Genomic DNA, 50,862 nt, shown 5'->3' with positions numbered 1-50,862 from the left:
GCCGCAGTTTGTGCCTGAGTTGTCAGCCGCACTCGAAGACCGCTCATGACTTGAGGCAGACAACGAGCTCCGCGTGGCCCTATGCGATAAGGGGGCAAGCCCACCTACTCCGAGCCCCGTATATCGGGAGCCGGCCACCACGATCTTTCCATGTCATTAAGCGCGAACACCGACCGCAGCTTCGGTAGACACCACGTCAGCACATCTCAGCATGCAAAGCGGGGGGCGATCTTATAACCTACTTATGTGGACAGGTTTTCGTATGCCCGCAATGAGGCCCGAGGAGAGGCAGTTCTGGTCGTACGATCATCAGGCTACGATATTGATCGATCAGGCCTCCGGCTGAGGCGGCCTGGCACCTGAGGTGTGCAGCACCCCTCTGAACGACGTCATCGAAGTCAGCCGGAGCTCTCAAAGCGAACATCCGTCATCGATCACGGGACCGTCGGACCCGATGTGGCAAACTGATGCCCGATCATTCCCGAGAACCGTAAGCCTCGATGAAGAAGCAGATCACGCCACGTGAGTATTCAGAGCAGGGGGGTATCCGTTGTCCCACTATCTGCATTCGGAGCGGCAAGCCCAATGCCGCCGCCGTCGGATTTTTCTCCAGCATCCTTCGGGAAACTTTGAACGGTCAGGCGGCGATCCTGCCAGTGGGTGACGACATCCGCCACTGGCACGCCTCGCCCCACGCAGCTGTCGGCTTTATCGAACATGCCGCCACTCTGGACGGGGCCACGCTGGACAACCGTCGCAACCTGACGATGCCTGGCGTGTCCGCCACCGTCGGTGAACAGATCGAAGCGCTGCGCCGCGTCGCCGGAGATGCGGCCGTCGCCCTGATCCGGCACGAACCCGACCCGATGATACACCGAATTGTCTCCGGCTGGGCGCAGGGTTTCGACACCTCACGCGCGCGCTAGCTCGGCCTTGCTGCAGAGCAGATTTTCGACGAAATCATTACGTTCCATGTCGCAGACGAACTGGGCGGGCTCGCAGGACTGGACAGGTCGGGTTCTGCCAGATGACAAAGACGGCAAGCGTCCGATCCGATGGACGCCACGCAAGTGGACAGGCGGCCGCTGTAAGGGCAACGTTGGCATAGGAGGGTTTCACGATGGACTATAGATATTTGGGGAGCAGCGGGCTGAAGGTTTCGGCGCTAACCATGGGCACCTTCACCTTTGGCGGTCGTGGCGATTTCGGCATGGTTGGAGCGCAGGACGTGGCCGACGCGGAGCGGCTGGTCGATACCTGTTTGGACAGGGGTGTAAACCTGATCGACACCGCGAATATGTATTCGCTGGGCCTGTCCGAGGAGATCGTGGGCACGGTGATGAAGGACCGAGATCCGGACGTCCTGATCTGTTCCAAGGCGCGTATGCGGATCGGGGAAGGGCCGAACGACGAGGGGCTCAGCCGCTGGCACCTGATCCGCGAATGTGAGCGGTCTTTGAAACGACTGGGACGCGATCACATCGACATCTATCTAATGCACGAATGGGATGGTCAGACCCCGATCGAGGAGATCATGGCCGCGCTCGACATCTTGGTAAAGCACGGCAAGGTACGTTACATCGGCTGCTCCAACTGGTCCGGCTGGCAGGTGATGAAGGGTCTGATGGCGAGCAAGGCAGCCGGGGGCCTCGAGAGGTTTGTCGCACAGGAAATCCACTACACGTTGGAGGCGCGGGAGAGCGAGTATGAACTCCTGCCGCTATCCGTTGATCAGGGGCTCGGCGTGATGATCTGGTCGCCGCTGGTGGCGGGCCTCCTTACGGGCAAACACACGCGCGAGGGGTTCGCCAAGGATTCCCGGCAGGCGCAGGGCTGGACCGAACCGCCGATCCGCGACTGGGACCGGCTGTGGGATATCGTCGATGTGCTGCGCGAGGTTGCGGGCGACAGATCCGTGTCGCAGGTCGCGCTCGCCTGGCTGTTGCAACGGCCCGCGGTCGCGACGCTCGTGGTCGGCGGTCGGACAAGCGCGCAGTTCGAGGAGACGCTCGGGGCATGTGATTTGAAGCTGACAGACGACGAGGTGGCAAAGCTTGACGCGGTGTCCCGTCCGCCGCTGATCTATCCGTACTGGCACCAGAACCAGTTTGCAAAACCCCGGTTTTCGGAAGCCGACTGGGCGTTGCACAAGGGTCAGACCGTCGACGGGTTGGAGGGCTACAAGGGGTAAAGAGAAAAGGGTGCTGCGTTCGCGTGCGCGGCGCTTCAGCCCGGCGTTTGTGCACGATTCAAGTTAGGAAGCGTTTTTCCCCGGGGCTCACGAAATTCGGCTTGCCTGTAGGCTCGACATTCCAGGGCGTCTCTGTGTCAAATCGGTTCGATAGCGAACCGTGCCGCTTTAGAGAAAGGTTATAAATCAACCAGTTCTTTGTCGCATGAGTTGTCGGTGCCCGGTTGCTCATGACATTTAGCTAGCATCTGGAAAATAAGATTAATGCCCTTGGTCGACTGTGCAACAACGCCCCCTGGCGGGGTCAAAGCCCAACGTTTAGGTGACCGACGGATACTACCGGTTTTTACCAATCACGACCGCGCCACTGTTCCTTCACACGTCACCTCCCGGTAAGTGCCTTCACGATCAAAGTCATCGCCAGCATCCCGGGATCGTCCATGCCAACGGATTTCTCGGCGAAGATGCGCGCGCGGCCCACGGTGGCGGGTTTGTCGCGGAAGGCGGCCTGGGCGTCTTCTGCGGCCTTAACCGCTGTGGCGGCGTTTGGGTCCGCCTCCAGCGCCCGCGCCATGGCGTCGAGGGAGTCGAGCACCGTCTTGCCATCCAGCTCCGCCTTTCCGCGTGCCATCATCTTGGCCACTGCCGCGTCGAGCAAGGCCGCCACCTCAGACGCCTCGATCCCGTTACGGCCCTTGGTTTCTTTCGCCGCCGCCATCAGGCCCGTTGCGATAAGCGTACCGTAGGAAGATGCCGAGACCTTTGTGAAGGCCTGCGCGCAGGCCATCAATGCCATGCCGAAGTCCTCGGGCAGATCGTCGGCCTTTTCTGCGACAGCCCGCGATCCGCGCCGCATGGTCACGCCAAGATCTCCGTCGCCGAGGGCACCGTCGGCGGAGTTGAGCGCATCGGCCTCCGCCTCCATGGCGTCCCGTAGACGCAAGGAGGCGGCGCGCAGGGCGGGGACGTCGATCATGATACGGTCCAAAAGGCGCAATGACAGGGAGCGGTGAGATATCCCTCCAGTTCTGCATCCAGTTTTAATAGAGTGAAAGATACGCCTGTCATCTCCATAGAGGTGGCATATCGCCCTACGAGGGGCATGACGATCTCCGCGCCTACGTCGGAAAGGCGTTTTGAAACAATCCGGTATAGGATGTATAGTTCTTCGTGCGGCGTTGCCCCGAGGGAATTCACTAGGATCGACACGCGGTCGCCCTTACCGATTTCCACATCGCTCAGCAGACGGTCCATCATTTCCTCGGCGATGGCGTCCGCAGGGCGCAGTTTGTCACGCCAGACGCCCGGTTCGCCGTGGATGCCCATCCCCATCTCCATCTCATCGACGCCGATTTCGAACGTGGGCTTGCCCGCTTGCGGCACGGTGCAGGACGACAGGGCCGCACCCACGGACCGAACTGCATCAGCGGTCTTCTGCGCCACGCGCGTTACCTCCGACAGATCGAGGCCGGCCTCCGCGGCGGCACCCGCGATCTTGAAGGCATAGACCATGCCCGCAACGCCGCGCCGCTTTTCGGCCTCGGCCGGCGGTGCGGAGGCGACGTCGTCAGCGAGCAGCACAGTGGTCGTCTCGATTTCGTCCATTTCGACTATATCGCCTGCCATGTCGAAATTCATCACGTCGCCGCCGTAGTTTCCGTAAAGTCGTAGAACACCCGCTCCCCGGTCGGCGGCGCGGATACTGTCAGCCATCTGGTCGGCGGTTGGCGAGGCAAATACGTCGCCGATGGCGCAGGCGTCCAACAGGCCGGTGCCGACATAGCCCGTAAACACCGGCAGGTGGCCGGAGCCGCCGCCCGACACGATTCCGACCTTGCCTTCCGGCCCTGGCGTGCCGCGGGCGACGGCGCGGCGGTCCTCGCCGACGATGCGGTAGACATCCGGGTGGGCGGCGGTCAGGCCTTCCAGCATTTCGTCGACGTATGCTTCGGGGTTATTGAGGATCTTTTTCATGATCGCCTCCGGAAAGTGACAAGGTTGAGGAGCATCACGCCAATCAAAAGGATGCCCCAGATCATCTCGCGGGCGAAATTGGTGACTTGCAGCAGGTTAAGGCCCGAGGACAGGAACTGCATCGACAACACCGCGAGGATTACGCCAAAGATACGGCCATAGCCGCCATAGGGGTTCACTCCGCCCAAGACCGCGATCAGGACCGCGAGCAGCAGGTAGGAGGAGCCGTAATCGGCCTTGGCCGAATTGGCGCGCGACATGACGATCAGGCCCGCGATGGCCGAGAGGACACCACAGAGAGCATATACTTTGAGCAAGACGCGGTCGGTGTCCATCGCGGCATAGCGCGCGGCGAGGGGATTCGCTCCGAACATCCTGGTCTTTAGGCCGAAGGCGGTGCGGCTGAGGATCAAGCCGAGGAGGGCGGCGAGGATCGCGAAGATCACCAGTGGAACGGGCACGCCGAGCAGCGTGCCGTTGCCGACCCATGCCACGGCGGGCGGCAGACCCATCACCGCGCTGCCCCCTGTCATGGCGATGGCAAGACCCGTGTAGATCAGGCCGGTGCCCAATGTCGCAAGGATTGGCGGCAGGCCGAAGGTGGCCACAAGTACGCCGTTGAAGAGACCCGCGAGCAGACCCACCGCGAGCGACAGGGCGACGGCGGCGAGCAGAAGGCCTGTGCCCGTGCCCTCTCCCGCGAAGTGGCCCATGAACAACGCCGCCGTGACGGCGGAAAGGTTGGCCGCGCCCACAACGCTCAGGTCGATACCACCGGTCAGCATAGCGACGGCGACGGCAAGTGCGAGTATCGCGAATTCCGGGAATTGGAACGCCATCGACGTCAGGTTCGCGGGCGAAAGGAAGCGGTCGGGTGACAAGATCGACATGACGGCAAAGACCACTAGAGTGATGATCGCCAACCGCCCTTCTGTGGTGTGCAGTATGCGGGTCATCATGTCTGTCGTGCCTCCGCGCGTTTGGCTTGCCAAGCGGGAAGGCCGGTACCGACAATGATAAGCACGCCGATGGCGACCGATTGCCAGGTCGAGGGGATGCCGATCACGATCAGCGAATTGCGCACCAGTACGATCAGGATTACGCCAAGCAGCGTCCCGGTCAGCGTGCCGACGCCTCCGATCAGGCGCGCGCCACCGAGGACGACCGCGGCGATGACGGAAAGCTCAAGACCGACGAGGTCGAAGGGATTCGAGATGCGAGCCATCGAGGCATGGATGATGCCCGCTAGGCCCGCCAGCGCGCCCACGAAGACATAGATGAAGAACTGCGTCCGGCGCACGTTGATGCCGATGCGCCTCGCGCTTTCCGGGGCCCCGCCGATGGCATAGATCGCGCGGCCGAGCATAGTGCGGTTGAGGATGAACCAAGTGGCCACCACGATGATGACGAGCGCGGCAAACGCCCATGGTAGAGAGTAGAACGAGCCATCAGAGTTGGTGCCGCGGAGCATCATCCAGCGGCTGAAATCGCGCATTCCGGGCGGCAGGTTCGAGATTTGCAGCGTGCCCACGAAGGTCAGCAGGAAGCCCCTGAAGACAGATAGTGTGCCCAGCGTCACGATCAGGGTGGGTAGGCCACAAAAGGCAATCAGGACGCCGTTGATCGCACCGAGGCCCGCGCCGATGAGGGTGGCGATGGCAAAGGCGAGCGGCCAGGGCATGCCGGGTGCCACGTCTCGCAATAGGACGGTCGTAGTATACATCGCGAAGGCAGCGACGGCGGTAAAACTGACATCGATGCCACCAGAAACCAGCACCACCATCGCGCCGACGGCGAAGATGCCCAGCACGATTGAGTTGCGCATGAGGTCGGTCAGCGTGGGGATCGACATGAAGTTCGGGTCACTAAGCGCCGCGAGGCCGCAGAACGCGATGATCACGGCGAACACGAGTGTTTCGTTGCGGCTCCAATCGATGCGGTTCATGGGGTTTCGCCTCGAATTAGAGCCTGTCACGACGCAAGCCTATGGCTCAGATCGGCTTCAGTCACGCCAGAACCGCCGGTCACTTCTTCTGTAATCAGACCGTCCTTCATCACCAGAATGCGGTGACAGGTCGCCAGCAGTTCCGGAAGGTCGTCGGAAATGACGATCACGCCCAAACCGCGCCCGGCAAGGTCGGCGATGATACCGTGGATTTCCGCCTTGGAGCCGACGTCTACGCCAACGCTCGGGCCGTTCAGGATCAGGACGCGCGGTTGCCGTGCCATCCAGCGGGCCAGCACGACGCGCTGCTGGTTGCCGCCGGACAGGGAGCGGACAGGCGCTGTAGGGTCGGGGGCCTTGACCGACAAGCGCTTGAGCCAGTCGGCGGCCTCGGCCCAGAGGGTCTGCAGGTTGAGCACACCGTTCGGCGCATGGGCGTCGAAGCGGCCTACAGCGATGTTGTGCGCGATGCTCTGCTCCAGAAATAGGCCCTCGGTGAGCCGGTCTTCCGGGACATAGCCGATGCCTGCCGCCGCGGCCGCGATCGGATCGCCGAGCGGGATGTCGATGCCGTCCAGCATGATGGTGCCACGGTCAGGGCGCGCGAGGCCGAACAGAGCCTTGGCGAGAGTCGTGCGGCCCGAGCCGAGCAGGCCCGCGACGCCGAGCACCTCGCCGGCCCGGAGATCGACTGAGACGTTTTCAAAGGCACCCGCTCGGCCCAGACCTTCGACCTGCAGCAGCGGCGGTGCTGCGGGGCCTAACGGGGCAGGGGGCGCGGAGGCGACGTCGCGCCCGGTCATTGCACGGGTCAGGGAAGCGGCGTCGAAATCGGTCGCGGGGCCTTCTGCGACCTTTTCGCCGTTCCGCAATACAACGACGGTTTCGCAAACTTCCAGCACCTCGGCCAGCTTGTGCGACACGAAAAGGACGGCAACGCCATCGGACTTGAGCTTGCGGATCAGTTCGAGCAGGCGATCCACCTCGCGCTCCGTAAGGGCGGTCGTAGGCTCATCCATGATGATCAGACGGGCATCGGCGGCCAGCGCGCGGCAGATCGCGACCAGCTGCTTATGCGCCACCGGCAGGCGTTCTATTCGTGCGTCTAGGTCCAGCGACACGCCCACACGCGCTAGCACTTCTGCGGCTCGGGCGCGGGCACGGGCGGTATGAACCAGCCGCGCACCGGTCGCGCGTTCCGCGGTCATAGCAATGTTTTCGGCCACGGTGAGGTTCGGAAACAGGCTGAAATCCTGAAAGATGACCTGAACCCCGGCGGCGGTCGCCTCGGTTGGCGTGAGGCGGATCTGGGGCACACCGTCGAACAGCACGCGGCCTGCGGATGGGCGCTCTACCCCCACAAGCACCTTGATTAAGGTCGATTTGCCTGAGCCGTTTTCCCCCGCAAGGCATACGGCTTCGCCGGCGCGGATGGTCAGGTCGACACCGTCCAGCGCGGTGATTGCGGCGTAACGTTTGGTTACCGCTTCGAGCGTCACGAGCGGGGGGGATTCAGTCTTTATCGACATGGTTTGTCCCTGTATGCGGCGCGTCCCCGACCTGCGGGGATGCGCCATTTTGGGAAGATCGGGACAATTAGAATTCGTAGTTGCCCATGTTGGACGCATCGACGTCGACGAAGGCCTTGCCGGTGATAACCTTGCCTTCCAGCGTCACCGCCTCATAGCCTTCCAGCCCGAGGTCCATACCGTCGGTGATCTCTTCGCCGTTCATGACCATCATGGCGACGGCGTTCATGGCGATGCCGGCGGTCTTGGGGTCCCAGAAGCCGATTCCATCAACTGCACCCGTCTCCATATACTGGCCTGCGATGGACGGCAGCGACGTTCCGAAGACGCAGGTTGCCTCCTCCAGCCCGCGCTCCTCGATGGCGAGGCCGATGCCCGCCACGTCTGTCGAGGCGGAGCCTTGCATGCCTTTGATGTTCGGGAAGGCGCGCAGCACCTCCTGTGCTTTTGCATAGGCCTGCTGCTGGTCGTCGGCGGTCTCGTTCTTGTCGCCGACGAGGGTCATGTTCGGATAGGCTTCCTGCTGGCGCGCGATGGCACCGTCGACCCACTGGTTGTGTGTCTGGGAGCCAAGCGAACCGACGAAGACGGTATATTCGCCTTCCTCGCCCATACAGGCGGCCATGCGGTCCATAAGATTGGCACCGAAGTCCTCGTTCTTGAAGGCCTCGATGTCGTATTGCGTGTTCTGCTGGCTGGCGGCCTCGTGGGTGATGACAGTGATGCCAGCCTCCATGGCGCGTCCCAGCACCGGCTCCAACGCTTCGGGCGACATCGGCACGACCAGCAGGGCGTCGACGCCCTGGGCGATCATATCCTCGATAAGCGCGACCTGCTGCTGCGGGTCGGCTTGGGCGGGGCCCACGAGATAGGCGTTGTTGCCCGTCTCGGCGGCCCATTCATCCACGCCTTCGCGCATCCGGTTGAACCAAGCGATTCCGTCGATCTTGACGACGGTGGCCAGCTGCTTGGTGTGACCGTCAGAAAAGGCAGGCGCGGCCAGCATCGTGGTCGCGAGGGCCGCAGCGGTAAATGTCAGTTTTTTCATGTCTTCCTCCCAGAAGGTATCCCGGCCTCCACCGGGGTCATGGTTTCGCAGGTTAATTGGCGGAGCGGCTCATTCAAGTCCTTTCCGCCATGTCATGCCGGGGCGCGATCAATGCCGCAGCAAGGTCGGGCCGAACGAGGTGGGGCAGGTGCCCTGCGTTCGGAATGAGGTGAATGCGGATTTCGGCAGGCAGGTGCGCCACGTCGCGCCAGTCGAGAATCCGGTCGGAGGTGCCGAACATCACGGTTACGGGGCAGGGGGCGGCGGCGATGTCGGCGGTCGCATCGATCTGCTGCACGCCGTTCTCGGCAACCGCGCGGGCGAGTTGGATGCGGGCGTCGAGGTTTGCGCGGTGCCTGAGGAGTTGCTGCGCGATTGCGGCGTCGGAGACCGGCCCACCGTCGAGCAAGGCGAGCGCGGCCTTGAGCGCCTCTGTCGTATCGGACCCCGACATTGCGTCAAGGAAATCGGCGGATATCGCCGGCCCAAGACCGGCGGGTGCAAAGAGGGTGAGGGATAAGGCGCGTGCGCCGATCCGCGTGGCGATACGGGCTGCGAGTGCGGCCCCGAGGGAGTGACCTACGAGATGTAGGAGGCCGCTTGGCAATCGGTCGGTCAGTTGGTCGGCCGCGGCGTCGAAGCTGTTGGCGGTTTGGATATCGGCTCCGTGGCCAGGCAGGTCGAGTGCGGCGGTATTCAGACCGCGCTTTTCCAGCCGCTGCGGCAGGCCACGCCAGCCGGTGCTGTCATCGAACAGGCCGTGGATCAGGACGACGGTGGCTTCCGCGCCCTTAGCGACGACCGTGCAGCTGCCGCGCGACACGTCTTCGGCGGTGATGCGCCCGCGCCGCCCGGTCCCAGTGATGCCGGTAAGGGACATGCCCTGCCTGCGGGCTGCGGAGCGTGCGGCGGGAGATGCCGCGGTGCGGTCGCCGATAGGGCGCAGGGGCATGGGTTTAGGTGGCGCTGGTGCCTCGGGGGTCGCTGGCGCGTCAGTAACGGTGGGGGCCATGGCCTCGCCCGCCTGGTCGACCTCGGCAATCGGCGCGTCCAGCTCGACGGTATCGCCGGGGGCGACCAGTTGCTTGATCAAGGTGCCGTCGGCGAGGGCGGGCACTTCGACCACGGTCTTGTCGGTCTCGACCTCCAGCAGCACGTCGCCGCGCGCGTAAGTCGCGCCGGGGGCAACGATCCATTCAGTGACCTTGGCCTCCTCCATGGTCTCACCCAGCCGCGGCAGGGTCAGAGTCACGCGGCCCATGACGGGGCCTCCCGCGCCACAAGCCAGCGCGCCACGTCTTCGATCAAGCGTGCGTCGGGGATGGAGCCGCGCTCGAGCGCGGGCGAGACGGGGATGGGAATGTCCTCCCCGCCCAGACGCAGAGGCGGTTCCTCGAGCCATTCGAAACACTGCTCCGTCACGCGCGCCGCGATTTCGGAGGCGATGGAGCCTGTGGTTACGGCTTCGGTCACAATTAGGCAGCGGCCGGTGCGGCGCACCGAATCCATCAAGGGGCCGTCGTCGAGGGGGTTGAGGCAGCGCAGGTCAATCACCTCTGTCTCTATCTCGGGCGAAAGGGCGGCGGTAGCGGTTAGCGTTTCCTGCAACATGCGCGAATAGGTGGCGATGGTGAGATCGCCGCCTTGCCGCCGGATCGCGGGCTGACCCCAAGGGGCGTCGGGTGCGTCGGCGATCTCGCCCTTCATGGTGTAGAGTCCCTTGTGCTCGATGAACACGACCGGATCGGGCTGGCGCATGGCGTCTCGAAGCAGGTGGTAGGCGTCCGACACGGTGCCGGGCATCGCTAACCGCAAGCCCGGCGTGTGCATCATCCAAGCTTCCAGAGATTGTGAGTGCTGCGCAGCGGCGGAGCGCCCCGTGCCGCCTTGAGTGCGCAGAACCATGGGCACAGCGATCTGTCCGCCGAACATGTAACGCGACTTGGCGGCTTGATTGGCTAGTTGATCCATCACCATGCCCGCGAAATCGACGTACATGATCTCGGCCACGGGGCGCAGACCGGTCATGGCTGCCCCTATGGCGGCACCCACGATAGCTGGCTCCGAAATCGGGGTGTCGATGACGCGGTTGGCCCCGAAGCGGTCGAGCAGGCCCTTGGTCACACCGTAGGCCCCGCCGTAAAGGCCGACCTCCTCGCCCATCAGGATCACGCTTTCATCTGCGTCCATTGCGTCGGTTAGCGCAAGGCGGAGGGCGTCGCGGTAGGTTGTTTGGGTCATGCCCGCTCCTCTAAGATGTCGGTCAGACGCGCTCGTTGCGGTCGCGGGGCGGGTGTTGAGGGGGCGTAGACGTCCTCGAACATCGTGTCATTCGCGGGCACCTCGGCTGCGATGGCCCCGTTCATGGCGGCGTCCATCTCGGCCTCCGCCTCGGCGTCGATAGTGTCGAGCAGGGCATCATCGTCCAATGCCCGGCGGGCGGTTGAGAGAGGATCGCGGGCGCGGCCCTCAGCTTCCTCTTCCGCGGTGCGATAGGGCGATTTGTCCATGCGAGCATGGCCGTGAAAGCGGTAGGCGTCGATCTCCATGAACCCCGCCTGACCGTCGCGCGCGCCATCGATGATGGCCTGGGCCGCGTCGTAGACCGCCTCCACGTCCGATCCGTCGGCGCGGGCGGCGCGCAGGCCGAATGCCTCCGCCCGTGCTGGAAAGTCCTGCCGCCCGGCAGAGCGGTCGACGCGGGTGCCCATACCGTATTGGTTGTTGATGCAGCAAAACACGACCGGCAGTTTCCAGAGCGCCGCCATGTTCATCGCCTCATAAAGGATACCCTGACCCATGGCCCCGTCGCCGAAGAATGCGACCGAAATCGCGCGGCTGCCGCTATTGCGCGCGGTGATGCCCGCGCCGACCACATGGGGTATGCCGCCGCCAACGATGGCATTGGCACCTAGATGGCCCAGGCCCCGGTCGGCAATGTGCATGGATCCGCCCTTGCCGCGACAGTATCCGACCTCCCGCCCGCCGATTTCCGCCAGCATCCGCATCGGATCGGCCCCCCGCGCCAGAAAGATGCCGTGACCCCGGTGGTGGGTAGTAAAGGTGTCGCCGTCGGCCATATGGTCGGTTAGTCCCACGACGCCTTCCTCTCCGATCGACAAGTGCAGCATGGAGCCCGCGGACTCGCCCTTCAGGAACAGCTCGCCTACCCGTTCTTCGAATGTGCGGATGCGGCGCATCGTGCGGTAGCGGGCGAGGGGAGAGTCATTGGGCAGCGTCATTCGCGGATGGCCTTCAATGCGCCATAGGCGGCTTTGTAGCGGGCAAAAATCGGGGCGTAGGCAGCGTGCGCGTCCATGTCGGGTTCCACCCGCCGCGCGGTGCGGACCATGGCGGCGCAGGCCGTGTCGATGTCGGGGAAGGCCCCTGCGCCCACGGCGGCGAGGATCGCCGCCCCAAGGCACGGGGCTTCGGGTTGTTCGGTGACTTCCAGCGGCAGGCCCAGAGTGTCGGCGTGGATCTGGAGCCAGAAGGGCGCGTTCACGGCCCCGCCTGCGACGACGATGCGCTTTGCCTCGAAGGCGGTGCCGAAAGCCTCCACGATGGCGCGGGTACCTAGACAGATCGACTCGATCAGCGCGCGATAGACGTGGGCGCGTGTGTGCTTGAGCGTTAGGCCGGTTACAGCCCCGCGCGCCAGTGCATCGGTGTGTGGGGTACGGTTGCCTTGAAAGTGGTCGACGGCCAGCAGACCCTCCGCACCCGGCGGCAGGACGGCGGCCTCCGCATTCAGGTCGTCGTAGGACGTGTTGGGCGCGAAGTTTCGCTTGTACCAGGCGATAACCGATCCGGTGGAGGTCTGTCCGCCTTCGATCACGTGGCGGCCCGGATAAACGCAATCGGCATAGGTGCCCCAGACACCGCTCAAATGAACTTCGCGCGTGGCGATTCCGAGGTGCAGGTGCGACGACCCGGTGATCAGGGCAAGGTCGCCGGGCTGTGTTACGCCAAGGCCGATCATGCCGATGAAGGCGTCCGCGCCGCCTTGCACCACGCTGCAGGTTTCCGGCAGGCCAAGGTGCGCGGCGGCGTCGGGTGTCAGAGGGCCGATGACCTCGCCAGGTGCGGTGATTTCGGAGGGCCAACGGTCACGCAGGTCCTTGAGGTCCAACTGCGCCAGCAGGGCGTCGGGCCAGCCGCCTTGCCGTGTCTGGTAGTGCCAGCGCATCGTCAGATTGTTGAGCGAGGCTACCCAGCGGCCCGTCAGGCGCAGAGTCATGAAATCCTGGTATTCGCCGATACGCGTGGCGCGGGCCCAGACCTCGGGTTCGTGGCGCTTAATCCAGAGCGCCTTCGGCAACATCCATTCCGGGCTGACCGGACCCGCTCCGCCGCCGTTGATGCGCAGGGAGGGGGCACCGGTGGCCAGCACCTCCGCCGCCTCTCGGTGGGCGCGGACGTCCATCCACAAGAGGCAGGGGCGCACCGGTTTGCCCGCGTCGTCCAGCGCCACGACGGTGCAGCTGGTGGTGTCACAGGCGAGGGCGGCGATGTCGGTGGGGTTGACACCTGCTGCTGCAATGGCGGCGCGGGTGGCAATGCCGGCGGCGGCCCACCATGCCTCCGGGTCCTGTTCGGCGTGGCCCGGGGCCGGGAAATCCGTGCTGTAGGGGGCCGCATGATCGCCAATTGAACGGCCAGACAGGTCGAACACCCGAGCTCGCAATCCCTCCGTGCCGCCGTCGATCCCAAGGACGTATGTTGTCATGCGCGCCCTCCCCTGTTGCATCTGCACAATTGTGCGTAGCGTTATCATTTGTGTAAGATGCCTCAGAAGTCTGGTCAAGCGAAGGCTGAATCGAGGGGGGAGGGGTCATGGACGACGACATCCGTATCCGCGCGGCATGGCTCTATCATGTCGGTGGTCTTAGCCAGGGTGAGGTTGGCCAGCGCCTGGGTCTGTCGCGGTTCAAGGTGCTGCGCCTTCTGTCCGACGCCAAGGCGGCGGGCGAGGTGATTGTGACCCTGGATCATCGCAGTGTCGGAACTCTGGCGCTTGCAGAGGCGCTGCGGGTGCGGTTCGGGTTGCGCGATGCGCTGATCGCGCCCGATGATGGCACCGATGCATCCGCCAGCAGACAGGCCGTCGGAATGGTCGCGGCCCGCTGGTTCTCGCGCGTCGCGGCAACGGGTCCGATGACGGTCGGGGTTGGTTGGGGACGGACGCTTTCGGCAATGGCCGATGCGCTGACCGGGCTGAACAACCCGGACCTGCGTGTGGTGTCCCTGATGGGCGCGATGGTGCGCACGGGGCCGGAGGGGCCAATCGACGTCTGCGCGCGCATCGCCGCGGTAGCAGGGGGGCAGGCGCTGTTCCTGCCCGCGCCGTTTCTGGCTGACACGGTGGAGGATGCGGCCGTTCTGATGCGGCAGCGCTTGGTAAGGGAGGCCTTGGAGGCGGCGCGTGGCGCGCGCCACATGATCGTTTCTGTGGGCGAAGGGGGGCGCGATGCGCTTCTGACGTCATCCGGGGTGCTCAACGACGCTGATCTGGCGGCGTTGGAGCGGGCGGGTGTCGTGGCGGACACGACCGGCAAGTTCCTGCGCGCCGACGGAACGCTGGCCCCGGTTGACCTGAACGACCGAACCCCGGCCATCGGGCTTGACGATCTGAAGCGGGCGGAGGTCACGTTGTTGGCTGCAGGTGTGGCCAAGGCAGCGGCGGCGCGCGCGGTATTGCGCGCCGGGTTCGTGGACCGGATCGTCGCGGACGAGACTCTGGCACGCATATTGATGGAGGATGGGACATGAAGGGATTTGGAGTTCATACGAGCATGTGGACGATGGCCTGGGACAAGGCCGGGTCAGAACAGGCGGTTGCGGCGGCAGTGGCTTATGGGTTCGACTTTATTGAGATCGCGCTGCTGTCGCCCGACATGGTGGATGCGGCAGCTTCGCGGCGGCTGTTGGACGGCGCGGGTTTGTCCGCCGTATGCTCGCTCGGCCTCCCGCGCGCTGTCTGGCCATCGCGGAACGGGCCGGATGGCGCGGTTGCCTTCCTGACTAATGCACTGAACGTGGCCCATGCGATGGGCGCGGAGGCGCTATCGGGAGTGACGTATGGCGGTATCGGGGAGATTTCCGGCCTGCCGGCGACCGCGCAGGAACTAGACCACGTTGCTGTTACGCTGGAGCGGGCGGCGAAACATGCGGCGAAACTGGGGATGCGGTTCGGGATCGAACCGGTGAACCGCTACGAGACGCACCTAATCAACACCGCGCGTCAGGGTGCCGAGATGATCGAACGCATCGGCGCGCCCAACCTGTTCCTGCACCTCGACACCTATCACATGAACATTGAGGAGCGCGGCATGGCCATGGGCGTGCTTGAGGCGCGTGAGCATCTTGCTTACATCCACCTGTCGGAGTCGGACCGGGGTACGCCCGGCGCGGGCAACGTGCGGTGGGATGAGGTCTATGGCGCGCTGGCGGCCGTCGGGTTTGAGGGTGGCCTCGCGATGGAGAGTTTCATCAATATGCCGCCTGAAATCGCTCGCGGCCTCGCTGTTTGGCGGCCGGTCGCGGAAAGCCGCGATATCGTGCTTGATCGTGGATTGCCGTTTCTTCGAAACAAGGCGGCGCAATACGGGCTGATCTGAACGATTATTTAGTCTCACGACAGATAATCGGAAGATCACGGGTCCCGCGAGGGCGAAAGCGAATGCGAACACGGTGGGACAATGCTATAAGCCCACCAGCGAAGGCGGCCTTCTACTCACTTACGTGGGCATGTTTCCGTATGCCCGTAACAAGGCCCGAGGGGACGCAGTTCTCGTGGCAAAACCTCTGACCTGCGATATTAATCGATCAGGCCGCCGGCTGAGGCGGCCCGGCACCAGAGGTGGGTTGCACTCCTCTGAACGACGTCATCGAAGTCAGCCGGAGCTCTCAAAGCGAACATCCGTCATCGATCACGGGACCGTCGGACCCGATGTGGCAAACTGATGCCCGATCATTCCCGAGAACCGTAAGCCTCGATGAAGAAGCAGATCACGCCACGTGAGGCCGGAGAGTACCTGCTCGGCTAGCCCCTCCACGAGGAGGAGGCCCGATCTTCGCTGCCTCCGCAGTCAAAGGTCCATGTGCCGTTCGGTAAGAACGAGAATGAGAAGCCACCGAAACGGTAGAAAGCCCGTCGCTTCCGAAGGTCAGGAAAGAATCGTGGTCTTTGATCTTGGTGTACAAGCCTTGGGAGCGACAACGCTCCGGCCGCCTCTTACGGACCGGCCGGGAACCGCGGACCCTTGAATTATTCTTTGGAAGGCAGCCCCAAGGTTCTGGTGAATTCTGAGTTGAATTAGGGGCATGCAGCGCATGCTGACGGTCAACCACGCAGATGCATTTGGGTGTCACGAAGGCGCACGCCTTCAACAAGGCTGGGCCTACAAATCCGTTCGTGCAAGTTCGACGGTCGTTGTTACGAGATCCGCTGGCACTGCGAGTACTTGATCTAGATGCCTTCTCAACACACCGATTTGCGCTCAGCGGTTAAACTGGCTTGGGGGCAGATTTGGGGACAGATACCGTAAGACGCTTGAAAAATCATTAATTTACAAGCGCTTAACCGGGCGGTGTGGCGGACAGGAAGGGATTCGAACCCTCGAGACGGTCACCCGCCTACGCACTTTCCAGGCGCGCGCCTTCGACCACTCGGCCACCTGTCCGCCGGTGGGTCTATGCAAAGCATTTAGGCGGCGCAAGTCGCAATCTGACCGAAGTGTGAACTGCGCACCGTTGCCGTGAGGATGGCGTCGTGGTCTTCAAGTGGTACAAACTTCAGAAAGGGCACGCCATGCTGATCCGCCTCATCGCCACCTGCCTTGTCTTGGCCCATCCCGTCGCGGCGCAGGCTGTTTTGGATATGCAGCCCCGAGACAGCTGGGTCGTGACTCCGACAGACAAGAACTTCGATACTCTTGTCGATGACACACGTGCTGCCGCGAAGGCGGGCAAAATGGCAGTTGTGACCATGGCCGGTCCGACAGATGCCGCAGCCGGTCGTGGCATCGAGATCCCCGGAAACCGGGTCATAGGCCTATTCAACAACGATTTCGCGGTCCGGACGCTGCGGCTGAGCACGGCAGCGATGATCGAGGCTCCGATCCGCGTCTATGTAACGGAAAACGCCGATGGGACCGCGACGCTTAGCTACAAGACTCCGTCCAGCGTACTCGCCCCTTACGCGGCTGACGCGCCCGGTCTTGCCGAGATCGCCGCGGAATTGGACGCGGCCTTTGCGGTCGTGTCTGAGGCGGCCGTCCAGTAACCCAATTGCCCCAGCCCACGGAAGGGTAACGGACCCCATGAGCACTATTCTCGCCGCCGATGCCCTTGCGCGTCGCCTTTACCATGCCGGTTGCCGCCGGGCTTTCGGAATGCCCGGCGGAGAGGTTCTGACCCTCATTGATGCGCTGGAAGCGGCGGGCATCGAATTCATTCTCTGCCACCACGAGAACGCCGCCGGGTTCATGGCCGAGGGGGGGCACCACACCGACGGTGCGCCTGCGATCTTGGTTGCCACCGTTGGGCCGGGCGCAATGAACGGCGTGAATGTCGTGGCCAACGCCGAGCAGGACCGTGTGCCATTGATCGTGCTGACGGGTTGTGTCGATCCGGACGAGGCGGAGACCTATAATCATCAGGTTCTTGATCACCGAGCGGTTTTTGCACCGATCACCAAGGCAACGTTCACTCTGACGCCCGGGGCCGCCGCCGTACAGGCCGACAAGGCGGTGCGTATCGCGACGGGTGGGGCAGGCGGGCGCGCGGGACCTGTGCATGTCGATGTTCCAATCTCGGTCGCGGATGCGCCGGTAACCTCGGAAATGGTCGTGCGGGTGGACAGTGCGCCCGGCTCGATCGGACGGGATGCCCTTGCCACGGCACGTGGTTGGCTGGCCGAGGCGAAACGCCCGATAATGCTGGCCGGACTGGATGCGGTGAAGGACGATGCAGGGGCCGCGATAAAGGCGTTCTGCGAAACCCGTTCAATCCCGCTGGTAACGACCTACAAGGCCAAGGGCATTCTGGATGAGGCGCATCCGCTCGCCCTTGGTGGGGCTGGATTGTCGCCCAAGGCAGACAAGCACCTGTTGCCGCTTTTCCGGGCTGCCGACCTGATCATTCTGGCGGGCTACGACCCGATCGAGATGCGCCCCGGCTGGCGCGGCGTCTGGGACCCGGAAACGCAACACGTCCTCGATGTCGCGCACGACGTGAACCTGCACGGTATGCACGGGGCCACGCTGGAGGTTATCGCCCCCGTAGGCGCGACGCTCGATGTTATCCGGGCAGATGTCGATGTCCCTCAGGTCTGGGATTGCGGAGAGGTGCGTGCGGCGCTCAAGGCCGATTTCGCCGCCGAAGATTGGGGGCCAGGGGCGGTCGTTGACGTTTGCCGCCATGCCTGCCCACCCGGCACGATCGCCACCGCCGACTCCGGGGCACATCGCATCCTGCTCAGCCAGATGTGGGACTGCGACGGCCCGCGCGGCTTGTTGCAGTCGTCCGGCCTGTGCACGATGGGATGCGCGCTGCCTTTGGCTCTTGGGGTCAAGCGGGCCGCCCCCGATCGTGCCGTCGTCGGGTTCATGGGGGACGCCGGGTTCCTGATGGTTGCGGGGGAGCTGGCCTCGGCCGCCGCATTGGGCCTGCCGGTCGTATTCGTCGTGTTTGTTGACCGCAGCCTCGCCCTGATCGAGTTGAAGCAGAGACAGCGCCAAATGCGGAATGTCGGCGTCGATTTCGGCGCGACCGATCATGCAGCCGTTGCGCGCGCCTTCGGTGGGTACGGCGTGACCGTGCGCGACCGCGCCGGCCTGCGCGTTGCCATGGACACGGCGCTCAAAGCCGATACGTTCACACTGATTGCCTGTGAAATTGACCGGAAAGCCTATGATGGCCGTATCTGACACGCCGCGCGGAACCGCAAATGGCCCCCTTGCAGGGGTGCGCGTTCTTGACCTGAGCCGCATCCTTGCCGGACCGACCTGCACGCAGTTGCTCGGGGATCTGGGGGCTACGGTTCTCAAGGTTGAAAACCCTGCGACGGGCGGTGATGATACACGGCAGTGGGGGCCGCCTTACGTGAAGGACGGCGCGGAAGATACGGATTTATCAGCATACTTCATGTGTGCAAATCGTAACAAACTGTCGGTGGCGATCAATATTGCCAGCGCCGAGGGCCAGGCCGAGGTGCGTCGGTTGGCCGGACTTGCGGACATCCTGCTGGAGAACTTCAAGCCGGGTGGCTTGGCGAAGTACGGGTTGGACTACGCGTCGTTGAAAACTGTGAACCCACGGCTCGTCTATGGCTCGATCTCGGGGTACGGGCAAACGGGGCCGAATGCCTCGAAGCCCGGCTACGACCTCATGGCGCAGGGCTACGGTGGGATCATGTCCCTGACCGGAGAGCCGGATGGTGCCCCGATGAAAGTCGGAGTGGGAATCGCAGATGTGATGTGCGGCATGTACGCGACCGTCGGAATCCTGGCCGCCCTTCGCCACGCGGAGGCAACGGGCGAGGGACAGCAAGTCGATGTTGCCTTGGTCGACAGTCAGGTCGCCTGGATGATCAACGAAGGCGTGAATACGCGCCTTTCGGGACAAGCGCCTGCGCGGCGCGGCAACGGTCATCCGAATATCGTGCCGTACGGAGTTTACGAAACGACGGATGGCCATGTCATCATAGCAGTAGGGAATGACAGGCAATTCAATCGCTTCTGTAGCGTTCTTAAACTTGATAAACTGCCGCAGGACGACCGTTATGCGACCAACCCCGCGCGCCTGGCGCATCGTGACACGTTGGCCGCGTATCTCGTCCCCGCAGTCCGGGCGATGACGACCGACGCGGTGATTGCAGCGCTGGAAGCCGTGAAGGTGCCCGTCGGTCCCGTGCAGACCCTGCCGCAGGTCTTTGCCTCGGATCAGGCCGCAGCAAGAGGTCTGAACCTGGACATGACGACAAGTGGCGCATCGGGCGAATTGACTTTGCCGCTGATCGGCAATCCTCTGCATCTGTCGGCGACGCCAATAACCTACCGCGCGCCGCCGCCGCACTTCGGAGCCGATACAGGGCGTCTTGCGACGGATGATCCTTTCGCCGACGACTGATGTGCGTAATCCGGGCAGAAGCTGGCGTTATTGCAAGAATTTTTGCCAACCAAGATGACAGAACCTCACGAGTCCGTCATGCAAGCGGTTGGGGTATAGGTGGTTTGGCGACCTCTCGATAGGTGTCCGGTTAACACTTTACGCCTTTCCTTTCCGGAGCCGCCATGTCCCGCTACGATCTTTTCGAACAACCCGTCACCCTGGCCGACGCCGACGCCGTGACCGAATGGAATGCCATGAGCCGGGCTTTCATGGCACATGGAGCATCGACGCCGGGTCATCTGGGCAAACTGCTGGATATTGCCCCTGAATACGGGGCCGCTTACGCAATCAAAGGCCTGTTTTACGCGCTGCTTGGGCGACGGGAGTTGTTGTCCGACGCGGCAATTGCCCTCTCGAAGGCAGAAACACTGATCAGTGATGCGAATGCACGGGAACGAGGGTTCATCGGTGCGCTGCAACATGTGTTGGCTGGCAACATCACCAATGCGGTACTGGCTTTGGAGGCTATCCTTGAGGTCGCGCCGACAGACACGCTTGCCATGAAGCTGAGCCATGCGTTGCGCTTTGTCTTGGGCGATGGTGCGGGGATGCGCCAGTCGATTGAAGCCGTGCTGCCGCGTTATCGCGATGATCATGCGGGCCGGGGCTACCTTTTGGGGTGTCACGCTTTCGCACTGGAGGAGACGGGCGATTACGCTCGTGCCGCACTTGCGGGTCGCGCGGCGCTCACTTTGGCCCCGGACGATGCTTGGGGCCTTCACGCGGTGGCGCATGTGCACGACATGACGGCCGATGCGAAAGGGGGGCTTGAGTGGCTGGACGGGCGGGAGGCCGCTTGGGCGCACTGCAATAATTTCCGCTTTCACGTCTGGTGGCACAAGGCGCTGATGATGCTGGAGCTTGGTCGTATGGATGCTGTTCTGGAGCTTTATGACACACACGTCCGGTCCGAAAAGACGGACGATTACCGCGATATATCCAACGCGACGTCGCTGCTCTCGCGTCTGGAGCTGGAGGGTGTCGACGTGAGCGACCGCTGGGAGGAATTGGCCGACCTGGCCGAAAACCGAACTGAAGATGGCTGCCTGATCTTTGCCGACCTGCATTACCTTCTGGCGCTAAGCCATGAGAACCGGGACGACGGCATCGCACGCATGATGTCGCGTCTTGCAACGGATGCGAGCCGGTCGGGAAACGAGGTGGAAAAGCGGATGGCCGTTCCGGGCCTGAATGCCGCGCGCGGGCTTGAGGCGTTTGGTGATGGGGATTACGGCCTTGCGTTTGCTGCGCTGACCAAGGCTCGCCCGCACATGCAGGGGGCCGGCGGCAGCCACGCGCAGCGCGATGTCTTCGAACGCATTACGATCGACGCGGGGTTGCGTGCCGGGCGGCTGCACGAGGTAGAGGCCCTCCTGTCGGATCGCACGGCGCGGCGCGGCGGGTACGAAGACCGATATTCCGCCACCCGTCGGCAGATGATCGCGCGCGCCGTCGATCCGGCTTGTCGGTTTGGCGCGACTGCGTAAGTAGCGGGTTCAAATAAAAGAGAATCTCCTCAATGAACTCCTCCACCGCCATGAACCCACTTTCTGCCGTGAATGTTACCATGGCCACCGCCGGCCAAGCGGTCCGCGACCCCCGCCTCGACTTTTTTCGTGGGCTGGCTATGTTGGTTATTCTAGTCGCGCATACGCCCGGTAATGCATGGACACTCTGGATTTTTCCGGCGCGTTGGTCCTTTTCGGATGCGACCGAGATATTCGTCTTCTGTTCGGGCATGGCTTCGGCCATCGCGTTCGGACGGTCCTTTGACCGGGCGGGCTGGGCGATGGGTACTTCGCGGGTCATCTATCGCATCTGGCAGGTATATTGGGCGCATATCGCGATGTTCGTCGCCATCGCCACGCTCTTGGCAACGATCGACGCGACCGGCTGGCATCCGGACCGCGAATACATCGGTAGCCTGAACCTGTGGAAGTTCTTTGCTGATCCTGGGCCGCAAATGATCGGCCTGCTGACGCTGACCTACGTGCCCAATTATTTCGACATTCTGCCTATGTATATGGTCGTACTGGCGTTTATGCCGCTTTTCATGGCTGTGGGCCGGGCGTCGTTCCCGGCGCTTGCCGCCCTGTCGGTCGCCATCTGGCTTTTGGCGCAGCGCGTCATTCTGGAACCGCTTGGCCTTGAAGCTTGGCACCTGAACTTTCCGGCGGAGCCGTGGTCGGACAGGCAGTGGTTCTTCAACCCTTTCGGCTGGCAGCTGATCTTCTTCACGGGCTTTGCGCTAATGCGTGGCTGGATTCCTGCGCCACCGGTGAAAACCTGGCTGATCGTCGTCTGCGCCGTGTTCGCGTTGGCCTGCATGACGGTGTCGAACGTGGGCTTCCGCCTGTTCCAGACCGACATGGTACGCGAGGGCTATACCGTCCTGACCGGCTGTACCGAGACGGGTTTCGGTCGCTGCAACCCGGTGTTCGACTTCCGGCAGGCTTTCAGCGGATGGTTCAACAAATCCGACTTTGGCATCCTGCGGTACCTGAACCATCTGGCCATCGCCTACCTGTTCTGGGTCGCGGCGGGCACCCATGGCAAACACCTGATTGCTCGGGGACAGGGGCTTGCCGCCCGAATTTGGGACGAATTCGTAACGATCATAATGAAGGTCGGTCAGCAAAGCCTTGCCGTTTTTGTATTTTCCATGGGACTTGCGCGGGTGAACGGCTATCTTTTGGATGCGATTGGGCGCAATGGCTTCACTTGGGCGCTGATCAACCTGACCGGCTTCGGCCTTTGCGTTGGCTGCGCCTATTCAGTCGGCTGGTTCAAATCTCAACCCTGGAGGGTCAAGCGATGATGCGTCGGACGTTCCTGACCGGGGTTTCGAGCCTTGCCCTGATGCAGCCGGACATGCTCCGAGCAGCCATGCCGCGCTTCATCGAGACCACGGCCTTTGGCCCCGACACCGTGCGCCAGATGGCCCGGACGTTGGCGCAATCCGACTATGCGCCGCGCGCTGAAGTGCCCGCCGAATGGCGCGATCTGACCTATGACGAATACCGCAAGATCTGGTTCGACACCCGGAACGCCATCTGGGCTGACACGGATCTGCCGTTCGAGATGGATCTGTTCCACCCCGGCCTCTACTTCCCGCGGGCGGTCGAAGTGGACGTCGTGCGCGCTGGTCAGGCCAACCGCCTGGCCTTCGATTTCGACCTCTTCGACAAGACCGACGATGCCCCCGATCTGCCGGTGGACGAGACGATGGGCTATTCCGGTTTGCGTCTGCGCCACCAATTTCCGGGCGAGGCGAACCATCGCGAGTTCGCGGTGTTCCAAGGGGCCAGCTACTTCCGCGCGATCGGGTCGGGGCAGTCCTATGGTCTGTCCGCCCGTGGACTGGCCCTGCGGACGGGTGACGCTCAAGGGGAGGAGTTTCCCGACTTCATCCAGTTCTGGGTCCAGGAACCTTCGCCCGGCTCCCCCGACATTGTTGTGCATGCCCTGATGGACAGCCCGTCGGCTACGGGGGCATTCCGTTTTCGCCTGACGCCAGGTCTGGCCTGTGAAATGCAGGTCGATTGCACGCTCTACCCGCGTGTCGACCTTGATCACGTGGGCATCGCGCCGCTGACGTCGATGTTTCTTTACGATCAGACGAACCGACCCCGGTTTCCCGATTTCCGCCCAGCGATTCATGACAGTGATGGCCTGCTGATCTGGAACGGTGCCGGCGAGATGTTGTGGCGGCCGCTGGCGAACCCTGTGGCCCTTCAGATCAGCAGTTTTGTCGATGACAATCCGCGCGGTTTCGGCCTGATGCAGCGGGCGCGTAAACTGTCGGATTTCGCGGATCTGGAGGCGCATTACCACGAAAGACCCAGCCTCTGGATCGAACCGGACGGTGATTGGGGGCAGGGCGTCGTGCGTCTGGTCGAAATCCCGTCGGACCAGGAAATCTATGACAACATCGTCGCCTATTGGCGCCCCCGCGACCCGCTGCCCGCAGGGCAGGAGCATCGCTTCGCCTATCGCATGACTTGGTCGGACGAGGCGAATACCGCCGCGCCACCGCGCCGCAGTGTTGCCCGCGTGCTCAACACGCACATGGGCCTGAACTTCAAGCGCGATGCGTGGCTGGTGGCGATCGATTTCGATGATCATCCCGCGCTTGGCAACCTGTCGGAAACACAGGGTGGGCTTCACGGGGTGACGATCCACATCGGCTCGCGGGCACCGACGACAGACGGCGTTTTGCAGCGGAACCCCGAAACCGGTGGCGTGCGACTGGCGTTTCAGTTCGACCCGGCCGAGAACGCCGCAGTCGAGCTGCGCGCGCAGCTTTTCGTGGCGGGCGAGGCCGTGTCTGAAGTCTGGCTCTATCGGTGGACTCGCGCATGACCCATGATGTTCCAAGCCGCTCGATGCCGCCCCCGGCCCCGATCGCGCACCCCCGTCAGGACCTGTCGCGGCGGTTCCATGACCATGCGGCACCGGCGATCAAGCGCGATACGGGTGCCATCATCTGGCGATTGGGAACTTTCCTGCCCGCCGCTGCGGGCACGGCTGCGTTGCTCTGGGGGTTTCTGTCGTGGTTCGCCACCGACGGTACCAGCTGGACCGAAGGGGTGCTGGCGGTGCTGATCGGGGCGGGGTTCTTCTGGATCGCGCTGACCTTCGTGACCGTGCTGGCGGGATCGGGTGCCTTGTTCCGCCGAAACCTGGATGAGACCGCGCCCATGACGCCGTTGAACGTTGCGCTTTTGATCCCGGTGCATGAGGAAGCCCCTTGGGATGTGTTCGGCAATGCCGCCGCTATGCTGGAGCGTTTGCAGGCTGCACCCGGCGCGCATCGCTGGTCGCTTTATATCCTGTCGGACACGCGCAACCTTGATCGTGCCGCACAGGAGGAAGCGGCCTACGACGCCTTGCGCACGAGGCTGCCCGACGTCCGGATCTGGTATCGCCGCCGTGCGCAGAATACGGACAAGAAGGTCGGGAACCTCGCTCAATGGGTCGCGCAGTGGGGCGGGGCACATGATGCAATGCTGGTGCTGGATGCCGACAGCCTGATGTCGGCGCGCGCCATCCGCGCGCTTGCCGATACCATGGGGCGGGACCCCGGCGCGGGCCTCATCCAATCCTTTCCGCAGTTGATCGGTGCCCGCAGTCTGTTCGCCCGAAGCCAACAGTTCGCAAATGCCGTCTATGGCGTGGCACTCGCCGAAGGGCTGGCCCGTTGGACCGGGCGGGAGGGCAATTATTGGGGCCATAATGCGATCATACGTCTGCGGGCGTTTGCCGCGTCGGCGGGCCTGCCGCACGTTCGCGGACTGCGCGGGAAGGACAACCTCGTTCTAAGCCATGATTTCATGGAGGCGGGCCTTTTGCGTCGGGCCGGGTGGTCGGTCCGGTTCCTGCCCCGCCTGCGTGGCAGCTACGAGGAGACGCCGCCAACGCTGATCGATCACGTCCTGCGCGACCGTCGCTGGTGCCGTGGCAACCTTCAGCATCTTGGCCTTCTGGGGACGCGCGGACTTCATTCCCTGTCGCGGTTTCACATGTTCCACGGCGCGATGGGCTACCTTTTGTCGCCGCTCTGGTTCCTCTTGCTCGCACTCTGGGCGGTTATCGGAGTATCCGAGGATCGCTCGATCATCAACTATTTCACGCCCGAGAACCCTACGATCCCGAATTGGCCCGAGATGTCGCCGGTCAACCATGTCTGGCTGATGGTGACGATGTATGCGCTGTTGCTGGCACCGAAACTGGTCGGCGCCTCGGCCCTGATCGCGTCGGGGACACCGGTGTCACGCATGGGCGGAACGGTGCGGTTCCTGGGCTCTCTCATGCTCGAAATCATGGTTTCGATCGCATATGCGCCGATCCTGATGGTACAGCAGACGATGGCCGTCGTGTCGGCATTGACCGGACGCAGCATTGATTGGGCACCACAGTCGCGTGATGGCGCGGAGCGGTCTTGGGGAACGCTCCTGCGGTTTCACGCGTTCGAGACGGCACTAGGTACGCTTTTGCTGGTTGGAATGGTGACGGGCTATGTGTCGCTTTGGCTGTTCCCGATCATGGGCAGTTTGATCTTGGCGGTTCCGTTTTCGCGGCTGTCGGGTGTGAACGTCCTGGGCGCGATGGCGACACCCCAGGAAATGCGCGCGCCGCTGGTGGCCAAGCGCGCGGATCTATGGCGCGCCGAGTTGAAGGCCAGCATCGGCGTCACCCCGGCGGAGTAATCAACCATTTCATGTAGTGGGTGGGGCAGGCATGTCGATTACGACGCGACTGCGCGGCCCCACCGATGGTCAGGGTCGCACCACCGGCAGTTCACGTTCCAACCAGCCAGGTCCGGCCGAAGACCCGAGCATGCCTTCCGGTACGTCGATGATGTTCGTGAACCCCGCCTCAAGCAGGCGAGCGCTGATTCGGTCCGATCGGACGCCCCGCGCGCAGATCAGGGCAATGGGTTGCGTCAGGTCGTCACCCGCAAGATCGGTCAATGCGGCGACGAAATCGTCCCGCCGCATGTCGAGCATTATTGCCCCCTCGGCGATGCCAGTCCCGTTCCATTCGTCGGGACGGCGGATGTCGATCAGCATGAGTTGACCAGCGCGGACAGATTCCAGCACTTCGGGCGGAGACATCTCCGCCCCTTCGAACCGGTCGCGTTGCAATAGCGCGTAGCTTGTCGCCGCAATCGCCACTGCCGTGCCCCCCCCGATCAGCAATATCTGACGGCGGGACAGCTGTCTGGGCAGGCGCGATTGATATGTCATCTCTGGTCCTTTTCGCATGGATAGACGGGACGGGCTTTTCGGAAAAATCACAATGCGGTGACGCGTAAACGCGACTTTAAGAAATTACCGTCTATTCGGCTCTTGGACCATGATCCCCGAGGTAGATCATCAATGCCGGACGCGCCGAAATTGCGAAGCCTCTCGTCGGGTGCTGGAACAGTGGTTACGCGGCTTCGCGAGCCCGTCGCCCAATGGTTGGAAGTGGGGCAGGGTGATTACGCGGTCAGCCGGAGTCCCGACATGACGATGACGGCAACGCTGGGCTCTTGCGTCGGCGTCATCTTGCAAGACGTGTCCGGGCGCGTCGGCGGCCTGACGCATATCTTCCAATGTGTCGATCCCGGTCCTGCCGGTGGGGGCGCGGTCGTCGCGGAAATCGAGAAGCTTGTGAATGCGCTGATGCATGAGGGCGTGAAGATGTCCGTGATCAAGGCGCGGGTCGTTGGTGGTGCTCGAACTCTGGGGCGCGGGCGCGATGTCGGGGGAGATATTGCTAGGGTCTGCCTCGCGTTTCTAACTGCCGAGGGGATACAGTTGGCGGCATCCGATCTTGGCGGGACACGTGCACGCCGGATTACTTACGCCCCGGCCAGCGGGATTCTGACAATTGCGTATCCAGGTGATGCCGTTTCGACCTCCGCGCCGCCGAAATCGCGACTGCACGGCGATCCAGAATTGTTCTAGGTCTGTGGCCTGCGCCTATATCAGCGCGACGGCCCGCTGGCCTTGCGTCGCCTGACCGGCTAACCCCGGACCAAGGCCCTTGGAATACGCCGGGTGGTCTGCGCCAACAGTCGAGGAAAGATAGATGAAGAAGCTGGTTTTGACGGGTGCCGCAGGGCGATTGGGATCTTATCTGAGAGAGCCGCTCAGCAAGATGTGCGATACGCTGGTCTCGACTGACATCGCCGACGATATCGGGACGCTTTATCAGGGCGAGACCTATATCAAGGGCGACTTGGCTAGCCTCGACGATATGATGAAGGTCTGCGAAGGCGCGGACATGATCGTGCATTTCGGGGCCTTCGTGGATGAGGGCCCGTTCGAGCAACTTCTGGGCCCGAATTTCATCGGTGCCTATAACATCTGGGAGGCGGCGCATCGCCACGGAGCGCGTCGCGTCGTTTACGCAAGTTCGATCCACGCCGTCGGTATGTATCCCAAGAACGAATTCATCGGCACCGATGTGCCGCACCGTCCCGATACGTTCTACGGCCTGGCCAAGTGTTTCGCCGAGGATCTGGGCCGGATGTATTGGGAAAAGCGCGGATTGGAGAGCGTTCACATGCGCATTCTGTCCTGCGCCCAAGTGAATAACGCACGCGCGCTCGGCTCATGGTTGTCGTATGACGATCTTATTCAATTGGTAACGCGGTGCATAGAAACCCCGGTGACGGGATTTTCGGTCATTTATGGCGTGTCCGACAACGACAGGGTACCGGTCGACAACGCCAAAGCCAGTTTCATTGGCTATCGCCCCAAGGACAACGCGGAAGAATTCGCGGCGCAGGTTCTGGCAGAGACTGACCCGCTCGACCCGAAGGACCCCGGTCACATGTGCCACGGCGGACCTTTCGCGGCGGTGCAGCTTGGGAATTTGGTCATGGCGGACATGAACGTGGTCGACGACCGAAAGAAAACCTGACGACTGGTTACGCCCATCGTTCTCGGTCGCTCCGCTCGGTGCGGGCATTTCGGAAGGGGCGTCCCAACCGGAATGGCCGGGTTTGCGGGACTAAGCTGCTGATACTTCGGTCGAAGTGGGCTTGATCTTCAGGCTGCCCGGCGTCCAGTTGCGAACGTCGTTGCCACGAACGGCATCGCGAAGGCTTGCCATCCGACGGCGGCGCTCCTCTTCCGGCATGTCGAGCGCCGTCAGAATGGCGCGATCCATCGAACGATGGGAGAATGGGTTGGCGATAACCGCCTCGCCCAACTCGACCGCGGCACCTGCAAATTCGGACAGAACAAGGACACCGTCACCATCGATCCGCGATGCGACGTATTCCTTGGCTACAAGGTTCATTCCGTCCGCCAGCGGCGTCGTCCAGACCACGTCGGCCGCTCGGTAGTAGGAGACAAGGCTCGTAAACGGGATCGCGCGGGAAATCAGCGCCACGGGCTGCCAGTCAAGCGTTCCGAAACGTCCATTGACCCGTCCTGCGGTTTGCTCGATCTCGTTCTGGACTTCCTCGTAGGCGGCCATGTTGCGGTTGGCTGACACAGAGACGTGCATGAGGCGAATATTTCCGCGCAGCTCGGGATTGTTTTCAAGAAGACGTTCGAAACTGCTCAGCTGCTCCGTTCCGCCCTTGGTATAATCGGTGCGTCCGACCGAGAGGATCAGCTTCGTGTCGCCGAGGTCTTGTCGGATCGCCGCGCAATTTGCCTCTGCCTCTTCGGACCGTGCGCATTTGTCGATGTAGCCGACGTCAACCCCGACAGGTGTGACGCTGACATTGATGTCGTGCCCCTTGTAGCGGATGACGTTCGGCAGGACACGTTCGGTCAGGGCCGTGCCCTCGGCGATCCATTTGTCCGGAACCGGTTGCCGCTCGGTCGTTTCCACGTCGAACAGGCTGCGGGCGACCGAAACGAAGTTGGCGGCGTAGCGTGGGATGTGGAAACCGACGTCGTCGCAGGCCAGCAGACTGCGCGCGATTTCCTTGCGCCACGGCAGCAGGTTGAACATGTCTGCCGACGGAAAGGGCGTGTGGTGGAAGAAGGCGATGCGGACGTCCGGGCGTAACGCCCTGAGATAACCGGGCACCAGCCACAGGTTGTAGTCGTGCACCCAGACAAGCGCGTCTTCAGACGCCTCTTCCGCTGCGGCTTCGGCGAACCGCCGGTTCACGGCCTGGAAGTTGGCCCAGTCGACCGGGTCGTAGTTATAGCGTTCCTTGAAGCCGTGAAGGATCGGCCAGAAGGCCTCCTTGGAGGTCACGTGATAGAATTCGCGAACCTGGTCCGCCGAAAGCGGCAGACGCGAAACAGAGTACTGTCCATATGCATCGTTTATTTCGACCCGCTGTTCGAAGTCAGGGTTCTCCGGATCGTCGGCAAGCTTCCATGCGATCCAGGACCCGTGGTCGACGCTGCCGAAAAAGCTTTTCAAAGTAGGCACGATGCCATTCGGGCTCTTGTTCTCGCGAAAGACGATCTTTCCGTTTTCCTCGACTTCCTCATAGGGCTGACGGTGATAGACGATGACGAGATCTGAAGGCATTGGCGTGTCCTCTCAGGCGGCAGGGAAAAGTTTGTGGTGGCGAATGGCGTCGACGATGCCTGCTGCACCGACCGCCTCGGCACTAAACACGTGATCGAGCGATGCGACCGCTTCGGTCAGGGATGCTTCGGACCCTCCAACGGCGACGGCAGGCAAACCGAGTTGCAGCATCGACAGATCGTTCATCGTGTCGCCCGCCACAAGAACGCGGTGTCGTTCAACATTCAAGTGGGCCAGCAGCCGCAGCAGCGACGGCCCCTTGCTCACCCCGGCGGGCAGGACGTCGAAGAACTTGTTGTCGGACACAATCGTGTCGAGGCCCAGCCCTTCCACGGTCTCGACGATTGTGGGGTCGAAGAGGGCCGGATCCATATCGTAGCTGAGACGATACCGGAACTGCGTCGATTGCAGCGTAAGGCCGGGTGCTCCGGTGAGCATCGCCTGCACGCGCGGCCCGGTATTCCCCCAGGCCTCCGCAATTTCGTGTTCCAGTGCCTCGATCGGGGATACGATGTAGTTGTGGCTCATCTCCGCAATCGTGGTGCCGACGTCGCCGATCACGTAGTCGGGCCGCGGCACGCCACGGTTCTTGGTCAGGTCATGGATGAACCCCGGATCACGGCCGGTCACGAAAATCAGGCCGACGCGGGCGCGGTTCGCCTCGATCCAGTCATACAGTCCGCTGCGCTCCTGCTCGGAGCCGCCAAGGAAGGTTCCGTCAAGGTCGGTTGCCAAGACGAAGTCTTTTTCGGAAATGTCGGGATCGGCAAAGGTTTCGCGACGGGTCATGAGATCCTTTCTGCAAGTTTTGCGATGTCTTGGTCGGTTGCTGGATGGCCGATGGCCAGCTCCATAAAGCGGGGCTCGGCTTCGATCGGGCGCGCCCACAGGGCGGCAAATGAGGCCCCGAGATTTGCTCCGTCATGAAGGATGGCACGAACAGTTTCACAGATGGGCAGTGTTACACCTAAACGCCGCGCCAAGTCGGTCACGGACTTGGCGTTCATCTCGCCTTCGACGACGACGGGCTTGCCGTCGAAACACGCGTCGCGGGCCAGACCTTCGCCAAGCTGAACGCCCAAGGCCATGTTGCGGGACGTCGTGCTGGAACAGGTCAGGGCAAGGTCTCCGATCCCCGACAGCCCGGTTACGGTTTCCCGACGCCCCCCAAGCGCTTCGGCCAAGGCCTTCATCTCGTCAAGGCCCCGCGTGATCAACGCCGCGCGTGTATTTTCGGCAAAGCCGGCACCGGTCATCAGGCCGCAGGCGATGGCAATGACATTTTTGACCGCGCCGCCTATCTCCACTCCGATCAGGTCGTCGGAGACATAGGTACGAAAGCTCTGGGTCGTGAGCGACACAGCCAGTCGCACGGCCGCGCTTTCGTCTGGGCGTAACCGATCGGCATAAGTGAAGGGGAACGCGACGGTGGCGGCCGTCGGGTGCCCAAGGGCCGTTTCAACCGCAAAGGTGGGGCCGGATACGCAGCCGATGGGATGCCCGGCTAGTTCTTCCTCGGCAACCTGCGTCATCAGCAGACCTGTTTCGGCTTCGATGCCCTTGGCACAGATCGCGATGGGTATGCCTTTCGGGGCATGCTCAGCGACCTGACGCGCCACGCTTCGCACGCTCCGCGATGGAACGACGATCAGCGCGGCGTCGGCGTCGCGCAATGCTAGCGCCATGTCCGTGACGCCGCGAAGAGCTGGTGGCAATGCGACACCGGGCAGGTGCTCTTGCGTTGTCGAATGGTTGTTGATTTCGCAGATTACGGCGGGGTCGCGACCGTAGATCAAAGTCGCCACGTTGGCCGTCGCCAGGGTTGCAGCAAGCGCAGCCCCCCAAGACCCGGCTCCGATTACGGCGACGTTCTCGTAAGGCCGGGCATGGAATGAATTCGGATCGCCCGTCACAGTTTGATGTTTCATGCCGTACCTCAATTATCGCGGGCCCAGAAACCGCGGCTCCGACCACGTACCGGCCTGCTACATCGTCGTTTCAGCGCGCCCGATATGTCGCTCTTCGACCTTTTGTGTCGCAAACGATGTGTCTGAGCGGCTTAAAGTCAATGCCGCAGGGTCGAAAGCCGCGTCATTCCCACTGGAACCGGCGCTTCCTTGGCGGCAGAGGTCGGTATGCACAAATTTTGTGCAAAAAGCTGAAAAATTATCGCGTAACGGGGCTGAGGGCGATAGCCGCCTTTACCGCATCCGCGATCAGCCATTTCCCGAACGCTGCCGGCGGTTCGGTGCGCGCGGCATTGACTTGCTCGCGCACGCTGGATCCCGGCGGTTTCGGCCTTAGGGTGACCCAATCCTGCGCGTTGGCCGTCCCGGCACACACCATGGGCGATTGGAGCGACCCTTTCCTACGATTCGGACCTTCAGACCATGATCCGACGTGGATCCGCCAGAAGCGCAGCAAGATAGCTCACGAACCGCGCGGCTTCGGCACCGTTGATGACGCGATGGTCATAGCTAAGGTCGAGTGGCACCATAGGCACTGGTTGAAACGCGTTGCCATCCCAGACGGGGGTGACTTCCGTACGGGTGAGGCCGAGAATGGCTACTTCCGGAGGGTTGACGATAGGGGTGAACGCGGTGCCGCCGATGCCCCCCAGATTGCTGATCGACATGGAGGCACCGCCCATCTCGTCCGGACCGACCTTCCGGGCCTGCGCGCGTGAGGCAAGGTCTGTGATCTGCGCCGCGATCTGCCACAGGCCCTTGGTGTCCGCGTCACGGATCACGGGCACCATCAGGCCATGGGCCGTGTCCACGGCGACACCGATGTGAACGTAATCCTTAAGTATCAGTGTCTTGCCATCCGACGTTAAAGAGGCGTTGAACCGCGGAAACTCCCGCAGGGCCCGTGCCAGCGCCTTGACCTGAAATGCCAGCGAAGTGAGCTTGACGCCCCGGGCCTGTGCCTCGGACTTCAAGTCGCGCCGCAAGGCCTCGATCGCCGAGACGTCGGCGCGGTCATGGTGAGTGACCTGCGGGATCATGGCATTCGCAGCCGCAAGGTTGCCGGACGCGACCTGCGCGAAGCGGCTCAGCGGTTCTTCTGTCACGGGGCCGTATTGAGCGTGATCCACGTTCCAGTACCCCGCGTGGTCTGACTGGGCAGGGGCGGCAGCGCGGCCGCCCGCAAGGTCTTCACGGGCGATGCTGGTACGGCCCAGGTCACGGGCGAGTTTTTCGATATCGATACCCTTTTCGCGGGCAAGGATGCGAACCGAAGGAGAGGCGATGACATCGGACATATCGCGCCTCACCAACTGGCCGAGATGTACTGGGTCTCCATGAATTCGAGCATGCCTTCATGCCCACCCTCACGGCCCAGACCCGATTGCTTGGTTCCCCCGAACGGGGCGGCGGGGTCGGAAACGAGACCACGGTTCAGGCCCACCATGCCGTAATCAAGCCGCTCGCAAACCTGCAGCGCGCGCTTCATGTCAGCCGAAAACACATAGGCGACAAGCCCGTATTCAGTGTCGTTGGCCCGGCGGATCGCGTCTTCCTGGTCGGTGAATGTCTGGATCGCGGCGACGGGGCCGAAGATCTCATCGTGCACGCATTCGGCATCTTCGGAGACGTTTGACATCACCGTGGGCGGATAGAAGAACCCGGTCCCCTCGGGCGTGGTGCCACCGCATTCGATCTTCGCGCCCTTGGCAACGGCATCGGCCACGAAAGCGGCGACCTTGTCGCGCGTATCCGCGTTGACCAGCGGCCCGACATCCACTGTCGGATCGGTGCCATCACCCACCTTGAGCGCGGACATCGCGGCAGTGAACTTGGCGGTGAAGGCCTCGGCCACGTCGGCATGCACGTAAAAACGGTTGGCGGCGGTGCAGGCCTCGCCCAGGTTGCGCATCTTGGCCAGCATCGCGCCTTCGACGGCGATATCCAAGTCTGCATCCTCGAACACCAGAAGCGGCGCGTTGCCGCCCAGCTCCATCGCCGGTTTCAGCACCTGATCGGCGGCAGAGTGCAGCAGCTTGCGTCCGACGCCGGTCGAGCCGGTGAAGCTGACGACGCGCACGCGGGGATCGTGCAGCATGTGATCGACAAGCGCCCCGGTCCGCTTGGACGGAAGCACGTTCACAAGGCCCTTGGGCACACCAGCCTCCTCCAGCAGGGGCATGAGGGCCAGCATGGTCAGCGGCGTCTCGGACGCGGGCTTGATAATGACGGCGCAGCCAGCGGCCAGCGCAGGCGCGATCTTGCGGGTACCCATTGCTGCCGGGTAGTTCCAAGGTGTTACAAGAACCGCCAGGCCGGCTGGTTTATGTTGGACCATGATGCGTGCCCCCGAAGCGGGTGCGTGCATCAGTAGGCCGTCCGCGCGCACGGCTTCCTCGGCAAACCAGCGGAAGAATTCTGCGGCATAGGCCGCTTCGCCCTTGGCGTCTGTGCCAGCCTTGCCGTTCTCAAGCGTAATAAGGTGGGCAAAATGGTCGAGGCGCGCGGTCATCAGCTCCCATGCGCGGCGCAGCACCTCGGAGCGGGCACGCGGCGTGCGCGCGGCCCAGTCCTTCATCGCTGACTCGGCGGCATCCAGCGCGGCATCGGCATCCGCAATTTCGGCGGAGGCGACGGAGGCGATGACCTTCTCGGTCGCGGGATTAAGCACGTCGAAACGCTCGTCCGAGGCACCCTTGCGCCATTCGCCGTCGATGTAGAGGTCGGTATAGTCCATGGTCGGTCTCCGGATATCAGAGCAGGTGGCGGAGCGGTTGCTCCATCCGGCCTGCGAAACTGGAAAGTAAGGTGATTGCATCGGACGCGTCAAACTGGCCGGCGGCGTATTCCAGGGTGATTGCCAGACCCTTCCCGCGGCGCGTCAGCGTCAGGGTTGGAATGTCTTCGCCCCCCACGTTCACGGTGGTGATCGGCGTGAACCGCAGATCGCGCAGGCGCAACTGCGGGGCATCGTCACTCGCTTCGGTCTTCCCGAGCTGCGTCGCGGCAGCGTAGGTCTTGCTCTCGCCGAAGGTTTCGACTGCCACGATGGCGTTCTTGCCCAGGCTCGCCGCACAAAGCCCGGCAAGGAGCGCGGGCGTGTCGGTCATCCTGGCGTTTTCGGCGGCCCAAGTTGCGAAAGCAGAGAAGCCTTCAGCCTTTACTTTCGCCTTCAGACGGCAGGCTGCAGGTCCGCCGCCCGTACCGGCAGCCGTGGCGGCGGGCATGGCCTTGAGCGCTTCCAGGTCCTTGACGTGAAATGGCTGTGGAAGGCCCGTCTCGGCAAGCCGCGCAAGATCGAGCCCCTGTTCACGTGCCAGACGCCGAAGCTTTGGTGACGCCAGAATGCGCCCGCCTGCTGCGGAGGGCGGAGCGGCTTTGTCCGTCCCGGCTTTGGCCGCTGGCGGGGCCTTCGCTTCGGGTTTCGCCGGTGCCTTCGGCGGCTCCGTCGATGTCGCGGCGCTTGATGCCCTTCGCGTGACCGGGTTGGCCGGTGCCTGGGCGCTGATGATTGCGATGGTCTGACCTACCGGCACTTCCTCGCCTTCTTCGGCCAGAAGCGCCGCCACGAAACCATCGACCCCTGCGTTGACCTCGACCGTGCTCTTGTCGGTTTCGACCTCAAACAGCACGTCATCGGCTCCGACGGCATCGCCGGCTGCCTTGTGCCATGTGACCAGAAGGCCGGTGTCTTGCGCCATGCCGAGGGTCGGCATGATCACGTCCTTGCCCTCCGGCAAGGCCTCGGTGTCTTCTGCGGGGGCAGGGGGGGGGCTCTCGCCGCCCTGCGCGGATTCAGCGGTGTCGGAGATCTGCGCGATGACGTGGCCGACGGGCACGTCCGTGCCCTCGCTGGCGGTCACGTCGGTCAAATAACCATCGCCCTGCGCCTCGACCTCCATCGTGGCCTTGTCGGTTTCCACCTCGAACAGGACTTCGCCTTTCGACACGGCATCGCCCGGCTGCTTGTGCCAGGCGACGATCTGGCCGGTTTCCTGCGCCATGCCAAGCGCAGGCATGATGACGTCAAGCGGCATCGATCATCTCCCCGGCTACAAGGATGCGCGCCTTTTCGGCCACGCCTTCGGGTGTGGGCACGGTGATGTCCTCAAGCGCGGGGCTGAAGGGGATCGGCACGTCCATGGCACCCATGCGCAAGACCGGCGCGTCCAGATGATAGAAGGCTTTCTCGTTAATGCGGCTGGCGATTTCGGCGGTGACTCCAAAGCTTTGATGACCCTCGTCGACGACGATCACGCGGCTGGTCTTTCGGGCCGATTTCAGCAGCGCGGCTTCGTCCAAGGGTACGATGGTGCGCGGGTCGATGACTTCGGCGCTGATGCCTTCCGCGGCAAGGATCTCGGCGGCCTTCTCGCAGACCTGCACCATCGATGACGTGCCGATCAGCGTGATATCAGTGCCTTCGCGCTTGATGTTCGCCTCGCCGAAGGGGATCAGGAACTCTTCCTCGGGGACGGGGGCCTTGTCCTGATACATCAGCTTGTCTTCGAAGATGACAACCGGGTTGTTGTCCCGGATGGCGGTCTTCATCAGGCCCTTGGCTTCGTAGGCGGATGATGGCATCGCAACTTTCAGGCCGGGAATATGCGCCACCAGCGCGTGCAGCGATTGCGAGTGCTGCGCGGCAGAGCGGCGCGTGGCCCCCATGTTGGTGCGCAGGACCAGCGGCACGTTCAGCTTGCCGCCCGACATGTAATGCGTCTTGGCCGCCTGATTGCAAAGTTGGTCCATGATCAGGAAGATGAAGTCGCCGAACATCAGGTCCACGACCGGGCGCGTACCCGTCATCGCTGCCCCTACGGCCAACCCCATGAATCCCGGCTCGGAAATCGGCGTATCGACGACGCGGCCGGTGCCGAATTCCTCGACCAGACCGGACAGGATCTTGAAGGGCGTGCCAGCCTCGGCCACGTCCTCGCCGATGATGAACACCGTCTCATCGCGGCGCATTTCCTCGGCCAGGGCTTCGTTCACGGCCTGTGACAGGGTAATCTCTCTCATGGTGTTCTCCTCAGGCCAGCGCGTGTTTGACGTCGGAGAAGACATGCATGTCCACTTCCGATGCGTCGGGATACTTGGCGTCGAGCGCGTATTTGACGGCCGCCTCGGCGTCTGCGGCGATTTCGGCGTTCATCGCCTCGATCTCCTCCTCTGAGGCGACGCCCTCGGCCACGAGCCAGGTGCGGAAGCGGATGATCGGATCGCGGTTTTCCTTCCAGTCCTTCTCCTCGGCCTTGGTCCGGTAATATTCGCGGTTGATGTCGCCCACGTGGTGCCCGTGGTAGCGGTAGGTCATCAATTCCACGAAGAACGGACCTTCGCCCTTGCGCGCGCGGGCAACCAGATCGGCGGTCAGGGTGTTCACGGCCAGCACGTCCTGCCCATCGACCTGATGCGCTTCGATCCCGAAGGCTTCCGCGCGGGCGGTGATGGATCCAGCGGCGATTTCCTCGGTCTTGGTGTATTCGGAGTAGCCGTTGTTTTCGCAGGCGTAGATCACGGGCAGCTTCCAGAGCGCGGCCATGTTCATCACCTCGTACAGCAGGCCCTGCGCCGTGGCACCGTCACCAAAGAAACAGACGGCGACGTCGTCTTTGCCAAGCATTTTCGACGTGAACGCAGCCCCCGTAGCGATACCCATGGAGCCGCCGACGATGGCGTTTGCGCCAAGGTTGCCATTGGATTGGTCGGCGATGTGCATCGACCCGCCCTTACCGCGGCAATAGCCCTCCTCCTTGCCCAGAAGCTCGCAGAACATCTCCTTGAAATCGGCCCCCTTGGCGACGCAATGGCCATGGCCACGGTGGGTCGAGGTGATCTTGTCGCGGGTCTCCAGTGCCTCGCAGATACCGACGGCCACGGCTTCCTCGCCGGAGTACATGTGGGTCAGTCCCGGCATCTTGGCCGACAGGTAAAGCTGGTTCGCGTTGTCTTCGAACGTGCGGATACGGACCATCTGGCGATACATTTGCAGGTAGTCTTCGCTGTTCGTCTTCTTCTTGGCAGGGCTCATATCATGTGTCCTTGGCAGAGGTGCCCGGACCGTTTCGGTCCGGGCGTGCGCGCTCAGTAGCGGTTGGCAATGGGCAACTCTTCCGCGGGGAAGAGCGAGATCACTTCGCAGCCGGTGTCGGTCACGACGACTTCTTCCTCGATCCGGGCGGCGGAATAGCCGTCAGATGCGGGGCAGTAGGTCTCAAGCGCGAAAACCATGCCGGTTTTGATCTCCATCGGGTGTTCCAAGCTGACGGCCCGGCTGATGATTGGCCGCTCATGCAGGGCGAGGCCCAGGCCGTGGCCGAACTGTAGACCGAAGGCGGAGGCCTCGTCCGGGAAGCCGAACTCCTCGGCCTTGGGCCAGGCTTGCGCCACGACGTCGGTGCTGACGCCCGGCCGGATCAGGTCGATCGACGCGTCGATCCATTCCCGCGCCTTCACGTAGGCATCGTTTTGCGACGAAGTGGCGCGGCCGATGTTGAATGTGCGGTAGTAGCAGGTTCGATACCCTTGGTAGGATTGAAGGATGTCGAAAAACGCCTGATCGCCCGGCCTGAAGTATCGGTCGGTAAAGTTGTGGGGATGCGGATTGCACCGCTCCCCCGAGATGGCGTTGATCGCCTCCACATCGTCGGAACCCATCTCGTAGAGCATCTTGTTGGACAGGGCGACGATGTCGTTCTCGCGGATGCCCGGCTTCAGCTCCTCGTAGATCATGTGGTAAACGCCATCGACCATCGCTGCCGCCTGCGTCAGAAGCTGGATTTCGTCCCAGTTCTTGATCTCGCGCGCAGCCAGCATGATCTGCTGACCGTCGACGACGTTGATACCCTCGGCCTTCAGCGCCTCGAACATCGCCGTCTCGGCATAGTCGACGCCAACCGGCATTCCGGCCATGCCCGCGTCCTCGATCAGGCCCGCGATTTCCTTGGCATATTTGCGCATCAGGCCGAATTCCGGCGGAATGGTTCCGCGCATCCCGACGACACCGGCGCGGCAATGGTCCGGCACCAGCCAGTCGGAGAATTTCTTGTGGTGCATCGCGGCCGAGCCGAAGTCCCAGACGTAAGGGGCCTCATCCCCCGTCAGCAGGCAGAAGCGGCACATCTTGTCCCGTTCCCATTCGCCGATCTTTGTCGCGCTGACATAGCGGATGTTGTTGACGTCGAACAAAAGCAACGTGGCGGCTTCGGACTCCTGCAGCGCCTGACGGGTGCGGGCCAGACGGTAGCGGCGCAGGCGATCGTGGTCGATCCGACGCTCGAAATCCACCGAGGTGTGGCCCCAAGCGGGCAGGCGGCCTTCCCAACGCCAGTCGGGTTCCAGGTCCTGCGGGGTGAGCAGGTTAGGCATAAGGGCTCGTGACATTTCAGTCTCCTTCGAGAGGCATACGCCTCTGACATTTTGATATTTATTCGTGATCAGAGGCGGTTACTGGATGCACCAGCCGCCATCGATGTGGATCATTTGGCCGGTCATGTAGTCGCTGTCGTCGCTGGCCAGGAATGACGCGGTTCCCACGATGTCCTTGGGGTAGGAGACGCGTTTGATCTGCAGGGCGTCGCGCACGATGTCGTCGTAGGCCTGGCCCGCTTTCTGCTTAAAGCCGATATCGACCAGATCCTTGTCCAACTGCTCCCACAGTGGGGTGACCACGACGCCGGGGGCGTAGCCGTTGACCGTGACGCCATGCTCGGCCAGCCCGATCGCACCGCAATGGGTCAAGGCAAGGCAGCCATATTTCGATGTACAATAGACCGTAACATCGACAAGCGGCTTGCGCGACGCGATGGAGCCGACATTGATCAGCTTGTAGGGGTGATCGTCCATCGGGCCTTGGGCGATCATCTGACGGGCGGTCTCCTGCATGCCCAACCACATGGCCTTGGTATTGACGTTCATGATCATGTCCCAGTTGTCTTCATCGATATCCATGAAGAAACGGGGCTTGTTCAGGCCGGCATTGAAGAGGCCCACGTTGATCGACCCGAAGGCCTCGACCGTCGCGGCCACGGCGGCGGCGTTGTCTTCGCGCTTGGTCACATCCATTTTTACGGCGATCGCCTTGCCGTTTCCGGCTTCGTTGATCTTGTCAGCCACGACCTGCGCCTCGTCAGGGTCCAGGTCGCCGATGCAGACGTTCGCGCCCTGCGCGGCAAAGTTCTCCGCGTTGGCGGCACCCATGCCGCGGGCGGCACCGGTGATGAGAATGTTCTTACCCTTGAGGCGGTTGGGATCCATTGTTATCTCCTCCTGTTGTCACGTTTTTTCGTGTGTCCTGATGATTTCGTCGGCCCTCCCCTGGGCGCGACGCAGCGCTTCGCGGGGGGGAATGATCCCGCGCAGCATGTCGTGAAATTCCTCGCCGCAGACTTGGATGATGTCGCAGATTTCTGGCACCGGCGGACGGGGCCAGAATTGCAATTCATCGCGCCACGACATCTCGTCCACCGCCTGGAACACTGGCGAAAGGCGGCGTACGTCGGGGTCGGAGGCCACGGAATAGCGCGGGTTGGTCCGGCTGCCGTTCTGCACGTAAAGCTTCTGGGCCTCGGGTGATGTGAAGACGATCAGGGCTTCCACCGCTGCGGCGACCCGGTCTTCAGGCAGGTTGGCGGGTATCCCCATCACATAGCCGCCAACCGGCGCGATCGGGCTGGCACCTGGTCCCGCAGGGTGTGGAAGATAGCCGGTTTGTCCGTTGGCTGGCGACGTCTCGTCGAGCTCGAAATAGGGGGCCAAGAGGGTGTAGCCGTAGGTCATCGCAATGCGTCCTGCTGCGTACGGACGGATCCGCTCATACCAAGACATCGAAAGGATTTCCGGCGGGGAGTACTTCAGCAGCTCCAGCAGGAACTCCGCCGCGCGTAACCCGGCATCGGTATCGATCGTCGCGCGATATTTCCGATCGGCCAGGTTGCGCGTGTCGAACCCCCCGGCAATCGGCGGCAGGTCCAGGATCGGTTGACCGAAATCGGCCAGCGCCATCAGCACGGTGTGGCCAAGGGCCGTGCCCCGCGCCGCATTCCAGCCGATCCCGTGTTGCCCACGTTGCGGATTGTGAAGCGCCTTGGCCGCCTTGAGCAGCTCGTCGGTCGTTTGGGGGGGAGCCAGACCCGCCTTTGCGAAGAGATCTTTACGATAGAACAGCAACTCGGGGGTGGTCTGGGCGGGAACGCCGAAGAGCCTGCCATTCCACTGCGCGGCTTCCCAGCCCGCCGTGTGAAAGTCCGCCGGATCCAGGCGAGCGATATCCATTGCCTCTTCCAAGGGCATCAGTATGTTCTGTTCTGCGAAGTCGCCAAGCCACGGCAGATCGACGGCAATGATATCGTAGCGGCTCGCCTTGCGGGCGGCATTCCGAAGCGTTTCCTCGCGCAGACGGTCAATAGAGAAGGCGCGTTGGTGAATCATCGTGCCCACAGTCTGCTCAAACTGCCGCTTCAGGTTGTCCATCACCATGAAGGTCGGATCGCCATGGACGAGAACGCGCACCCCACCGGCCAGTTTCAACGGTTCGGCCAACACCTGAAGCGGCGGAATGGACTTGGCGTCCATGTAGGAGCCGCCGAAGTAGTAATCGACGCCCTCGCGGCCGCTTCCGTCCGTGTCGGACGCACCTGCTGCCAGACGCCGGACGCGACTGGTCAGTTGGGACCATTGCTCCATCAGCGTCTCGCTGGGATGCATTGAAAAGCTCTTGCCGGTCTTCGTGCGGGGGCGCTGTTCGATCAGACCTGCGGCCAGCATCTCCTTAAGGCGCCGGTTGGCGGTTGCGTAAGGCACCCGGCTCGCCCCGATGAGGGATGTTGCGGTGATGACCCTCCCGTCAAGGTGCCCGCGCATCAGCAACAGAACCATTCGCAGGTTCGGGTTAGGTGTCGACAGATCAATCATATCATCGAGTTCGTCGCCAAGATCCTCCAGAAATGCGATGATCTGGAGCATCTCGGTCTTAGCCTTGGGCGGCACGAACCGGTTCCTGTGATCTGCCGTCATCGCATTCATCGGTCTTGCTTTCACCTTTCTCGGTCGGGCCGTCTTGCGTGCCGCCGGACCTTCCGACGGGTGCGACATTGAAATATTCGTTTTGATCGGAACGGAGTCGGGCACCGCAAAGCTCCTCGTGTTATGAGTGCACAAGCTGCCGAAATGTATCTCCAAAATATCCAAAATGAACTATGTTATATTTGTATTGGATATTATTTGTGACTCACGTCGCGTCATGGCAGCGCATCCTTGGAGCAATCATACCGGCCAGCCGGTCGATGATTCCCCGACGGGAGAAGGGGGCTTGAATCAAAATCCGAGAGTATTTCCTGGGAGGAAACCAACAATGAAACTTCGCACTATCCTAGCGACCACTGTCGCCACTGCTTCGATGACCATCGCGGGATCCGCACTGGCGGATGCACACGCGCCGATGCGCATCGGCATCACGCAAAACAATGTGGGCGTCGACAGCTACCAGACGACGTACGAACAGGCCTTCATCGCCGCAGCCGAGGCTAACCCGGACGTTGAAGTGGTGGTTCTGGATGCGGGCGGTGACGTCGCCCGCCAGATCGCCCAGATGGAAGACCTGATCCAGCAGGAAGTCGACGCGATCATCATCTGGCCGACCAACGGCGAAGCCGTGATCCCAGCCGTGCGCAAGGCCGCGCAGGCCGACATCCCGGTGGTCGTCACGAACTCGAACATCGCGGAAGCGGGCTTCGAGTTCGTCGCGTCATTCTCGGGGCCAGACAACATCACGCAGGGCGCGCGCTCTGCCGAGATTATGTGCGACCGCTTCAAGGAGCTGGGCATTGAGGATGAAGCCAAAGTTGTGCACATCACCGGCCAGCCGGGCTACACGACCGCCATCGAGCGCGCCAAGGGCTTCAACGACCGTCTGCCCGAAGTCTGCCCGAACGTTGAGCAGATCGACGAGCAGCCAGGTGACTGGAACCGTGAAAAGTCGCAGCAGGTCATGGAAGCGTTCCTTGTCAAGTATGACGACATCGACGGTGTCTACGCCGGTGACGACAACATGGGTGTTGGCGCAATGAACGCAGCTATCGCTGCCGGCCGCGAGGGCATCACCTTCGTCGGTGCCACCAACTTCGCAGTGGGTTATGAGGCGATGGCCGCAGGCACCTACTGGGGTTCAATCTACCAGTCGCCTGTTGATGACGCAGAAGCCGCGCTGAAGACCGCGATTGACCTGCTCAACGGCGAAGAGCTGCCGTTCCTGAACTACTTCGACACACCGAAGATCACTCAGGACAACATGACCGAGTTCACCAAGCCGGTGTTCTGAGTTCCTCCCCGGACGCGGGGGGGGCGACCCCCGCGTCCAAATCTCCAAGTAGCCAATTTGGGAGGGGGCTATGGGACGTGTTTCTGGTCGATCGTGCATCGTAACCGGTGCCGCGCAAGGAATCGGACGTGCAATCGGCGAAGCGCTTCTGGCGGAAGGTGCCGATGTCTGTTTCGCGGATATCAACGGCGCGAAAGCTGCTGCCGTTGCCGATGAAAACCGCCGACGATCAAACGACACAGGCGGCAAGGTGACCCACGCAAAAGTCGATGTGACCGACCGCGCATCGGTCCGCGCCATGATCGAGCATACTGTCGCCGTCTTCGGCAAGCTGGATGTCAAATTCAACAATGCCGGCGTGAACAAACCGATGAACTTCCTCGACGTAACCGAGGACAACTGGAATTTCATTATGGGGGTCAATGGCTTGGGTTGCATGATCGGCATGCAGGAAGCCGCCCGGCAGATGATCGCGCAGGGCCCCGGACCAGACGGAGTAGCCGGCAAGATCGTCAACACCGCCTCGATCGCCAGCCGTCAGGGTTTTGATAACGTGGCCCCGTATTGCGCGAGCAAATGGGCCGTTGTGGCGCTGACCCAATCGGGCGCGCGCGATCTGGCAAAACACAACATTACCGTCACGGGCTTTGCCCCCGGAGTGGTTGCGACCGAGATGTGGGAACAGGTCGATCAGGACTTGATGGCCATTGGTGCGTCCGAACGGCCCGGTCAGGCGATGGAGGAGTTTTCGTCTGAAATCCTGCGCGGCCGCGTGGCCAAGCCGCAAGACATCACTGGAACGACAACCTTTCTGGCAGCGCGGGAAAGTGACTACATGACGGGGCAGATCGTGATGATCGACGGGGGCATGACACTGGTTTGATCTGACCTGCCGGGGGAGGGATTTCGGCAGGCTGGATGTAAGAAAAACTAAGGGCCGCCGAGAGCGGTCCAAGGGAGGGAACAATGGCTGAGTTTACGAAGCAGGACATCGGAAAGTTGCTGGCGAAGCAGGGCATCCTGATCGCCTTCGCTTTTTTCATAATCGGGTTCACAATTGCCAATCCGAAATTCCTGACGCTCGACAATTTCGAGAACGTGGTCAGGTCTTCGGCGATTCTGGGGGTGATGGCGCTGGGGGTGACCTTTGTCGTTATCAGCGGCAACCTCGATCTCTCCGTGGGGTCGATGATGTCCTTTTCGACCATCGTGGTCCTTGATCTTCACGACAAACTGGGACCGACCCTCGCGATCCCTGCCATGTTTGCGATGACGCTATGCCTCGGGGCCTTCATTGGGTTTCTCGTCGGCTATCTCAAGCTCAATTCTCTGATTGTAACTTTGGGAATGCTTTCGGCCATCCACGGGCTGACGCTGACCTATTCGGGCGGCAAGAACATGGACATCGCCGACAAAGAAGGCACCTGGTTTGCCATCTTCGGGCAAGGCAATATCTTGGGAATTCAGACGCCGATCCTGATCTTCATCGCGCTGGCGGCTTTGCTAGGCATCATACTGTCCAAGACCCCGTTTGGCCGAAAGGTTTACGCGGTGGGCGGCAGTGGGACAGCGGCGACCTTCTCAGGCATCCGGCGGGCACGCGTGGTCTTCCTGTGCTATATTATGAGTGCGCTTTGCGTAGCCACGGCCGGTCTCATCCAGGCCAGCCGCTCAATGGGCTCGCAAAACACAGTGGGGCAAGGACTGGAGCTTGAAGTCCTCGCAGCCGTCATTCTTGGTGGCGCGTCCCTCTTGGGTGGATCGGGCACGATTTTCAAGACGGTGATCGGGGTGTTAATCCTCGGATTCATTCAGAACGGCCTGCTGCTGGTCGGGCTTGATTTCTCCGTACAGTACGTCGTGACCTGGATTATCATCATCCTTGCGGTCTGGCTTGATATTGCAGCCAAGCGCGGCAAGCTCATGTCGCCGATCGCGTAAGGGAGGGAAGAACATGGAAGCTGGAAAACTCTCAAAATATCTTAAGGAAGGTGCCATCTGGGGCTTTATCGTCTTTGAGTTGATCTTCTTCTCGGTAGCGGGCGAGTTCTTCTCCGTCAGCGAGAAGGCCTTTATGGACGGTGACAACATGCTGCTGCTGCTCAAGCAGTCGGCCCCCATCGGGATCATCGCCATGGGCATGACCATCGTCATGGTGAACGGCAATATCGACTTATCGGTTGGGGCGATATACGCGATTTGCGCCGTTGTCCTGCTGGACTCGATGACATGGGCAATATTTGGAGGGCTCGGAAACTGGGTCATTCCCGTGGCCTGGAGCCTGGCACTTCTGACCGGCGTGGTTCTCGGTGCGATCAACGGATTGATTGTGTGGAAGACCGGTGTGGACGCGTTTATCGTGACGCTTGGTTCTATGCTGGGCTTTCGCGGGTTGGTCTTCATGTATAACGGCGAGCAGCCGACAAGCCATCTCAACTGGACGCTGGTCGATTTCGCCGAGGCGCAGTTCCTGAGTCTTCACACTGCAACCTGGTTCCTGCTGATCGTTACTGCAGCGATCTGGTTTCTGATGAACCGTACAGTCCATGGCCGCAATGCCTATGCCATCGGGAACAACCGCGAGGCGGCGGTCAATGCCGGCATCCGTGTCGGTCCGCATATGATGATCAACTTCATGATCATCGGTTTCTTGGCGGCGCTGTCCGCGGTGGTGTTCTATTCGGAATCCGGATCGGTGAACCCCAACGATGGCCAGCTTTATGAATTGTGGGTGATCACCGCCGTCGTGCTGGGCGGCACCAAGCTGACCGGAGGGGCGGGCTCGATCATCTCGACCTTCGGCGGGGTGGTTGCGATCCAGCTGTTGCGCAAGGGGCTGAGCCACATCGGTGCTGACACATCGACCGTGAACCTTGTGATCGGTCTGATTTTGATCGCCGTGCTATTCCTTGACCGGCAGCTGAACGTGAAAGGCAAAGAGGAGTTGAAGGCATGACCGAACAAACCCCTGTCCTGCGACTGGAAGGCATCGTAAAGACCTTTCCCGGTGTACGCGCCCTTGATGGCGTCTCGCTTTCGATCCTGCCTGGCGAAGTACATGCCCTGATGGGTGAAAATGGCGCTGGAAAATCCACCCTGATGAAGGTGCTCGGCGGTATTCACCAGCCTGACGAAGGCCAGATCATTATAGAAGAACAACCAGTGATCATGTCCGGCCCGTTGGATGCGAAAGCCAAAGGCATCGTTTTCATCCACCAGGAGCTGAGCCTCGCGGATGAGCTGAGTGTGGCCGAGAATATCTATCTCGGAGAATTGCCGCGCAAGCGTTTCGGGCTGGTGGACTGGGCCGAACTTGAGACCAATACCAACGCGATCCTTGAAAAGCTGAAGGTCAGTTTCAACGCCAAGACACGGGTCGGGGACCTTTCGATTGCCAACCAACAGATGGTGGAAATAGCCCGCGCGCTGACGGTGGACGCGAAGGCCGTGATCTTTGATGAGCCGACTGCGTCGCTAACCGACGCGGAAAAGGTGGTTCTGTTCGAGGTCATCTCTGACTTGCAAAAGCAGGGCGTTGGCATCGCCTATATCTCGCACCGGATGGAAGAGATATTCAAGATCACTGACCGGATCAGCGTTTTGCGCGACGGCCAATATCAGGGCACGGTCAATACGGCAGACACGGACGAAGAAGGCGTGACCCAGATGATGATCGGGCGCAAGCTCGACCTCAGCCGGACCGAAGCAACTCACGAACTGGGCGACGTCGCGCTCGAAGTGCGCGGGCTCAGCTGTGGCAAGCTTTACCAAGATGTCAGCTTTGAGGTCCGGAGTGGTGAGGTTCTCGGGTTCTATGGGCTCGTCGGGGCCGGCCGGACGGAAATTGCGGAAACATTGTTCGGCTTGCGAAACCCGTCAGCCGGCTCGATCCTGATGAATGGTGAAGAGGTGCGGATAAACTCGCCCTATGATGCGATCGAGCGGGGCATCTCGCTGGTGCCAGAAGATCGAAAGGGCCAGGGACTGGTTCTGGGCATGAACTGCCGCGATAACATGACCCTGCCTCAGGTTGATGATCTCAAGTCCGGCCCCTTTGTTGCCAACGGTGCCGAGATCGCAATCTTCGATCAATACCGCGACAAGCTCGACATCAGGACGCCGGGCTGGAAGCAAACGGTGGGCAACCTGTCAGGCGGTAATCAGCAAAAGATCGTTATCGGCAAGTGGCTGTCGATGCATCCCAACGTGCTGATCGTGGACGAACCCACACGCGGCATCGACGTTGGATCAAAAGCGGAGATCCACAATCTGCTCCGCGAGCTGGCATCGCAGGGCTATGCGGTGATCGTGATCAGCTCGGAAATGCCAGAGGTGCTGCATGTGGCCGACCGCATCGTGGCGATGTATTCGGGCCGGATCATGCGGACGTTCACCTCTGCCGAGGTGAATGAGGAGAACCTGATTGCCGCGATTTCGGGCTTGGACACCGAAAAAGTGGCCTGATGCGGGTCGGGTTTGTCGGTCTGGGCCGGATGGGCGCACATATGGCACGCAATCTGGCCCATGCCGGGCATGACGTGACCCTCTGGAATCGCTCGCGGGACAAGGCCCAAGATCTGGCTGCAGAGCTGGGTTGTCCCGTTTCGGACAGCCCCCGTGCGCTGTCGAATGCGGCGGAGGTGGTTGTGACCATGTTGGCCGACGATCCATCTTCCGAAGCCGTACACGGCGGTCCGGACGGGTTGTTCGCCGGATCGGCGCGGGCATATGTCGAGATGGGCACGATGAGCCCGGATCATATCGCAAGGCTGGCAGAACAGGCACCCGTCGGGGCCCGCGTCGTCGATGCGCCGGTCTCTGGGGCAACACAGGCCGCCGCCGATGCGCAGTTGGTGATCATGGCGGGGTGTACGCCAGAAGACGCAGCGACGCTAAACCCGCTCTTTGAGGCGATGGGCAAAGAAACACTCTGCCTTGGTCAGACGGGCACTGGCGCAGTAATGAAACTGGCGGTCAATTCGCTGATCCACGGCATCAATCAAACCTTGGCCGAGGCGATGACACTGGCCGAGGCAGCGGGCGTCGCCCCTGAACGAGCTTTTGACGTGATCGAAGCCAGCGCCGCCTGTGCCCCGATGCTCCGGTATCGCAGGCCTCTCTACCTTGATGAGGAGAGCAACGCGGTCACCTTCACCGTCGCGCTGGCCCGCAAGGACATGGAGGTCACGGCCGCGCTGGCTGAAAAGCTGGGCACCGCGATGCCGCAGGGTCGCGCGACGCTGGACAAGCTGCGGCAGGCCGAGGCGTCGGGCTACGGCACCCGCGACATGGCTGCCATGCTCGATTTTATGCGAAGGGAAACACCTTGAAAGCAGCTCTTTTCGTAGGGGGTTGGGAGGGGCATGCCCCCAGCCGCTTCGCCGATTGGTACGAAGCCCTTCTTAAGCAGAACGGGTTCGAGGTCGTCGTCTACGACACCCTTGAGCCGCTGGATCGCCCCGAAGACCTGGCCGACCTCGACCTGATCACTCCGATCTGGTCTTCCGCCCGGTCGGGCCACCGCGAGGAATTCGGCAATATGACCAAGCCGCAGGAGGACGGGCTGCTCAAGCTGATCGCCGACGGCTGCGGTATCGCGGGCTGGCATGGCCACATGGGCGATGCGTTCCGTGACCGCCCCACGTATCACTTCCTGATCGGAGGGCAGTTCGTTGCCCATCCGCCAGGCTGGCCCGACAATCTGCAACCGTGCGAAGACTACATCGACTACGACGTGACGATCTGCCGTCCCGACGACCCAATCGTGCAGGGCATCGGAAGCTTTCGTCTGAAGAGCGAGCAATATTACATGCTGGTGGACCCCTCGAACCAGGTTTTGGCGACGACGACGTTCTCGGGCGATCATCTGTGGTGGATCGAAGGCACGGTGATCCCCGTCTTGTGGAAGCGCCGCTGGGACAAGGGCCGCGTCTTCTATTGCTCCATCGGGCACGAGTTGGACGATCTGAAAGTGCCGCAAGTGACCGAGATCATCCGGCGCGGTGCCATCTGGGCGGCGCAAGGGCGCGCATCCTAAGAAGCGGGCGGCCGCGCGCGTTCATGCGCCGCCGGTTGAGACGAGCGCCCCCCGGCTCCGAACGACCAGAGCGGCCAGTTCCGCCGCAGCTTGGATAGACCGCGGAATGGTTTGCCCGTCAATGCGGTGCGCCAGATATCCGGCGTTGAAGGAATCCCCGGCGGCGGTCGTATCCACGACCTCTGCAACCGCGACCGGTGCGTGCTCGGTAATCGTGCCGTCCTGGCAGGCCAGGATCTGGCCCGGTCCGTTCTTCACAACAACGGTCCGGGCACCAGCCTTGGAATAGCGATCGGCCGTGGCTGCGGGGTCGGCGTCGCCGAACCAAGCGGCCTCGTCCTCGTGGGAGGGCAGGACGGTGTCACTGATGCCCGCTGCCTGCATGACCGAGGCCGTCATCTCCTCGGTCGTCTGCCAGAGGCGAGGGCGCAGGTTGGGATCAAAGACGACCTCGCCCCCGTTCGCGCGGAACTGGCCGAGCGTGTCCAGAAGGCGCGCGCGGTCAGCTTGGGGCAGGATGGCCAACGTGATGCCCGAGAAATATGCCACCTGCGCGCGGTCGAGCGCATCGCTCAGCGGGCCGGCATCTTGCGCCAGTGTGCGTGCCGCGCTCTGACCGCGCCAATAGCTGAAGCTGCGCTCCCCGTCCTGCAGCTGGATCATATAGAGCCCGATCGTCCGATCGGCGCGCCGCAGGACATGCGCGGTGCCAAGGCCCTCCCGGGCCAGGAAATCCACCATTTGCCCGGAGGCGGCGTCGCTGCCGACGGCGGTGAAGTAGTCGACCTCGTCGGAGTGCGGCAGAAGCCGGCGCAGGTACCAGGCGGTGTTCATCGTGTCGCCCGCGAACCCCATCCGGTACTCGGCGTCCCGCGTCGTCGGGGCCATCTCGATCATGCATTCGCCAATGCAGACGATCCGGCTCATCCCATGCCCTCCCTGAACCAGTCATGGTTTTCGGCCTTGATAGCGCGAATGACGTTCTGAATGCGGCCAAGGTGCCGATCCAGCGCATCTTCGGCGGCGTCGGGATCGTTGGCGCGGATCGCGTTCAGCATCTCGACATGCTCGTTCAGCGCCAGATGCTGCGATGACACGCTGAGCGACAGCATCCGGATACGGTCAAGGTGCGCCTTGCTCTCCTGGATCAGGTCCCAGACGTATCCGACCCCGGCTTGAACGCAGATCTGCTGGTGGAACTGATCATCCAGTGCGTGAAAGCGGTCCCGGTCGTTGACGGCGACGGCGGCTTTCTGCTGCTCGATCAGGTCCGAAAGCACGGTGAGCCCCTCGGCGCTCAGCGCTCCGCAGGCGGTGCGACAGGTCTTGGCTTCGAGCGCCGTACGGATAAAGCGTGCCCGCAGCACCGCCTCCTCCGAAATCAGGCTGACGGTCGTCCCGCTCTGGGGCCGGATGTGTAGAAACCCGAGCTTGGCCAGTCGCTTGAACGCTTCGCGCACAGGTTGACGGGAAACTCCCATCTTGCGGGATACTTCGGCTTCGGACATCCGCGTTTGGGGCGGCAATTCCAGCGACAAGATCCGCTGGCGCAGCTGATCGAAGACCTGATCGGCGACGGTCGGCTGGGTGAGCTGCCGGATTACGGGAAGGGCAATTTCCTCATCGGTCTGAGGAAGATCGCGGTTCATGGTGTCTCCTCCTGCTAAGATCCGAGATTTC

At 62.3% G+C, this 50,862-nt stretch carries 44 protein-coding genes and 1 tRNA gene; 20 read left to right on the top strand and 25 right to left on the bottom strand.

The annotated features are described in order from the left end of the window. The first annotated feature begins 500 nt into the window (after positions 1–500). Both BLV27_RS13710 and BLV27_RS13705 read left to right on the top strand, forming a co-directional pair. Positions 501–926, top strand: coding sequence for a Rossmann-fold NAD(P)-binding domain-containing protein (locus BLV27_RS13710; protein WP_211605516.1), 426 nt, complete (start codon positions 501–503; stop codon positions 924–926). A 194-nt stretch (positions 927–1,120) separates the two neighbouring features. Continuing rightward, complete coding sequence (locus BLV27_RS13705) at positions 1,121–2,191, top strand: aldo/keto reductase (protein WP_092646933.1); 1,071 nt, start codon at positions 1,121–1,123, stop codon at positions 2,189–2,191. A 382-nt stretch (positions 2,192–2,573) separates the two neighbouring features. Here BLV27_RS13705 and BLV27_RS13700 read toward each other — a convergent pair whose 3' ends face one another. The 10 genes from BLV27_RS13700 to BLV27_RS13655 all read right to left on the bottom strand — a co-directional run bounded on the left by BLV27_RS13700 (position 2,574) and on the right by BLV27_RS13655 (position 13,416). Continuing rightward, on the bottom strand, positions 2,574–3,167 hold the full coding sequence (locus BLV27_RS13700) for a dihydroxyacetone kinase subunit L (protein ID WP_092646949.1): 594 nt from the start codon (positions 3,165–3,167) through the stop codon (positions 2,574–2,576). Further along, complete coding sequence (locus BLV27_RS13695) at positions 3,164–4,165, bottom strand: dihydroxyacetone kinase subunit DhaK (protein ID WP_092646931.1); 1,002 nt, start codon at positions 4,163–4,165, stop codon at positions 3,164–3,166. Before BLV27_RS13695 ends, BLV27_RS13700 begins: the two co-directional genes overlap by 4 nt. After that, the gene (locus tag BLV27_RS13690) at positions 4,162–5,121 is read right to left on the bottom strand and encodes an ABC transporter permease (protein WP_244504670.1); all 960 of its coding nucleotides are present in this window, start codon (positions 5,119–5,121) and stop codon (positions 4,162–4,164) included. Before BLV27_RS13690 ends, BLV27_RS13695 begins: the two co-directional genes overlap by 4 nt. Then, positions 5,121–6,110 carry an ABC transporter permease gene (locus tag BLV27_RS13685; protein WP_092646927.1) on the bottom strand — a complete coding sequence of 330 codons (990 nt, stop codon included), beginning with the start codon at positions 6,108–6,110 and terminating at the stop codon, positions 5,121–5,123. The genes BLV27_RS13690 and BLV27_RS13685 overlap by 1 nt, the downstream gene beginning before the upstream one ends. A 26-nt stretch (positions 6,111–6,136) precedes the next feature. Further along, positions 6,137–7,639, bottom strand: coding sequence for a sugar ABC transporter ATP-binding protein (locus BLV27_RS13680; RefSeq protein WP_092646925.1), 1,503 nt, complete (start codon positions 7,637–7,639; stop codon positions 6,137–6,139). Positions 7,640–7,706: 67 nt separating this feature from the next. Next, positions 7,707–8,687 carry an autoinducer 2 ABC transporter substrate-binding protein gene (locus BLV27_RS13675; protein ID WP_092646923.1) on the bottom strand — a complete coding sequence of 327 codons (981 nt, stop codon included), beginning with the start codon at positions 8,685–8,687 and terminating at the stop codon, positions 7,707–7,709. Positions 8,688–8,760: 73 nt separating this feature from the next. After that, a complete protein-coding gene (locus BLV27_RS13670) occupies positions 8,761–9,948 on the bottom strand; it encodes an alpha/beta fold hydrolase (RefSeq protein ID WP_092646921.1) in 1,188 nt (395 codons plus the stop codon). Next, positions 9,936–10,928 carry an alpha-ketoacid dehydrogenase subunit beta gene (locus BLV27_RS13665; RefSeq protein ID WP_092646919.1) on the bottom strand — a complete coding sequence of 331 codons (993 nt, stop codon included), beginning with the start codon at positions 10,926–10,928 and terminating at the stop codon, positions 9,936–9,938. The genes BLV27_RS13670 and BLV27_RS13665 overlap by 13 nt, the downstream gene beginning before the upstream one ends. Further along, positions 10,925–11,929 carry a thiamine pyrophosphate-dependent dehydrogenase E1 component subunit alpha gene (locus tag BLV27_RS13660; protein WP_092646917.1) on the bottom strand — a complete coding sequence of 335 codons (1,005 nt, stop codon included), beginning with the start codon at positions 11,927–11,929 and terminating at the stop codon, positions 10,925–10,927. Before BLV27_RS13660 ends, BLV27_RS13665 begins: the two co-directional genes overlap by 4 nt. Beyond that, entirely contained in the window at positions 11,926–13,416 is a 1,491-nt protein-coding gene (locus tag BLV27_RS13655; protein ID WP_092646915.1) for an FGGY-family carbohydrate kinase, read from the bottom strand. Before BLV27_RS13655 ends, BLV27_RS13660 begins: the two co-directional genes overlap by 4 nt. 107 nt (positions 13,417–13,523) lie before the next feature. Between BLV27_RS13655 and BLV27_RS13650 the strand changes: the two genes are divergently transcribed. Together BLV27_RS13650 and BLV27_RS13645 are read left to right on the top strand one after the other, a co-directional pair. Next, positions 13,524–14,459: a sugar-binding transcriptional regulator gene (locus BLV27_RS13650; protein ID WP_092646913.1), complete on the top strand. Its 936-nt coding sequence runs from the start codon at positions 13,524–13,526 to the stop codon at positions 14,457–14,459. After that, a complete protein-coding gene (locus BLV27_RS13645; protein ID WP_092646911.1) occupies positions 14,456–15,307 on the top strand; it encodes a sugar phosphate isomerase/epimerase family protein in 852 nt (283 codons plus the stop codon). Before BLV27_RS13650 ends, BLV27_RS13645 begins: the two co-directional genes overlap by 4 nt. 975 nt (positions 15,308–16,282) lie before the next feature. Here the strand turns inward: BLV27_RS13645 and BLV27_RS13640 are convergent. Next, positions 16,283–16,372 (bottom strand) — tRNA-Ser (locus BLV27_RS13640). A 128-nt stretch (positions 16,373–16,500) separates the two neighbouring features. Here BLV27_RS13640 and BLV27_RS13635 point away from each other — a divergent pair. The 7 genes from BLV27_RS13635 (at position 16,501) to mdoH (ending at position 26,071) form a co-directional block, all read left to right on the top strand. Then, positions 16,501–16,974 carry a DUF302 domain-containing protein gene (locus BLV27_RS13635; RefSeq protein ID WP_092646947.1) on the top strand — a complete coding sequence of 158 codons (474 nt, stop codon included), beginning with the start codon at positions 16,501–16,503 and terminating at the stop codon, positions 16,972–16,974. 37 nt (positions 16,975–17,011) lie between these two features. Further along, positions 17,012–18,619: a thiamine pyrophosphate-binding protein gene (locus BLV27_RS13630; protein WP_092646909.1), complete on the top strand. Its 1,608-nt coding sequence runs from the start codon at positions 17,012–17,014 to the stop codon at positions 18,617–18,619. Continuing rightward, complete coding sequence (locus BLV27_RS13625; RefSeq protein WP_092646945.1) at positions 18,606–19,820, top strand: CaiB/BaiF CoA transferase family protein; 1,215 nt, start codon at positions 18,606–18,608, stop codon at positions 19,818–19,820. Before BLV27_RS13630 ends, BLV27_RS13625 begins: the two co-directional genes overlap by 14 nt. A 164-nt stretch (positions 19,821–19,984) precedes the next feature. Next, a complete protein-coding gene (locus BLV27_RS13620) occupies positions 19,985–21,349 on the top strand; it encodes a tetratricopeptide repeat protein (protein WP_092646907.1) in 1,365 nt (454 codons plus the stop codon). Positions 21,350–21,381: 32 nt separating this feature from the next. Continuing rightward, positions 21,382–22,680: an OpgC family protein gene (locus BLV27_RS13615; RefSeq protein ID WP_092646905.1), complete on the top strand. Its 1,299-nt coding sequence runs from the start codon at positions 21,382–21,384 to the stop codon at positions 22,678–22,680. Further along, complete coding sequence (locus BLV27_RS13610; protein ID WP_092646903.1) at positions 22,677–24,224, top strand: OpgD/OpgG family glucan biosynthesis protein; 1,548 nt, start codon at positions 22,677–22,679, stop codon at positions 24,222–24,224. The genes BLV27_RS13615 and BLV27_RS13610 overlap by 4 nt, the downstream gene beginning before the upstream one ends. Next, the gene (mdoH, locus tag BLV27_RS13605; protein WP_092646901.1) at positions 24,221–26,071 is read left to right on the top strand and encodes a glucans biosynthesis glucosyltransferase MdoH; all 1,851 of its coding nucleotides are present in this window, start codon (positions 24,221–24,223) and stop codon (positions 26,069–26,071) included. The genes BLV27_RS13610 and mdoH overlap by 4 nt, the downstream gene beginning before the upstream one ends. A 69-nt stretch (positions 26,072–26,140) precedes the next feature. On the opposite strand, the gene BLV27_RS13600 is transcribed toward mdoH, so the two are convergent. After that, on the bottom strand, positions 26,141–26,611 hold the full coding sequence (locus BLV27_RS13600) for a rhodanese-like domain-containing protein (RefSeq protein WP_092646899.1): 471 nt from the start codon (positions 26,609–26,611) through the stop codon (positions 26,141–26,143). Between the two features lie 261 nt (positions 26,612–26,872). Between BLV27_RS13600 and BLV27_RS13595 the strand changes: the two genes are divergently transcribed. Both BLV27_RS13595 and BLV27_RS13590 read left to right on the top strand, forming a co-directional pair. Next, positions 26,873–27,316 (top strand): chemotaxis protein CheD, encoded by a 444-nt coding sequence (locus tag BLV27_RS13595; RefSeq protein ID WP_170831462.1) that lies wholly within the window; start codon positions 26,873–26,875, stop codon positions 27,314–27,316. A 124-nt stretch (positions 27,317–27,440) separates the two neighbouring features. Further along, positions 27,441–28,277 (top strand): NAD-dependent epimerase/dehydratase family protein, encoded by an 837-nt coding sequence (locus tag BLV27_RS13590; protein ID WP_092646895.1) that lies wholly within the window; start codon positions 27,441–27,443, stop codon positions 28,275–28,277. A gap of 90 nt (positions 28,278–28,367) precedes the next feature. On the opposite strand, the gene ggpS is transcribed toward BLV27_RS13590, so the two are convergent. From ggpS to BLV27_RS13530, 11 genes are all read right to left on the bottom strand, one after another. Beyond that, on the bottom strand, positions 28,368–29,858 hold the full coding sequence (ggpS, locus tag BLV27_RS13585) for a glucosylglycerol-phosphate synthase (protein ID WP_092646892.1): 1,491 nt from the start codon (positions 29,856–29,858) through the stop codon (positions 28,368–28,370). 12 nt (positions 29,859–29,870) lie between these two features. Continuing rightward, complete coding sequence (locus BLV27_RS13580) at positions 29,871–30,647, bottom strand: HAD-IIB family hydrolase (RefSeq protein ID WP_092646890.1); 777 nt, start codon at positions 30,645–30,647, stop codon at positions 29,871–29,873. Further along, positions 30,644–31,786: an NAD(P)H-dependent glycerol-3-phosphate dehydrogenase gene (locus tag BLV27_RS13575; protein WP_092646888.1), complete on the bottom strand. Its 1,143-nt coding sequence runs from the start codon at positions 31,784–31,786 to the stop codon at positions 30,644–30,646. Before BLV27_RS13575 ends, BLV27_RS13580 begins: the two co-directional genes overlap by 4 nt. Positions 31,787–32,241: 455 nt before the next feature. Then, positions 32,242–33,123, bottom strand: coding sequence for a 2-oxo acid dehydrogenase subunit E2 (locus tag BLV27_RS13565; RefSeq protein WP_092646884.1), 882 nt, complete (start codon positions 33,121–33,123; stop codon positions 32,242–32,244). A gap of 8 nt (positions 33,124–33,131) precedes the next feature. Next, positions 33,132–34,562 (bottom strand): NAD-dependent succinate-semialdehyde dehydrogenase, encoded by a 1,431-nt coding sequence (locus BLV27_RS13560; protein WP_092646882.1) that lies wholly within the window; start codon positions 34,560–34,562, stop codon positions 33,132–33,134. A gap of 16 nt (positions 34,563–34,578) precedes the next feature. Continuing rightward, the gene (locus tag BLV27_RS13555) at positions 34,579–35,862 is read right to left on the bottom strand and encodes a biotin/lipoyl-containing protein (protein ID WP_092646880.1); all 1,284 of its coding nucleotides are present in this window, start codon (positions 35,860–35,862) and stop codon (positions 34,579–34,581) included. After that, a complete protein-coding gene (locus BLV27_RS13550; protein WP_092646878.1) occupies positions 35,852–36,847 on the bottom strand; it encodes an alpha-ketoacid dehydrogenase subunit beta in 996 nt (331 codons plus the stop codon). Before BLV27_RS13550 ends, BLV27_RS13555 begins: the two co-directional genes overlap by 11 nt. 10 nt (positions 36,848–36,857) lie before the next feature. Further along, a complete protein-coding gene (locus BLV27_RS13545; protein WP_092646876.1) occupies positions 36,858–37,859 on the bottom strand; it encodes a thiamine pyrophosphate-dependent dehydrogenase E1 component subunit alpha in 1,002 nt (333 codons plus the stop codon). 53 nt (positions 37,860–37,912) lie between these two features. After that, positions 37,913–39,211 (bottom strand): M24 family metallopeptidase, encoded by a 1,299-nt coding sequence (locus BLV27_RS13540; protein ID WP_092646874.1) that lies wholly within the window; start codon positions 39,209–39,211, stop codon positions 37,913–37,915. A 63-nt stretch (positions 39,212–39,274) separates the two neighbouring features. Beyond that, positions 39,275–40,084: an SDR family NAD(P)-dependent oxidoreductase gene (locus BLV27_RS13535; protein WP_092646872.1), complete on the bottom strand. Its 810-nt coding sequence runs from the start codon at positions 40,082–40,084 to the stop codon at positions 39,275–39,277. A gap of 18 nt (positions 40,085–40,102) precedes the next feature. Continuing rightward, positions 40,103–41,851 (bottom strand): extracellular solute-binding protein, encoded by a 1,749-nt coding sequence (locus tag BLV27_RS13530; protein WP_092646870.1) that lies wholly within the window; start codon positions 41,849–41,851, stop codon positions 40,103–40,105. Positions 41,852–42,179: 328 nt separating this feature from the next. Here BLV27_RS13530 and BLV27_RS13525 point away from each other — a divergent pair, with 328 nt between their 5' ends. The 7 genes from BLV27_RS13525 (at position 42,180) to BLV27_RS13495 (ending at position 49,182) form a co-directional block, all read left to right on the top strand. Further along, positions 42,180–43,145 carry a sugar ABC transporter substrate-binding protein gene (locus BLV27_RS13525; RefSeq protein ID WP_092646868.1) on the top strand — a complete coding sequence of 322 codons (966 nt, stop codon included), beginning with the start codon at positions 42,180–42,182 and terminating at the stop codon, positions 43,143–43,145. A gap of 70 nt (positions 43,146–43,215) precedes the next feature. After that, positions 43,216–44,028, top strand: a complete 813-nt coding sequence (locus BLV27_RS13520; protein ID WP_092646866.1) for an SDR family NAD(P)-dependent oxidoreductase — start codon at positions 43,216–43,218, stop codon at positions 44,026–44,028. Positions 44,029–44,111: 83 nt separating this feature from the next. Continuing rightward, positions 44,112–45,086, top strand: a complete 975-nt coding sequence (locus BLV27_RS13515) for an ABC transporter permease (protein WP_092646864.1) — start codon at positions 44,112–44,114, stop codon at positions 45,084–45,086. A 13-nt stretch (positions 45,087–45,099) separates the two neighbouring features. Then, on the top strand, positions 45,100–46,101 hold the full coding sequence (locus BLV27_RS13510) for an ABC transporter permease (RefSeq protein WP_092646862.1): 1,002 nt from the start codon (positions 45,100–45,102) through the stop codon (positions 46,099–46,101). Beyond that, positions 46,098–47,609, top strand: a complete 1,512-nt coding sequence (locus BLV27_RS13505; protein WP_092646860.1) for a sugar ABC transporter ATP-binding protein — start codon at positions 46,098–46,100, stop codon at positions 47,607–47,609. Before BLV27_RS13510 ends, BLV27_RS13505 begins: the two co-directional genes overlap by 4 nt. Then, on the top strand, positions 47,609–48,475 hold the full coding sequence (locus tag BLV27_RS13500) for an NAD(P)-dependent oxidoreductase (protein WP_092646858.1): 867 nt from the start codon (positions 47,609–47,611) through the stop codon (positions 48,473–48,475). The genes BLV27_RS13505 and BLV27_RS13500 overlap by 1 nt, the downstream gene beginning before the upstream one ends. Then, complete coding sequence (locus BLV27_RS13495) at positions 48,472–49,182, top strand: ThuA domain-containing protein (RefSeq protein WP_092646856.1); 711 nt, start codon at positions 48,472–48,474, stop codon at positions 49,180–49,182. Before BLV27_RS13500 ends, BLV27_RS13495 begins: the two co-directional genes overlap by 4 nt. A gap of 21 nt (positions 49,183–49,203) precedes the next feature. Here the strand turns inward: BLV27_RS13495 and BLV27_RS13490 are convergent, their stop codons facing one another. Both BLV27_RS13490 and BLV27_RS13485 read right to left on the bottom strand, forming a co-directional pair. Beyond that, positions 49,204–50,109 carry a sugar kinase gene (locus tag BLV27_RS13490; RefSeq protein ID WP_092646854.1) on the bottom strand — a complete coding sequence of 302 codons (906 nt, stop codon included), beginning with the start codon at positions 50,107–50,109 and terminating at the stop codon, positions 49,204–49,206. Further along, positions 50,106–50,831, bottom strand: a complete 726-nt coding sequence (locus tag BLV27_RS13485) for a GntR family transcriptional regulator (RefSeq protein ID WP_092646852.1) — start codon at positions 50,829–50,831, stop codon at positions 50,106–50,108. The genes BLV27_RS13490 and BLV27_RS13485 overlap by 4 nt, the downstream gene beginning before the upstream one ends. Between the last annotated feature and the right edge of the window lie 31 nt (positions 50,832–50,862).

It is taken from the genome of Jannaschia faecimaris (assembly GCF_900107415.1).
Classification (GTDB): domain Bacteria; phylum Pseudomonadota; class Alphaproteobacteria; order Rhodobacterales; family Rhodobacteraceae; genus Jannaschia; species Jannaschia faecimaris.
This window is presented reverse-complemented; position numbering and strand designations above follow the sequence as displayed.

What these genes read in the sequence shown, in the direction of transcription:
- BLV27_RS13710 (WP_211605516.1), top strand. Translation starts at nt 501, where the DNA reads ATGAAGAAGCAGATCACGCCACGTGAGTATTCAGAGCAGGGGGGTATC.
- BLV27_RS13705 (WP_092646933.1), top strand. Translation starts at nt 1,121, where the DNA reads ATGGACTATAGATATTTGGGGAGCAGCGGGCTGAAGGTTTCGGCGCTA.
- BLV27_RS13700 (WP_092646949.1), bottom strand. Translation starts at nt 3,167, where the DNA reads ATGATCGACGTCCCCGCCCTGCGCGCCGCCTCCTTGCGTCTACGGGAC.
- BLV27_RS13695 (WP_092646931.1), bottom strand. Translation starts at nt 4,165, where the DNA reads ATGAAAAAGATCCTCAATAACCCCGAAGCATACGTCGACGAAATGCTG.
- BLV27_RS13690 (WP_244504670.1), bottom strand. Translation starts at nt 5,121, where the DNA reads ATGACCCGCATACTGCACACCACAGAAGGGCGGTTGGCGATCATCACT.
- BLV27_RS13685 (WP_092646927.1), bottom strand. Translation starts at nt 6,110, where the DNA reads ATGAACCGCATCGATTGGAGCCGCAACGAAACACTCGTGTTCGCCGTG.
- BLV27_RS13680 (WP_092646925.1), bottom strand. Translation starts at nt 7,639, where the DNA reads ATGTCGATAAAGACTGAATCCCCCCCGCTCGTGACGCTCGAAGCGGTA.
- BLV27_RS13675 (WP_092646923.1), bottom strand. Translation starts at nt 8,687, where the DNA reads ATGAAAAAACTGACATTTACCGCTGCGGCCCTCGCGACCACGATGCTG.
- BLV27_RS13670 (WP_092646921.1), bottom strand. Translation starts at nt 9,948, where the DNA reads ATGGGCCGCGTGACTCTGACCCTGCCGCGGCTGGGTGAGACCATGGAG.
- BLV27_RS13665 (WP_092646919.1), bottom strand. Translation starts at nt 10,928, where the DNA reads ATGACCCAAACAACCTACCGCGACGCCCTCCGCCTTGCGCTAACCGAC.
- BLV27_RS13660 (WP_092646917.1), bottom strand. Translation starts at nt 11,929, where the DNA reads ATGACGCTGCCCAATGACTCTCCCCTCGCCCGCTACCGCACGATGCGC.
- BLV27_RS13655 (WP_092646915.1), bottom strand. Translation starts at nt 13,416, where the DNA reads ATGACAACATACGTCCTTGGGATCGACGGCGGCACGGAGGGATTGCGA.
- BLV27_RS13650 (WP_092646913.1), top strand. Translation starts at nt 13,524, where the DNA reads ATGGACGACGACATCCGTATCCGCGCGGCATGGCTCTATCATGTCGGT.
- BLV27_RS13645 (WP_092646911.1), top strand. Translation starts at nt 14,456, where the DNA reads ATGAAGGGATTTGGAGTTCATACGAGCATGTGGACGATGGCCTGGGAC.
- BLV27_RS13635 (WP_092646947.1), top strand. Translation starts at nt 16,501, where the DNA reads ATGCTGATCCGCCTCATCGCCACCTGCCTTGTCTTGGCCCATCCCGTC.
- BLV27_RS13630 (WP_092646909.1), top strand. Translation starts at nt 17,012, where the DNA reads ATGAGCACTATTCTCGCCGCCGATGCCCTTGCGCGTCGCCTTTACCAT.
- BLV27_RS13625 (WP_092646945.1), top strand. Translation starts at nt 18,606, where the DNA reads ATGGCCGTATCTGACACGCCGCGCGGAACCGCAAATGGCCCCCTTGCA.
- BLV27_RS13620 (WP_092646907.1), top strand. Translation starts at nt 19,985, where the DNA reads ATGTCCCGCTACGATCTTTTCGAACAACCCGTCACCCTGGCCGACGCC.
- BLV27_RS13615 (WP_092646905.1), top strand. Translation starts at nt 21,382, where the DNA reads ATGAACTCCTCCACCGCCATGAACCCACTTTCTGCCGTGAATGTTACC.
- BLV27_RS13610 (WP_092646903.1), top strand. Translation starts at nt 22,677, where the DNA reads ATGATGCGTCGGACGTTCCTGACCGGGGTTTCGAGCCTTGCCCTGATG.
- mdoH (WP_092646901.1), top strand. Translation starts at nt 24,221, where the DNA reads ATGACCCATGATGTTCCAAGCCGCTCGATGCCGCCCCCGGCCCCGATC.
- BLV27_RS13600 (WP_092646899.1), bottom strand. Translation starts at nt 26,611, where the DNA reads ATGACATATCAATCGCGCCTGCCCAGACAGCTGTCCCGCCGTCAGATA.
- BLV27_RS13595 (WP_170831462.1), top strand. Translation starts at nt 26,873, where the DNA reads ATGACGATGACGGCAACGCTGGGCTCTTGCGTCGGCGTCATCTTGCAA.
- BLV27_RS13590 (WP_092646895.1), top strand. Translation starts at nt 27,441, where the DNA reads ATGAAGAAGCTGGTTTTGACGGGTGCCGCAGGGCGATTGGGATCTTAT.
- ggpS (WP_092646892.1), bottom strand. Translation starts at nt 29,858, where the DNA reads ATGCCTTCAGATCTCGTCATCGTCTATCACCGTCAGCCCTATGAGGAA.
- BLV27_RS13580 (WP_092646890.1), bottom strand. Translation starts at nt 30,647, where the DNA reads ATGACCCGTCGCGAAACCTTTGCCGATCCCGACATTTCCGAAAAAGAC.
- BLV27_RS13575 (WP_092646888.1), bottom strand. Translation starts at nt 31,786, where the DNA reads ATGAAACATCAAACTGTGACGGGCGATCCGAATTCATTCCATGCCCGG.
- BLV27_RS13565 (WP_092646884.1), bottom strand. Translation starts at nt 33,123, where the DNA reads ATGTCCGATGTCATCGCCTCTCCTTCGGTTCGCATCCTTGCCCGCGAA.
- BLV27_RS13560 (WP_092646882.1), bottom strand. Translation starts at nt 34,562, where the DNA reads ATGGACTATACCGACCTCTACATCGACGGCGAATGGCGCAAGGGTGCC.
- BLV27_RS13555 (WP_092646880.1), bottom strand. Translation starts at nt 35,862, where the DNA reads ATGCCGCTTGACGTCATCATGCCTGCGCTTGGCATGGCGCAGGAAACC.
- BLV27_RS13550 (WP_092646878.1), bottom strand. Translation starts at nt 36,847, where the DNA reads ATGAGAGAGATTACCCTGTCACAGGCCGTGAACGAAGCCCTGGCCGAG.
- BLV27_RS13545 (WP_092646876.1), bottom strand. Translation starts at nt 37,859, where the DNA reads ATGAGCCCTGCCAAGAAGAAGACGAACAGCGAAGACTACCTGCAAATG.
- BLV27_RS13540 (WP_092646874.1), bottom strand. Translation starts at nt 39,211, where the DNA reads ATGTCACGAGCCCTTATGCCTAACCTGCTCACCCCGCAGGACCTGGAA.
- BLV27_RS13535 (WP_092646872.1), bottom strand. Translation starts at nt 40,084, where the DNA reads ATGGATCCCAACCGCCTCAAGGGTAAGAACATTCTCATCACCGGTGCC.
- BLV27_RS13530 (WP_092646870.1), bottom strand. Translation starts at nt 41,851, where the DNA reads ATGAATGCGATGACGGCAGATCACAGGAACCGGTTCGTGCCGCCCAAG.
- BLV27_RS13525 (WP_092646868.1), top strand. Translation starts at nt 42,180, where the DNA reads ATGAAACTTCGCACTATCCTAGCGACCACTGTCGCCACTGCTTCGATG.
- BLV27_RS13520 (WP_092646866.1), top strand. Translation starts at nt 43,216, where the DNA reads ATGGGACGTGTTTCTGGTCGATCGTGCATCGTAACCGGTGCCGCGCAA.
- BLV27_RS13515 (WP_092646864.1), top strand. Translation starts at nt 44,112, where the DNA reads ATGGCTGAGTTTACGAAGCAGGACATCGGAAAGTTGCTGGCGAAGCAG.
- BLV27_RS13510 (WP_092646862.1), top strand. Translation starts at nt 45,100, where the DNA reads ATGGAAGCTGGAAAACTCTCAAAATATCTTAAGGAAGGTGCCATCTGG.
- BLV27_RS13505 (WP_092646860.1), top strand. Translation starts at nt 46,098, where the DNA reads ATGACCGAACAAACCCCTGTCCTGCGACTGGAAGGCATCGTAAAGACC.
- BLV27_RS13500 (WP_092646858.1), top strand. Translation starts at nt 47,609, where the DNA reads ATGCGGGTCGGGTTTGTCGGTCTGGGCCGGATGGGCGCACATATGGCA.
- BLV27_RS13490 (WP_092646854.1), bottom strand. Translation starts at nt 50,109, where the DNA reads ATGAGCCGGATCGTCTGCATTGGCGAATGCATGATCGAGATGGCCCCG.
- BLV27_RS13485 (WP_092646852.1), bottom strand. Translation starts at nt 50,831, where the DNA reads ATGAACCGCGATCTTCCTCAGACCGATGAGGAAATTGCCCTTCCCGTA.